We start from the raw sequence: 57,671 nt of genomic DNA on the forward strand, positions 1-57,671 counted from the left end.
AACAAATGAAAAATAACAAAAAACAATCAATAAAAGCACTGCAAGGTATATTAGGGATAATGCTTCTAGCCTTTGGTCATGATGTCTATGCAGGCGCGGATTGTGTCCCTAACGGCGGACACAACTGGAACCCTTCACCGCTGATAAATATAGATATGAACACGACGCCTGGTTCAGTCCCTGCGGGTACGCTACTAGGAACGGCATCGACAGGTTTTTTTTCATGGAGATGTAATTTTAGTGGAAATACACAAGATAGAATGATTTATTTTGTTAATCAAACACCAGCAACAACAAAAGCGTATTTATTGTCAAACGGTGTTCGGCTCTATCAATATACGGACCGAAATAAACCCGTAGAAATTACCGCGACAAACACACCTAGAATAGAAGTAGGGTATTGGAATCCAGGTCAGTATAATATTGCTTTCATATATATCTATGAGCTCAAAAGAGGTGTAGGGCCGTTAAAATCGTTTGATACGGGTTTATTTACTGTGGGCTATCATGTTGATGGAACAGGCCGAAATTTTGGCGATATATACCGTGCCCAAATTGTGGGAAAACTGGTGAACTATTGCCCAACACCGATTGTCCGCATGAGCGATAAAGTGGTTGATTTTAAAGAACTCACGGCGGAAAATTTTGAAGGTGGTCAAATCGTTAGAGAAAACTTTTCATTAGATTTAGTGCCCGATTCAACATGTGAAGCAGCATTAGAAGTTAGTGTTGCATTCCAAAGCAACAGCGGCGTGGTAAATAAAAAGTACATCGTCTTTGACAATGGCCTACAAGCTGCAATTACAGACAGAAGCAATAACCAACAAGTTGCGTTTGATCAGTATTACTATAAAGGAAGTATCAGTAAGCAACAGCCCGGCTATTTCCCTTACAGTGTCGAGTTATCCAAGAAAGATGCTGAAGCCATTAAATCAGGGCAGTTCAGTAATACCGTGAATGTTTTATTTACTTACCGTTAGTAAGTTTTAGGTTTGTATTAAGTCAATATCACTTCTATGCGGTGGTATTGGCTTAGCCTAAAATGGCGGAGAGATAATGAGGTTTTTCTGGTTTAAAATTACACAGGCATTTTGTGTTGTTTTTGATGGAATTATTTAATTTAGGGTAGTATTCAATAATTCCCTAATGACTATTTAGGGTCAGCAGTTTGAGATACTAAAGGTGTCTTTTTTATGTTTTAAATCAATATATTATAATAAGTTTTCTACTTTTCCGTTAATACATTTCAATCCAACTCATCCTACATCAAGTATCTGTTATTGGTATCTCTTGATTCAATTAAAGCCGTAGAGAATCTGTACCCTTTTATGTTGTGGCTCGCTTACAACAACGTGTGATCGTTATTATACGCTATGTGCTACAGAGACGGTGTTCTTAGATAGAGTGGCTTTTATGTATCTAGGGTCACATTTTGTACATTTACTTGGTGAACTCTTGAAAATATCGCCAATAACGCGTGATTACTTGGTCATAATTTCAAGGCGATTTTGGATGAGATCAATAGAATAGGGATATAAGGGTATTTACGATAATCCCACGAACGATAAATAAACCATGGTCAGTTTTACGGGCGAGAAGTGTTTATTAGGAGATCTTTCATGAAATTATATAGCGAAGATTTTTTTATCACACCGCAGCAGCACATTACAGTTGAGCCAAGGGTACCTCAGCCTATTTTTCCTGAACATACACATGATTTTAGTGAGATCTTTTTGGTAACTCAGGGTATTGGCCTACATGTACTTAATGGGAGGCCTTATACATTATGTCCTGGGATGGTGTGCTATATAAAATCCTGTGATTATCACTTATTTGATAATGTTTCCAACCTAAATTTAACCAATGTACTTTATCGCTCAGACTCCAGTTTTACCTATTTAAATAATATCAGTCATTTTTTTCCGACAGATGCTGAAAAAAACATTTCACATTGGCTCTTAAATAAAGAGCATTACAATAAAGCACAACAAATTATTGATAAACTCAACGAAAGCGATGGCTCTGATCTTGCTTATACTGAAAGCCTTTTTTTGCAGTTAATTGTTAATTTACAAGATGGCCGTTATAACCATATTGGTGAAGGGAATAATGAACAACGTATTATCCAGATGTTACGCTGGCTAAATATGAACTTTACCGAAGATGTCGATTGGGGGCATTTAACCACTCAATTTTCAGTGTCATTACGGACCTTTCATCGTTATATGAAAAATAATTTAGGCATATCACCACAAAATTACTTAATAAAGTTGAGGCTATCAGAAGCTTATTACCAAATTCGTTTTTCAGATAAAACCATTACGGATATTGCATTGGAAAGTGGCTTTAATGATAGTGCATATTTTTCGACGTGTTTTAAAAGTGAGTATAATTTCACACCCCGTGACCTGCGTCATTGCAGTAATTAAAAAAGATCGTAATGATCATCCCTACACTTTTTTGAGGTGATCATGATACAAAGCATTCTTTCGATCAACAGCAGTGATTATTTTATTAGGCCTGAAAATACCGTGACGATAGAAATGCGGGATTCTCAGGAAGATTTTATTGTTCATAGCCATAATTTTAATGAGTTTGTGATTGTTTTTTCAGGAAATGGTTTACACCATTGGAATGGTATTGATTATCCAATTACTTGTGGAGATCTGTTTTATATTAATGCGGAAGATTGTCATGGCTATCACTCAGTAAATAACTTAAAACTGGTTAATGTATTATATAAACCTAATGAGTTTCTCATTAAAAAATCTATTGAAAAGTATGTTCCATTAAGTTATCAGCCGATAACATCTAGGCACTGGAAATTGCCGCCTTCCAGCTTATCAACGTTGACGCCCATTATTGAGAAAATGGCATTAGAATGCCAAAAACCGGATATTCCATCTATTCATCTTTGCGAAGGCCTATTTTTACAGTTAGCTATTTATATTTATCGTTTACGTTATCAGCCAGATCAAGCTCCAATAAGTTTATTACACCAAATGGATCAGCTAATAAACTGTTTAAATTTAAGTATCAATACGTCATTTTCATTAGAAAAATTTGCTCAGGAGCATCAGATGTCTGCGCGTTCATTGCAGCGTTTATTTAAGTCGAAAACAGGAATGACGGTAATGGAATATCTGCAACAATTACGTTTGTGCCAAGCGGCGTTATTATTGCGTAGTACCTCGTTGTCGATTAGTGAAGTCGCTGGGCAATGTGGTTATGAAGACAGTAATTATTTTTCGAGTGTCTTCCATAAAAAAATGAAAATGACAGCAAGTGCATATCGCCGTTGTTTTTTACAAAAAGATAAATTGAGGTAAGTGCTAGCCAATAGACTAGCACTGCCTAGGGGGAGATTAGTCTAAATAAAATACCGACCTTAACTCATCACTGATTGGGCTATTGTCAGGGTTTGATGGCATAATATCCGACATATATTTCCACCATTTTTGGCACACTTCCGTTTGTGCAACGCTATCCCAGCGTTCCTGTGATTCAATTTCCACGTAGCCGAATAATAAATTTCGTTTGTTATCTAAGAAAATAGAATAGTGATGTGCGCCATGTTCTTTGAGTGTCAGCACTAATTCAGGCCAAATTTCATCATGTCGGCGCTGATATTCTTGGTGGGCGTCAGGAGCAATTTGCATCACAAATGCTTTTTTTATCATGATATCACCCTCTAATAAATCGCTTGATATAATTCAGTGATGTCTTCTAATGTGGTGTCACGTGGATTACCTCCAGTACACACATCATCAAAGGCGGCTTGAGCAAGGGATGGAATATCTTCCAGTTTCATGCCGATCTCACGCAGTTTTTCAGGAATACCAACGTCCTTGTTTAGCGCAAAAACAGCAGCAATGGCGGTATTTCTGGCTTCTTGAAGTGAAAAGGCATCGATATTTTTTACACCCATAGCACGAGCGATATCTCGATATTTTTCCCCAGTATAATCAGCGTTATACGACATCACATGAGGTAATAAAATGGCGTTAGCGACACCGTGTGGAGTATTGTAAAACGCTCCAAGGGGATGAGCCATACCATGAACTAACCCCAAGCCAACGTTAGAAAAGCCCATTCCTGCCATGTATTGTGCTAGTGCCATCGTTTCAACACCTTGCGGGTCGCCCTTAACGGATTGCCGCAACGAATTGCTGATCAACTCAATGGATTTAAGGTGTAGAGCATCGGTAAGTGCCCAAGCCCCTTTCGTGATATAGCCTTCAATAGCATGGGTGAGAGCATCAACGCCAGTTGCAGCCTTTAAGCTTGCAGGCATGGATGCCATCATTGATGGATCAATAATGGCAACAATCGGAATACTATGGGGGTCAACGCACACAAATTTACGGCACAGCTTGTTATCTGTGATGACATAGTTAATCGTGACTTCAGCTGCAGTTCCTGCGGTAGTTGGGATTGCGATAATAGGAACTGCTGGGTTTTGGGTTGGAGCGACACCTTCTAAGCTCACCACATTTTCGTATTGTGGGTTATTGATAATAATCCCAATCGCTTTAGCGGTGTCTTGTGGAGAACCTCCTCCGATAGCGATAAGACAATCTGCATTAGATTGTTTGAAGTGTTTTAGCCCTTGTTGGACGGTATCAATGGTTGGGTTAGGAATAACACCATCATAAATGGCGTAGTCCAACTTAGCGTCATCTAATAATTTGGTGACTTTACTGACTACATTATATTTAACCAGATCCGCATCCGTGACAATCAGTGCTTTGTTAAATTGGCGTTTTTGAATTTCCTCGACAAGGTGGTTAATTGCCCCTTCGCCAAAGTATGAGGTTTCATTAAGTATCATTCTATGGGTCATCGCTGACCTCCCAATCAATTAAAATAAAAAACTGTTACATTAGGCGGCCATTCCCAAGCCAACAATATTTGCCGCTAAGATAATCACTAAACAGCCTAAACATAAAATTCGAACGGGTTTTCTGCCGGTGCCTTTCCATTCTTTTAGCGCTAACCCCACGATACCGCCACACAGAACATAGAAACTCATATGTAGCATCCAGCTCATAAAGCCGTATTGTGACGGGATATTTGCATGTCCCCATGCGTAGAAGAAAAATTGGAAGTACCACATAGCGCCACCTAAAATGGCAAATAAAATATTGCTGACCAGTAGGGCTTTGGGGACAGAGATATCTGATTTGAAAGAGATATCTTTACGATAGATAAGTCTAATAAAACAATAGCCTAAATTGATTAATGCACCGCCACCCATGATGATGACGTAACTTGGTAATGCTACATAAAGAGAAGAAACGCCAAGGGCAGCGGACGCCTCGTGCATAGGGACGGCTGCACTCATTGCGAATGACATACCGGCTGAGAAAATGCCGCACATGACTGCCAGTAATAAGCCTTTTTTCAGGTTGAACTCTTCGGCTTGCACTCCGGTCGCTTTTTCTTTCAGTAACCCGGCATAGGAAACGATGGCAACCCCAAGAACAGCCACAAGGACGCCAAGAATTGTTAATTTTCCACCCGTAGAGGCAATCAATTCGCCAAATGTGCCTTGAATAATTGGGGTCATTAATGTACCAACAATGAGCGTAATACCAATGGCAATTCCGATGCCCATTGACATACCTAAATAGCGCATAGTCAGACCATAGCCAATATTACCCACCCCCCACATAGCACCAAATAAAAAAACGGGGATCAGAATATTTGCACTAAAAGAGCTGTAGTAGGCCCAAAAGTCAGGAAGTAAAATATAACTGATGGTCCAAGGTAAAATAATCCAAGAAAAAATCCCGGCAATGGACCACATAGTTTCCCATGACCAGTTTTTAACTTTTTTTAATGGTGCGTAGAAGCAAGCCGCCGAAGCTGCGCCGACAAAATGCCAAAAAATACCGAGTAAAATTCCACTGCCCATGAACTATTCCTCACTGTTTATTATCGTTTTAATTTCTCTGTGGAAGGGAAGGCCTATCCACAGAGAAACAGGCTTTATTTCAATGCATCAGACATTGGTGTGACATTGAATCGCTTGGCAAGCGCAATCAGATTCTCTGTTGAAATAGTTTGTTTTTTACCGCCCATCGAGAGAACTTTGACAAGTATCTCAGCGGATTTTTCTGCGGTATCAATTAAACCAAAAGCGTCATCTAAGGTTGGGCCGGAACCAAAAATTCCATGGAATGGCCAAAGTACTAAGCCATGTTGTTTCATTTGTTCCGCTGTTTCTAAGCCGATGCCATCTGTGCCAGGCACCATCCATGGCAGCACACCGATACCATCAGGGAAAACAACCAAACATTCGGTACTCATTTCCCATAAATGACGCGTGATGGATGCACTATCGAGCGGTAAAACATAGCTCAGCGCAATGATATTGGTTGCATGGCAGTGCATGATGACGCGGTTAGCGCCATTAGTGGCTTGCATACGTGTGATATGTGATTGAAAGTGAGCAGCAAATTCCGAGGTTGGTATTGCACCATTCACAAAGCCCCAAACAATATGGTAACCCTGACCTTCATTATCGATACGAACTAGACCCAAGTTATCTGCAGGGTCTAAGGCAACATTACGGAAAAATTTACCAGAACCTGTGACAATAAAATATTGGTTTGCTAGCTCTTTAACCGGTTCAGTTGTTTCGATATAACGCGGGTCAGCGTGAAAAGTGTGTTTAAATGGAGCAACATCGTCTTCAGTTAGTCGTAAGCTCACATTACCGCCATTACGTTCATCCCAGCCTTTGAGCCACATATCGCTGGTGGCTTTTATCATCCCTTGGACAAACCAAGATGTCAGAATATCTTGCATACAATTCACCTTAACGTGTTAATAATGTTGATTTTTCGTATTGTTTAACTTCATCTAACCATTTTTCGCCTACAGGAACATTGTTGCGTTCGCAGTATTCATCCCAAACAGCTTGCCATGGCAGGCATTTTTGTTCTTCCAATAGCGCGAGGCGAGCTGTGAAGTCCCCTTCTGCTTCGAGTTGACGCAGTCTTGCGGTTGGTTCAAGTAAGGCGCGTAGTAACGCTTTTTTCATATTGCGAGTCCCAATGACCCACGCAGCAATGCGGTTAATCGATGCGTCAAAGAAATCGAGACCAATGTGCACACGGTTTTTTAAGTTATGGCGAATGATTTCATTGGCAATCGCTTGAGTTTCATCATCAAGTAAAATGACGTGGTCACTGTCCCAACGCACAGGACGGCTGACGTGCAATAATAGGCGTTCAACATAAGGAATGACGGCTGAAATTTTGTCTGAAATAACCTCGGTTGGATGGAAGTGGCCGGCATCTAAACATAATGCGGTTTTACGTGTGATGGCATAGCCCAAATAAAACTCACTGGAGCCTGCGGTGTAAGATTCGGCACCAATACCGAATAACTTACTTTCGACGGCATCGATATGATATTTAATATCAATTTTTTCACTGATAATTTCATCCAATGACTCGACTAACCGTTGGCGTGGCGCATAGCGGTCGACGGGGAGATCTTTCATGCCGTCAGGGATCCAAATATTCATTACGGAAGCACTATTTAATGACTCGCCAAAATACGCAGAAATACGGCGACAAGCTTGTCCATGGCCAATCCAATAGTCTCTAATTTCCTTATTACTGTGAGTTAGCGTCGCTTCGCTACTGAGTGGATGGGAAAAATAAGAAGGGTTAAAATCGAGCGCGATATGGTTTTTTTTCGCCCAATCAACCCAATTGGCAAAATGGCGAGGTTCAATTTCATTACGTTCGACGGCGGTATCAGCTTCGAGATAAAGAGCGTGCAGGTTAACGCGTTTAGGGCCAGGAATTAAGCTCATTGCTTTATCCATGTCTGCGCGTAATTCAATCGCATTGGTCGCTTTGCCGGGGTAATTACCTGTAGCTTGAATACCACCGCTTAAAGCGGTTGCAGATTTTTCAAAGCCAGCTACGTCATCTCCCTGCCAGCAATGCATCGATACAGGCAAGTCAGCCATGGCTTGCATCGCCAGTTCAGTATCGATACCAAGGTCAGCAAAACGTTGTTTGGCAATAAGATAACTTTCTTTGTAATTAGACATGAAATTTTCCTTATAACTTATCGATATACGGTTAATAACCTGAGTTAGGCCGTAATGGTTTTAAATCGTTTCCAAGGTTCATCCAGCGCGATGCTTTGAGGTTGAAACCAACAAAGCTCGGTATTTTCTGCAATAATGGTGCGCAGGGTTGGTACATCTGGAATGGTGTTTAGGGCAATCAACTGATACCCAATGTTTCCTAAGGTGGACGCTTCAATCGGGCCTGTGCTCACAGGGACTCCGCAAGTGTTGGCGCAGAGTTGGTTAAGTAGGGCATTTTGGCTACCACCACCGACGATATGCAGCTGTTGTAATGGGGCATGGTTTATTTGCTGTAATTCAAGAAACACTTGACGATAAAGCAGTGCTAAGCTGTCGAAAACACAGCGAGCTAGCTCAGGGATAGTATTTGGGACGGGTTGTTGGTTTTCCTGACAAGCCTCTTTAATGGCCTGGCTCATCGACTCAGGGTTTAAGAAGCGGTTATCATTGGGGTTAATAAGATAAGTGAAGGCAGGGATAGCTTCTGCTGACGCAATTAGGCTGCAAATATCTTGCACGTCATGTTCAAGACAAATGCGTTGGAATAACCATAACCCCATAATATTCTTTAGGACACGGTAGTGGCCATTTACTCCACCTTCATTGGTAATATTGGCAGCAAATGCGTATTCACAAGTACAAGGAGTAGTACGTTCGAGGCCCATTAATGACCAAGTTCCTGAGCTTAAATAGGCACTATGGCTATCGGCTATCGGCGCCGCAATAACAGCGCTAGCCGTATCATGGCTTGCTACGGCAATCACCGGAATTTTTTTACCTTTGGGCGTTTGCCAGTGGCCAATGATATTACCTGGTTGCTTGATTTCACCTAATAAACGGCGTGGTATTTGTAGATACTCGACTAACTCATCATCCCAATCACTTGTTTCCAGGTTAACCATTTGGCTGGTGGAAATATTGGTATATTCATGGTTGATTTGCCCTGTCAAACGGTATGCGAAATAATCAGGGATCAATAATAAATGGTGTGCTTGTTCCAGCCATTGAGGGTGTGATTGTTGCAAGGACTTCAATTGATATAAGGTATTGAAAGGGAGAAATTGGATCCCTGTTTTTTGGTAGATATTTTGAACACCAAGGTCGGTTTGGACTTGCTCCATGACACCTTGGGTGCGGTTATCACGGTAAGAGAAATTGCGACCGACGGTGGCACCATCACGGTCAAGTAGAACATAATCAACGCCCCAAGTGTCGATGCCAATGCTGTCAATATGGATGCCAGATTGCTCTACATGGTGTAAGCCAATCCGTATTTGAGCCTCAAGATCATCCAGATCCCAATAACAATGATCACCTTCAGTGATCAAATGGTTTGTAAAACGATGAATTTCATCTAATGATAATTTTTTATTATGCACATCATAGCAAGCCAACATGACACGACCGCTAGATGCGCCTAAATCAATAGCAACAACATGGCGAATATTCATGACTTTTTAATCTCTATTACTTAACTTATAGTCATATACTAGAGATAGTGAATAGTGAGCGCGTTTAATAGAGCGTCACTAAAAAGGAAAAATGGCAATATATTTAAAGTCGTAGTGATCTTATTCACAGACTTGAAATCTCTCAGTGTTTTTACCAGAACCATTTAATCAGGAGCGAATAATGAAAGACCCTCACCATATAGCCGAATGGGCTAAAGTTAGAGAAACCTCAATTGAAATTGCTCAAGCTATTTTTGAATTAGCGAATAATGATGAAGTATTAGCGGAACAAATTTGGGAAGAAGGTTCTGATGAAGTTTTACCTCTGGCCTTCTCGAAGACCACCGCGGATAGGCTATATTGGGGGGAAGAAACCATCGAAAGGAAAAATGTATAATTCGTTTTGTGTTCTTCTGAAGAGATAAAAACCTCGCGTTGGCGAGGTTTTTATTGGCGATCATAAGGTGTTAATTTATCTTACTTGCCATTAAAAGATGAGATATTTTGAGAAGGGCGTAAAAACAAAAGTAAGATAGCCATCACAAAATGACCATTCGCTTTGTGACTGTTTGTATAGCAGTAACAGTTGGTTGGATTATTAGTAATAAGTACGATAAGTCAGGCACTGAGAGAAATATTAGTGCCTAGATATGAAGGTCAGCTGGAAATATCGTATTTTTTTAATCGGCGATACAGTGTCGCAATACTTAAACCTAATATTTGTGCCGCTTCTTTCTTTCCTCCCATGGAGTAACCCGTTTTTTCAAGTACGTGTTGTATGGTTTCTTTCTCATAATGGTGTACAGGCAGTGCAGTGGTTTTTGTAATGTAATGTATTGATTCTGTTGATGAATTTGTTTCTGTAATATACTCAGGTAAATGGCTATGGTTCATTTCAGGCAGATCGCCTTGCATTACATAAATATACTCGATGACATTACGCAGTTCACGTATGTTACCCGGCCAATGATAGCCATATAAATAATTCATTACTGTATCAGGGATCTTTTGCTTTTCTCTATCATATTGCATTGAAAATTGGTCAGAAAAATATTTCGCTAAATCAGCAATATCCTCACGATGCTCCCGTAATGCAGGAACAGGGATCGGCACAACATTTAATCGGTAATATAGGTCTTCTCGAAACGTTTTGTCTTCGACCATCTCTAATAAATTTTTGTTTGTGGCTGCAATAATGCGGACATCGGTAGGTATTTGGTTATTTGAACCAACTCGGGTGATGGTTTTATCTTGTAAAACACGCAGTAGCTTAGCCTGTAATAACAAAGGCATATCACCAATTTCATCGAGAAATAGGCTACCTCCATGGGCTAATTCAAACTTACCTATACGCCCTTTAGGATCTGCTCCGGTGAATGCGCCTCTGATATAGCCAAAGAGCTCGCTTTCAAGGAGTTGCTCTGGTATTGCCGCACAGTTTATGGTGACAAAGGGCTGAGCATGTCGAGCACTTTGTGTATGTAGAGCATAAGCGACGACCTCTTTTCCTGAGCCACTTTCCCCCGTGATCAGTACATTTGCATGACTGACAGCGACCTTCTTGATGGTTTGTTTGAGGTTCATCATAGTCAATGAATTACCGATTAACTGTGAAGGGGCTTCGCTGATTTCAACGGATGATTGATTGACATGAGTAATATAATCACGGGCGTCCTGAAAAATGATCATGGTTAACGTATCATTTTCCAGCGAAGTAAAAGTAACATTACGGCAGAGTACATGATAGCGCTGGCCTTCTAATTCTAACCATGCTTCTTCATCGCCATATAAAATATCCCCTGTAAGTTCAAAGGACAGTGATAGGCCTATAATATCTTTATTAAAAAAGCGGGATGCAGAGCGGTTGGTATGCCAAATTTTTTGTTGGCTATCAATGGCTATTACGCCTCTATCCATAGCATCAATTAATCGTCGAAATGCATGTAAAGATTCTTGGGCTCTCAAGCGTTCAAGACACTCAAATACCTTACTCGATATCATTTCGGCTATTTGTTCGATGAATGTGATGAATTTATTGAGTTGCTGAAGTAATACGGCTCGCTGTTGTTTGGTTGAGCAAATAATGCCAATGACACCAATGACTTTACCATTTAAAAAAATCGGTGCGTTAAGGTCTAATTCTTCCGTACAGGTTTCTCTATTTTCACATAGATGGCAGAGGTTATTTTCCCCAGGATCTTTAATTAATACGGTTTCTTGTACTCGTAAAACATGACGATAAATATAGCCGTTACGTGAAACGTTTTGATTAAGCATGTGTTTGTAATAACCCGTTCCTGCAATACGGATCAGATATTCATCAATAATTTCGACATCTGTTCCGGTCACGCCAGAAATAGCTTCTGCGTAATGGCAAATTTCATTTTGGATAGTACTCAGAATGGATGTCATTTTTTCCCTTGTTATCAAAATTGATAAATATTAATAAATTTAATTGAGGTGATAATTATAATTTTATTTTTAAATCAATATATTAAATTATTTATATATCGCCATCACACTATTTATCATATTTGATAATTTATCAATGAGGTAAATCAATGATATCGAATTTAGTAAAAGCAATTCTATATGGTTTATTTTAAATTTTGTTTTATATCAACTGGCTACATTATTTTCTCATTATAATTATACGTAAATGCCGATCTTGGCATGTGTATTGCTACCTAAGCTGTAAACCTATTTTTTATTAAGACTTAATTGTCTTGTTTATTAATAATAAGTTCATGAGGTTTTCCATGCAGGAGCAATTAAAGTACTACATTAATCACAGCCGTTTTAAGCAGAAACCTACGGCGAATCTTGCCTCTTTTTCGCAAGCTGAATTACATAAAGCGTGGCAATTTCACCGCTCAATTCCTGAGTATGCACCAACACCGCTCTATCATTTACCTGCACTCGCCAAGTCATTAAATGTCGGACAGATTTACTTAAAAGATGAGTCTCAACGCTTTGGCCTCAAGGCATTTAAGGCATTAGGTGGCGCCTATGCAATGGCCTGCCATATCGCCGAAGAGTTGGGGAGAGATATCTCTGAGCTTCCTTATAACGTTATGGTCAGCAATGAGGTTAGAGAACAATTAAATGGCATTACTTTTGCCACCACGACGGATGGCAATCATGGGCGAGGCGTGGCGTGGATGGCACGTCAACTTAAACAAAAATCAGTAGTTTATATGCCTAAAGGTTCTTCCCATGAACGCTTAGATGCCATCTTGAATGAAGGTGCGACCGCAGAAATTGTAGATATGAATTATGACGATGCGGTACGTATGACAGCCGAAATGGCAAGAAAATATGGCTGGGTGGTGGTGCAAGATACCGCTTGGGCTGGCTATGAAAAGATCCCGCAGTGGATTATGCAAGGCTACAGCACGTTAATGTTTGAAGCTTTGTCACAGTTACATGAAGTGAAACCGACTCACGTTTTTGTTCAAGCTGGTGTTGGCTCATTTGCTGGCATGGTGCAGGGGATGTTAACGGCGCTTTATGGAGAGGATAGACCGAAAGTGATTATTGCTGAAGCTCAAATTGCGGATTGCCTTTACCGTTCAGCGGTTGCTGAAAATGAAGAAGCGATCTCTGTTGGGGGCGATCTACAAACAGTTATGGCTGGGCTGGCATGTGGTGAAGCCAATATTGCAGGTTGGCAATTATTACGAGACTACGCCGATGCTTTCTTTTCTTGCCCTGACTTTGTCGCAACGCGAGGGATGCGGATATTAGGTAACCCATTACCGACTGACCCTCCGATTGTTTCGGGTGAATCTGGTGCTGTCACTACAGGGTTACTTTCTATTTTAATGCAGTCCCAAAATTATGCTGATGTGCGCAACAGGCTGGAACTGAATGAAAATTCACGCATTTTGCTTATCAGTACTGAGGGCGACACGGATATTCAACGTTATCGGGATATTGTTTGGGATGGTGAGTTCCCAAGCTTTGGCCAATTTTAATCGGGGTGAAAAATATGTTTTCAGAAAATCGTCTTAACGAAGTCATCAAGAATTGTCAGGCTTTAGTTCGTGAAAAAAGTTACTCCGGTGAAGAGGGCAATGTTGTCCGTGTTATTAAATCCATGATGGAAGATTATGAATTTGATGATATTCATGTTGATAGATACGGCAATATCATTGGTGGAATTGTAGGGAAATACCCTGGAAAAACGCTGGTTTTTGATGGACACATCGATACGGTTCCAGTCGATGAAAGCCAATGGACGCAAGACCCATTTGGCGGAGAAATTAATGACGGCAAAATTTATGGTCGTGGTACGACCGATATGAAAGGTGCAGTTGCTGCCATGATTTCAGCCATTGGTTTTTTCGGCCAAGACTATCTGCGTGAGTTTGCTGGGAAAATTTATGTTTCCTGCATCGTACATGAGGAATGTTTTGAAGGTGTAGCGGCACGCCTAGTCACTGAAAAGTATCATCCTGATTATGTGGTTATCGGCGAGGCTTCTGAGCTTAACCTGAAAATTGGCCAACGTGGTCGCGCAGAGGTGGTGGTAGAAACATTTGGTAAGCCAGCCCACTCCGCAAACCCGCAAGCGGGTATTAACGCGGTTTATAAAATGGCGGCATTGGTTGAAAAAATTAGAACATTAACTCCGCCTGTTCACCCCGTTCTTGGTTTAGGGATCCTTGAATTAACGGATATTAAATCTTCACCATATCCCGGCGCATCGGTTGTCCCTGAATATTGCCGCGCGACTTATGACCGTAGGTTATTGGTTGGTGAAAGCAAAGATAGCGTAATTGAACCTATCCAAAAAGTGTTGGAAGAAATGATTCAGTTGGACCCCGAATTTAAAGCGCGGGTGTCTTATGCCTATGGTACGGAATCTTGCTATACCGGTAGTACCATTGAAGGAGAGCGTTTCTTTCCCGGTTGGGTGTTAGATGAATCGGATGAATTTGTGCAGTGTGTTTTATCGGGACTCAAAAAAGTCGGTATTAACCCAACCATTACCCAATATTCATTTTGTACCAACGGTAGCCACTATGCGGGGGAAGCCAATATTCCTACGATTGGCTTTGGGCCTTCCAGAGAAAATCTGGCTCACACCATTGATGAATATATCGAAATTGGACAATTAACAGGCTCAGTCAAAGGCTACTACAGCATAATTTCTAGTATTTACAATAATAACAAATAGTTATCTTTTGATGCCTTAGTGACTACTAAGGCATTGATAAAGGAAGAGAACAATGAAAACACTATTTAAAAATGCCACCATCATTGACGGTACAGGAGAAAGTCAGTATCACAGCGACTTACTTGTTAATGAAGGTAAAATTATTCAAATCGGCGATATTAGCGCCAACACTCAGGACCAGGTTATTGATGCAACCGGTAAAATCATTTGTCCCGGTTTTATTGATACGCACACTCACTCTGATTTATCGGTGTTATTAAACCCCGCAGTTTCCGCAAAAATTCGCCAAGGGATCACGACTGAGCTGTTGGGGCAAGACGGCGTTGCATTGGCACCTTTGCCTGAACAATATATTTCCGCGTGGCGTAAAAATATTGCTGGCCTCGATGGTGACTCTGATGAGATTGACTGGCACTTCAAAAATACAGCGGGATATCTCAACATGTTAGAGGCGCGAGGAAGCGCTACGAACCTCGCTTATCTTGTTCCCCACGGTAATATCCGTATGGAAGCCATGGGATTAGATGGTAAGGCATCGACGCAGGAAGATGTCGCCAAAATGTGCCAGATTCTTGAGCGAGAGTTACAAGCAGGGGCCTATGGGCTATCTACAGGCCTTATCTATATGCCTTGTGCTTTTGGCGATACCGCTGAGATCACCGAACTTTGCAAAGTGACAGCCAAATATAATGGGATTTTTGTGGTTCATCAGCGCAGTGAAGCGGATGACATCATTCAGTCGACTCAAGAACTTATTGATATTGCTCATGCATCCGGAGTTTGGCTACATATTTCTCATATGAAGGTCTGTGGTAAGAAAAACTGGTCACTGATCGATGAAATGCTATCGATGCTTGAACAAGCACAGCAAGAAGGAATACGCATCTCTTTCGACCAATATCCTTATGTTGCTGGTAGCACCATGTTAGGGGTGATTTTACCGCCGTGGGTGCATGCAGGTGGTACGGAAAAGCTACTCGAACGCCTGAAATCTTCTGAATTACGCCAACGTATGATTGACGATATCGAAAAAGGGATCCCTGGGTGGGATAACTTCATTGATTTCGCTGGGTTAGATCAAATCTTCATTACCAGTGTGAAGCAACAGAAAAACCAAGATGCAGTAGGTTTAAACTTAGTTCAACTTGGAGAGTTACGTGGTAAAGACCCTTATAACGCCACTTTTGACCTGTTATATGAGGAAGATAACGCTGTTGGAATGGTGGATTTTTATGGGACAGAAGAGCATGTGATTAAATTTTTGTGCCGCCCAGAGCAGAATGTTTGTACGGATGGCTTAATGGGGGCAGGTAAGCCTCATCCCCGTGTTTTTGGAGCATTTCCTCGAGTACTTGGGAAGTACGTACGCGAAGAAGCTTGTTTAACTTGGGAAGCAGCGATTCGCAAAATGACCGGCAAACCAGCAGAGGTTTTGGGATTAACCAATAGGGGATTACTTAAAGAGGGTTACCAAGCCGATATCGTAATGTTAGACCCACATACCATTACAGACAAAGGTACTTTTGTTGAACCAAATCAATACCCTGAAGGTATCGAGCTTGTGATGGTTAATGGTCGAATTGCGCTGTTTAATCACATTGAAAGTTATGCCTGCAGTGGACAAGTTTTACGGAAAGGAACGCTGAGTTGATCAATCAATAATAGCTGCAACACAGTCTCTTTTTCGCTGTGTTGTGACATAAAAATCGTTGGAGATAGTTATGTTTGACACAATTATTAGAAATGGGCATTTAGTTCTTGAAGAGGGTACGGTTCGCGCCGATTTGGCAATTAAAAAAGGCAAAATTGCTGCTTTACTTGGCCCTGATGAGCCCGCTGAATGCCAAAAAGAAATTGATGCGCAAGGCCGATTAGTTCTACCGGGTTTAATTGATGCGCATATGCACACACAGGCTCCATTTCAAGGGATTTCCCCGCAACTTACCTTTTATCAGCAAAGTATTTGCGCCGCATTTGCGGGTGTCACAACCTATATGGATTTTACCAATACTTGGAAAGGCTCAAGTGTTCTTCAGGCGCTAGATGACCGTATTGAGGAAATGATTGAGTCTGCGATTGATTTTAGTGTACATGGCAAATTTGTTGAAGCTAACGAGCAGTTATTAGATGAAATTCCACTTCTTGCGGCAAAAGGGTGCCCAACATTTAAATTATTTATGACTTACCGTAAAGAAGGTGTGATGGCAGATGATATGACTCTGATGCAGGTCTTTAAACGTGCAAAAGAAAATAACTGTATGCCATTGATCCATGCGGAAAGTAATGCGATAGCAGAAACCGCGGTGGATGAGTGCATCAAAAATAACACCCTAACTTGGCGTGACTTTGCCAATAGTAAGCCCGTTATTTGTGAAACAGAAGCCTTTGGCCGCGTGGCTAAACTCGCTGAATCAGTTGGTGTTCCTCTTCTGATTGTTCATACCACAAATGGTCCTTGTCTAAACATTGCACAACAAGCACAAGAGCGAGGCCAAAAACTGTATATCGAAACGGGCCCTCACTATTTAACGCTGTTCGATGAACTCTATGATGATATTGAAAATGGGCATCTGGCCATTTGTTCGCCTCCACTGCGCACTCGTAAAGAGCGGGATGAACTTTGGGATGGCATTAAGAACGGTACGATCACCTTGATTGGTTCCGATGATTGCACTTTCACTCGTGAGGAAAAGGAAAAGGCTTTACAGCGCGATGCCAATGGCAAAATTATCCCCGATTTTACTAAGGTGGTGAATGGGTTATCTGGCCTCGAAATCCGTTTTAATTTGATGGTAACCGAAGGTGTAGAGAGCGGAAAAATCACTATGAACCAAGCGGTTGCACTATGTAGCACTAACATTGCGAAAACCATGGGATGTTATCCACAAAAAGGGACGCTATTACCTGGAGCTGATGCTGACATTGTCATTTTTGATCCGAATGAGGAATGGGTTATTTCAGCCAATAACTTACACAGTGGTGCTGGCTATAGCCTACATGAAGGATATAAAGCGAAAGGAAAAGTTAAAACAACCCTTTTACGTGGCGAAATCATTATGGATAACAACACCTTTATGGGAAGTAAAGGCCAAGGGAAATTTATTAAACGTACTTTGAAATTAAACTAAAACGACAATAAATATGAGGCTAGACTCATGAATAATGGACAAAATATTTCACAGGAATTGCTTGCTAAAGCCAATCAGGAATTGCTACCTACACAGGAAAAAGACAGAACGTTAAAGACGCGCGACTTGCTGGTGCTTTGTTCATCGATGGTGATCAACGTTGTGGGGTTGGTGATCCCCGCTCAAGTACTTTTAAGAGGAGGATATTCCCCTATTGAAGTGTTAATTGCTTGTTTTTTCGGTTTTTTATTAGTCACCGTGTTAATTACGTTAACTGGTGATATCGGTACACGTTACGGTGTTCCTTTCACCATTTTTATTCGCGACTGCTTAGGAAAACAAGGGGCGAAAATTGGTGCGATATGTCGAGCCATCGTCTGTTTAACATGGTGCGGTGTGATTTTATTTTTAGGGACACAGGCGATTAATGCGATTATCGAAATTGTCACTGGGGTTTCCATGTTTTGGGTGATATTCATCACTTATGCATCCTTACAGCTATTCAATGCAAGCCGTAACGTAGACAGTATGAGTAAGTTTGGCACATTGGCAGTCCCCATTTTGGCATGCGGATTGGTGTCATTGGTTGCTTGGTTATTACAAGAACACCAAATTTCTTTACCCGATATTGTGACGGCTTCTCCATTAGAAGGAACCGGGTTCAGCTTTATTACTGTTATTGCTATCTTTAGTGGAGGATGGTTATCTGAAGCTCTAAATGGCAGTGACTTAACCAGAAAGCTAAAATTACCTGAAAACAGTGCATCAAGTAGCTTTTTTGCTCGTAATAAACGCACTATCTTTTGTTTTGGGCTTGGGTTTGTTGGTACAGGCTTATTGCTCACTCTTGCAGGACTGATTAGCGCTTATCTGACGAAAAGCGATAACCCTATTGGGATGCTACAAATTGCTTTTGCTGATAACGCAACCATATTAATTATTAGCTGTATTATCATTGTATTTGCACAATGGACCGTCAATACCTGTGCGAATATTTTTCCCGCAACATTAATTATGCTTAATTTCTTCCCTAAATTAACTTTCGCAAAAGCGACATGGCTAGTTGGGTTGATTAGTATTTTAATGATGCCATGGTTATTATTAAGCTACCTTGATTATGTGCAAATGATTTTCTCTGCAATACTCGCTCCCATATTGGCGATTATGCTAGTACATTATTACCTTATTCGTAAATGTCATCTTAATTTAGAAAACCTGTACAGCGATGATATTCCTAACTGGCGAAAACCGGGTATTACTGCGCTAGTGATTGGGTTGGTATCAGGTATGATAGGTTATAATTTTGCATTCTTTATTGCATTTCCGATTACAGCAATTATTTATTATCTACTAGCAAAGAAAGCCAATATTTAAAAATAGTAATAAAATAAAGCCAAATTTTAATTATTCAAATATTAGCCATTTAACTAAGTGGGGCACTAACGCTATCTGAATATTGATTATCTATATAATAAATTTAAACTTGTTTTTATAATTTATTTATTATCCTAGAAATAAGTATGATGAATGCTAAAAAGGCGTCTATATTTTAGACGCCTTTAATAATGAAGATATTTAATTAACGTTGGCTATCAAAGTAATTCGATATTTGTTTAAGATTGGCACCAGTTGCAAGGGCGAGTTGTAAGAGAATACGAGACTTTTGTGGGTTTAAAAAGCCAGACCCGATAGCAAATGATTTACTACTCACATAGCCAGAGCCTGTTCGGGTTGCCATCACAACAGGAATACCTTTGTCACTGAGCTGCTTAATTGCCTCCTCCATGTTACTTGAGACATTTCCATTACCACTGCCCGCAACAATAATCCCTTTGGCTCCGTTATTGATAGCGGCATGAAGCATAGCTGGGGTCTGGTCTTGGTAGGCATAAATAATTTCGACATTAGGGAGTTTATCTACCTTACTAACATCGAAAAAAGTACGGTCAACAGGCTGTGCAGGGGTATAGTAGAATTTGGGTTTTCCACTGACAAAGACTCCAAGATAGCCAGGTTCATAAGATTTAAATGCATCAGGAGTGGTTGAGTTTGCTTTGGTGGTATAAAAAGCAGAACCAATGCGGTCGTTTAAAACTACCATGACTCCGCGATTTTCAGCTTTCTTATCCGCAGCAAGTACGACGCTTTCAAGCAGATTCATTGGGCCATCTGCACTGATAGCGGTTGCTGGTCTCATGGCTCCGACAATAACGATAGGCTGTTTATTTTGGGTGGTTAACTCTAAGAAGAACGCTGTTTCTTCAATTGTATCCGTCCCATGGGTGATAACGACGCCTTGTTGTTTTCCTTCATTCAGTAAATGATTAACACGTTTACTGAGATTTAATAGGATCTCGCTGCTAATATTGCCGCTGATGGTGTTAGAAATCTGTTCTCCTTTGACGATAGCAACATCGTTGATTTCTGGCACGGCATTGATTAACACATTAATACCCAGTGAGCCCGCTTTATAGTCGGTGGTATCAAGGTTGGATTTGGAGCTTCCTGCGATGGTCCCCCCAGTGGCTAAAATAGTTACGTTGGGTTTAATGGCATCAGCTGCGAGTGAAACAGAGGTATATAAGATCAGGCTAGAAAGTAGTGTATTTAATAATGTCTTTTTCATCATATTTCCTTAAAAAAACCTTATAACATCATCAGCTATAAGGTTTCATAATTGGCTTATATTGATTTGCTGTTTTTATACGGATAAACGTTGTAGTAACCCTGTAAAGATTGAAAAACCAGTGAATAGCTGTTCTTCATCGATATCAAATTTGGCTTGATGGTGGCCAGCTTTGATATCAGATCCAATCACAAAATAAGCGGCCTTTCCGCCATGAGCTTGTACGCGTTTAATCAACAGTGTGGCATCATCACTGCCATTAAAATTCATGGTGCGCTGTACTTTTTTTACGGCTGGAATAGTTTGGGCTACTTCGGTGATATAGTCAGTCATTTCATCGTCAGGAATGAAATCAACGGCTTCCCCCATGACCTCAGTTTCGAGTTCAACATCAAAGCTGAGTGCTACACCACGTGCACGCCTTAAGGCTTCTTCGGTCATGTAATTGTTAATTTTTTCATTTTCGCCACGTACTTCAATTTGCATTTGTGCGTATGAAGGGATCACATTACGGCCTTCTCCTGCGTTTAATACCCCGACATTAGCGCGGGTCATTCCTTCACCGTGGGTAGGTAGGCTTAAAATCTGGATAGTCGCGTTACAAGCGGCGAGTAATGCATTTTTTCCGGCATGTGGCTCCATACCTGCGTGTGCGGCTTTACCTTTAAAACGTAGATCCATTTTTAATGTTGAAAGGTAACGTTCCGGTGCGGCTACAATCACTCCACTTGGGATATCACAGCCAAGATGCCCGCAAGCAAAGTAATCAACATCATCTAGAATGCCACTTTCGGCGATAGGTTTTGCTCCGCGTACACCTTCTTCAGCTGGCTGGAAAATGAGTTTAATAACACCTTTTAGTGAACTATTTTTATTTTCCATCAACCATTTTGCGACACCGAGGCCGATAGCCATGTGCCCATCATGGCCACAAGCATGCATATAGCCTTGATTAGTAGAGTTAAATCCTTCTTGATTTGGAATGTGCTCTGCCGTATCGGTTTCTTGTACATTGACACAATCAATATCAAAACGAAATGCGATAGTGGGCCCCGGCCGTCCGGTATCAAAGATTGCTGCACATCCTGTGTAGTCGCCGATCCTTTCGAGTAGCGCATCATCGACTCCACGTTCTTTGGCTGCGTGCTTGGCTTTTTCAACAATGGATGGATTGCGCCCACGAATAAAATCAGGGTTGATGATCTGCTCCCCTGTTAATACGTGGTGCCCCATTTCTTCAAGTATTTTAATTAAGGTCGCCGTGGTATAAAACTCCCCCCAACCCGTTTCTGGGTAACGGTGGAATTGACGTCGCCACGTAACTAATGAGGCATTATCTATTGTAGTCATTTTTATTTTCCTTTTAATAACCCATTCTACGCATACAGAAAATATGCATAAATTAACGTTGCTATCGTGCCTACCGCTAAAGGTACAGAGGTTCTTTTCACTACTTCAACAGGACTCACTTTGATTACCGATGCGACAATAATGACGACAGCTGAGACTGGAGAGATTGCTCGAACTAAGTTAGACGTAAATTGCATTGGAAGAGCAACCATAATTGGATCAACATGGGCTTGATTCGCTATAGATGGAATTAATTCAATGAAAGAATAAAATACCGCGTTACCACTACCGCTAATAAAGGTGATTAATGCTGTTAAGCCGGAGAAAATAAACATTAATCCAACGCCTGCATTATTCACGTTTTTGACCACGCCCGAAATCATATCGATGATGCCAATAGCATTAAGGCCAGCAACAAGCGTACCTGCGGCAACAATCAGAACAACAACTTGAGAAAAGCCTTCACCCATGCCTTTAAAAAAGAGCCCAGCTTGAACCATTTGTTCTTTTGGATTGCCTTTACGGATAAGTTCAGTGGCAAATGCAAGAATAAAAGAGAAGAGTGTGATTTCAACAAGCCCCACTTTAATTTCTCGAAAACAGAGTCCTAAAACGATAATTAGAATAAGTGGAACGAGCGGAAATAAGGCGTAGTAGGCAGGGGGTAGTTCTTTATTACCTTCGAGTTTACTTTCATCAACTTCAGTAAATGCGGATGCACCTTGGCGCTTATCCATATACTTTTGCCAAAAATAGTGTGCAAATCCCATTAATAATAAAACAGGAAGTGAGACAACAGCATGGTGTAACGTGACGTAGTCGACAACATGTTCAAAACCCAGTAATCGAGCCGCAACAACATTATCACCCCCTAGTGGTGTTGGCATAATTGTCGCCGTAGTTGCAATAATCCCTGCCGCTGTCATTGATGACATTTTGGCAGCTCTTAATATTGGATATAAGGTCGCCATTAAAATAACGGCTAATGAAGCTGCGCTGGGGATCACTAATGATAGTAAGTTTCCTAACCAAAAAACGATTGGGACTAGGATATAAGGAGAACGAATTTTTGAAATAGGTTTTGCGACTAAATGAACGGCTGCATCGTTTGCACCAATGCGTGACATATAAGAAGAAAAACCAAATAGGACCATGATTATGATCCCTGCGCCACCAAACTGTTTTATAAACCCTAGCTGTATTTGTTTTAGTGGATCAAGCCAAATATTCCCTGTACTTTGTTTTATATCTAAAATGGGCATCCCTAACATTGCTGCGCTGAGCATCAGCGCAATACCAGCAGTGAACAATACAATCTTTGCTTCGTAGTTCTTCGCAATTGCATAACCCGCCAGTATCAACACTATTACACTGATAAATATAACAGTCATAGCTGCCTCTCATTATTATTTCTTTATTGGAAGTATCTTCACAAGAAGATATATCAATATTAGTAATTCGCTTTTTAATATCAATCAAAAAACGTACTATAATTGATTTTTATCATGAACAATTACTTTTCTTTCACCTTGAATCTAATCCAACTTGTATCTTCTTATGAAGTATCTTAATGTGAAGATATATTTTTATTGAAATGGTGGTAAAAGTTCAATGACGATGAGAAAAGTATCTTTAGTTGGTATCACACTAGCGCTAAGTGCCGCTTTTTTATGGGGTACTGCGGGGACGGCTCAAAGCTTTGTACAGGGTGCAACAGCACCTTACTGGATTGGTGCATTTAGATTACTTGTTGCGTGTTTATTCTTCCATTTGTTGTTTTTTTATCGTGGTGCAAGCCGCCAATCACTAAAAATAAATGAGCGACAGCAAAGCGAAAATTCTTCGAATAGGTCAAGGAGATATTGGCGATATATTACTATCGCAGGTATTTGTATGGGATTATATAACTTAACGTTTTTTGCAGGTATAAAGGCGACAGGGATTGCCATTGGTACAGCAACAACTATTGGTAGCGCACCTATTTGGGCTGGCTTAATGCAGGCGATTCTTCTCAAGAAATCCCCATCTTTACTTTGGTGGCTTGGAACTTTTTGTGCGACGGCTGGAGGGACATGGATGGTTCTTTCTCAAAGTAGCAGTTGGCAAATCAATACGGGGGGCTTACTTATTTGTTTAAGTGCTGGCTTTTGCTATGCACTTTATACGTTGATGAGTAAGAAATTGGTTAGCATTGATTCTCCATTAACCATTACTAAGCATACATTCAGTATTGCTATATTTATCGCGGTTCCAATTGCTTGGATACTAGCGGGAACGCCAACTGTCAGTTGGGTGAGCATTGCAGTCATATTTTATCTTGGATTATTAACAACTGGAGTGGCTTATCTTTTATATACTCAAGCTTTGAAACATATTAGTGCTCCAACAGGAGTGGCATTGGGTTTAATTGAACCAATTGTGGCATTTTTCCTGGCGATCGTTGTTGCCCATGAAAATGTTAATATGTTTGCTATAGTAGGGCTATGTTTGATTTTGGCTGGGTTATGGTTAGTTTTAAAGTCTGAGGGACGGGTCAGTAAAAAACCTAACTAAAGTGATTAAGGCAAAATGAAGACAGCTCAATGTGAGCTGCACCCTGAGGTTTATTCCAACTTTGGGGTTTTTTATTAAGCCCCATTTTTTTCGTTGAGCTCAGATTTTTGTGATTGAATAAGTTTTTTCAGTAGCATTGCGAGTTGATCTTTATTTTCGTCATCTAATCCTTGAACTAATGATTTTTCAATCGCGACGTGAGTTTCCACAGCTTCAAGGGTTAGCTTTCGTCCCTCTGGTGTTATTTTTACAATCACACCACGTCTATCCGCAGGATCTGGAATTCTAACAATAAATTTCTTTTCTTCTAATCGATTAATTCGGTTAGATAACCCACCGGAGGAAATAAGGATTTTTTTTTGAAGTTCTTTTGGTGAAAGCTGACGATCAGGATTCCTAGCAAGTGCTGCTAGTACCTCAAACTCACCCACATTTAGATTATAACGAGCGAGATTGGCATCAATAAATTGAGAAATATAATGGCTCATGCGTACTATGCGGGCGATAATAGGTAAACCACTCAAGTCTAATGTAGGGACGGTTTCCAGCCACTCTTGTATTAGTGTATCAACAAAGTCTTTATCTGACATTTTTTTGATTTCTTTCATGACTAAAATCCAGTATTGAGCTTATTTGTATACTAAGTCTGAATCAACCTAACTCTTTATATTTTCAATATAAGTTTATCATGAAAAAGGAGCTTTTCACACACTTACCCCTATTCAGAGTATTGAGCTAATCGGAGTGTCAGTAGAAACTCAATTTTTACATTTGACTTAATATAAGATTTTTCGATTGCATGTTCTTTTTATAATTTAGCATTGGTAGCTATGTATTGTCACATTTGAATCGGTAATACATACCTATGATTGGCTTTTTATTACATTAGGGGGTACCGTCCGGTTCAGGCGAGTTTATATCGTTAGGACTTTTAATGCTAAACTCAAATTATATCATGTGGTTGCTGGTTTTTTCGCTAAATTTGCCAAATGGTTTAGCTTGCAGATATACCTTTGGTGAAGTGAGAGTGCCACATCGAGTACCAGCAATGCACTGGTTATTTACTTTGCGGTGCTAGTGGGTTTCAAGTTTTCTATCGAGTTAGAAATATTATTGAAATGAAAAGGTTACAGCTTATTAATATTCATAAAAGCAGCGTATTCTATTTAAAAATACGCTGCTAAACTACCAAGTTAGTGAATTGGGTTCGAAGGCTTTGATTAACTAATTAAATGCAATAATGACGACTGCATTTCCTGTGTAATATCCAGGCGTTACCGTTCCTGATGCATGCAATTCAGAAGTGAATGTAAATGAATTCGCCGCATTGTTTCCAGAAATATTCATGTTCGCGCCATTCCAGCCATTTTGATTATTAATTAATGGATTTGAATAAAAGTTAGAAGTCGAATTTAAATATACATAACGCTCACCCGTGGTTGAACGAGCAAATAAATTGATATTTGTCGCCTGTGTACAAGTGATATTGCCAGAAACTGAGTTTGTTTTACCATTTAAACTCGTGTTACTGAGCGCCCCGTGATTAACAAAAGAAGGCAAAGAAATACTACATGTTTGATTTGTAGGTGGAATTTTACCACAAACGCTACCTGGCCATTGGATTGCATTCCTAACTCCCGGGGTTGGTTTATGGTTAACATAGAATAATCCAATACAAGTCGCATTTGGGCTATCAATGACAAACGATGCACGATAAGGAATTCCTTTTGCACTACGAAAAGCCGCTGCGACTTCTTCCGCTGTTCGATACTGGTTAATTCGAATGCAGTTACCATAATCTAAGCAAGATCCACTCAACGATGGCGCACCAGATGCATACAGAACATCAGGGCCTACCCAGCACTCGGTTGATCCATAACAAGGGTTAGTAACACCACTTGCTTCACTCCAAGAAAGAATGTCCATCTCAACACGAGGCCAAGCTCCAGAGGTCATACTCACAGGCATTACATACGCAATCGCATTGGCAGGGCGAGAAGGAAATAGAGACGCTAATGCGATGATTAATAATAAAATACTCAAACGGCTTGTATTTAACATTCCGTATATTTTTGCTTTTTTCGCATACATAATGATTTACTCATAATCTAATTTGAACGTGGCACTCGCAGCCCATGAACCGAGCACAATTGATTTATTTTGCAATGCAACTGGCTCAGCTCTCACATACGCTTGAAATCGTAGGTCATTATTATTTCCGGTATACAACCCTTGGGTATAACTGCCACTATTAATTTTGATTGCTGTACCGGAAATACTTTCAATACCAACCGCCACACCTGTTGCTTGGCTTCCAGCATCTAACGCTAATAAACCAGGTAAAGCCAAACTTTCTGCGCCCATAAATGTGACTTTCACTTCATGGCCTAACGCTAAATCGCAATTGATTAAGCGAATGGTAAAAGGTTGGCTATTTGTTTGAGTATTCAGATACAGGTATTTATCCACGATCGTTCCGAAATCTAATTCAATCGATTCGTCGCCAGGATAAACGTCACAAGCATCTTCAATTAGCGTGCCATCAAATTCCACATTTGCAGAAAAAGCCGCAGTGGCACCCAAAAACCATAAGCTAAAGGCAAAGCTCATATTACGTTTAATATTCATAGTTATGACTGCCGCCTCCTATTCAAAAATAATGGTTAACGTGCCTGATGCAGTAAAATTATCCCCTACAAGTTCGCTTCCTGAACGCATGACAGGAACGGCTGAAAGGGATGGTAATGAAGCCGCATTAATCAAAAAGGCTTCATTCAATGGTTGAGGTTGGCCATTTTTTTGAATTTGAATTCCTAATTTGCCATTATTCAACGGTGTCACTGTTCTTAATGTCGCATTATCAAATCCACTTCCTGCAGGTGTTCCTCCGAATATCAAGCTGATATCCCACGGTTGTGTCATATCGCCAACACAATTTAATTGAAAAGGAATAGATTGCTTGAAGGCGGTACCGTTGATTTTTCGTACACCCACTTTACCGAATGAAACTTTTATTGGGTCGTCATGGCTTAATTGGCAAACAGGAGGAATAATTAACGTACCATCAAATGCCCAATTTGCTTGCGTTGAAGATATGGACATCACCATTATAAATCCTGCCATCCAATGCTTAATTTGATTGTTATTCCACATAATCATTCTCACTGATACTCAATTTTCAGTGTTGCCAGCGCTGTAAAAAATCCGCCATCGGTATTGGTAAAATTGGCATTACTGTTTTTTACTGGAGCAACCTCCAAGGTTGGCAGCGCTGTATATAACACATTGAAAGGCTGGTTAATAACTTGCTTAGCATTGTTCACATAAAAGGAAAGCCCGAGTTTTGGGTTACTCGTTTTTAATGCGCCATTGCTATTAAATGATGTTCCATCACCGACAAGCGTGAGCTTTATAGCGTTTTTCGCTAGATTTGTGCAGCTGAGTCTCATCGGTACAGTACGCTTGTATTGAACTCCATCAATACGCGGAAGCAATATATCGCCAAAATGTATAGTTTCTTGTTGGTTGTTATTCAAAATGCACTCGGGCGGTGTCACCAATAATCGACCTTTTAGCTGGATACCAAGTGTTGCTGCTTGGCTTTGGCTAAACAGGCTAAGCATCATGCAGACCGAGAGAAGATAACGGAATAATTTCATTGATATCATCCTATTGGTAATCCAATACCATCGTAAGATTGCCCGTAAAATCCCCACCTGATGTTAAGTTTGCTCCTGTAGGCTTAACGGGGACGGCATACAAAGCAGGCGAACTTCCATAATTAAAATTGAGTGTCGCACCATTACTAAGGCGGGTTCCATCACGGTAAATGGCAATACCTAAATTCGGGAGATTGGTTGTCACGGATGACTCACCATTAATTTGCCTATCAGTCCATTTCAGCGTCATCTTTAATGTATTCTTATATAAGCCATTACATATCAAGTTGTAATTAATAGGTGAGCGCCCATAAGCACCATCAATCTTTGCCTGATGTATATCGCCAAAATCTACCGAAGTCGTTGTTGCACCGCCAAGGGTACATTCCGGCTCACCGTATACTGTCACACGAATTTGGATATTAGTGCTGAGATTCGCAGCGATAGCTTTGTAAGAAAAGCTGAGTGAAATCAGAGCACCAAAGAGAATTACCCCAACTAGGACAATCGCTTTAAAGCATATCGTAAGAAAATAAGCTCCTCTCATCTCCATGCTCCTATTCATAACTTACCTGAAATCTAATTAACGCCTGATAAGCTCCAGCATTTAGTTGAGCGGAGGTACGTACCGGCGTTACATAGTAAGTTAATTGGTTTTGCCCAGGTGAAACCAATTGTGGTGTACTGTACTCACCTAAGTTAATTGGTGAACGCGCTGCATCACTTAATTGCAGGCCAATCCCCTGAACACCGATAACAGCTGCCAAGCGCGGGTCTTGAGTATCTATAGGAGCCAAAAAGCGGATCTTCATTGAAGGCATTTGTTGGCTCCACAAAAGATTCCCCTGTGCAGTACGGCTGCGGCTTTCACCACTTAGACAATCTTCTAAACGCAGTTCAATCGCAACAGGGTTACCTGTTTGCCCGACATGCTGAAGCTGTCCGGTTCCCACAGTACCTAAATTAATAGTTTGATATGCTGATGACATTGCTAAACGACAAGCACTTTCCGTCAAGGCCCCATGGACATATAGCGTGCCATGTGAACCATCTACATCCCAGCTATCAACTTTATTTAGAGCTGTTCCCATCGCCATGTTACTGAATAAATTCAGCGCTAAACTTCCTAAGCCCACATAACGGAGCATCCTGCTTGTGTTTGCCATGATATTCTCCTGCTATCTCATCGCGCATTTCAGATCAGTCTATTTTTTTTCAGGTACCACATGGCAGCTATTTCCCTGACATGTAAACGACAGTGTTGGGCGACCACCATAATCATTGATATAGGTCAGCACAGGTTTATTACCTAATGCGTCTGCACTGACGTTCAGTGCTTTGCTGCTTTTGGGGGCAACCATTACGGGCTCAAACCCTGCGACTGTCTGTCCATTTTTGTTGGGGACAGCATCGACAAAAGAAACGTAATAGGCAGTTGGGTTATTAATCGTATACTGGTTACCCTGACGCGTAAGAGTCACTTTTTCCTGCCATGGGTTATCCATTTGTTCACGTGTTGGAATGATTGATTTTGGTCGATAAAACAATTTAATACGTGTCTGTAATGCCAGTTGCAGCGTATTGGGTTTATCACTTTTCGGTGGAATCTCACGCAAATTAAAGTAATACACGGATTCTCTGTCTTGCGGCAGAGAAGCGGCACTTGGCAGAGCTTGGATTTTGATTTGGCTTTTTGCCCCCGGCTCAACACGCTGTACCGGTGGCAATACCGTAAATGGGTCGCTTATTTTTTCACCTTTCTCATTTTCCACCCAACCTTGAGCGAGATAAGGTAATTGTTTGTTTTCGTTGCTGATGTTTAAACTGATCGATTTTTCGTCTCCCGTAATAATCGCTCGAGTTCTGTCTAAGGCAACTGCCGCTTGAGCAGAAGATAGCGTTGTTGAAATCAACACAACACCAGCCAATGCGAATACTGCTTTATGGGCGTTTTTTTTGTTCATCAATTTGTTTTTCATCATGTTATTCATCATATTGTTATCTTCTATGGTTAAGGAGCACTCATCGCTCTTTGCGTACCACTCATTTTTATTATTTTTGTAACCAGCGGCTTGACTCCTTTGGCGCTGTTCTTTCAACAACAGGCACAACGAGTTCTGATGCTCTCGGCATTGCTTCTAATGCACGACTCGCTGATTGTGTTTTTATGGTCGCTGGCGATGCGGCTTTTGCTCTCGGTTTGTGGCACGGTAATAACCAGCTTGCCTGTAAATATTCATCTTCTGGCAAGGTATCAGGGAGTGTGATTTCACACTGCACTTGGTCATCCCAACGAACTTGCAAGGTATCTTTTGCGTTTAAACCAGTGAGATAGGTATTTCCATCATCACCCACCATACCGACTTGCTGACCACGACCATTTAAGACAATTGCCCCGAAAGGTGGTGTGCTATTGTCCGACAGCCTTAACAACGCCATCGCACTGTTTCCTGCGACAACATCAAATTGACGGTAGCCAATTGCTCCTTCCGTTAAGGTGCCTTGCTTTATAGATTGAGACACTTGCGCTTCATCTGGTAATGCATTCAAATCAACGCTAATTTGGTTACGGTAATAGCTATTCACGTCACTAATAACGGCTTGTCCAAAGCGGTTAGTGCGCACAATCGAGCCGTAACCACGTAATGGGATATTAGGTACTCCATCGGTATCAACAAATATGCGAGTACCACCAATTTGGCTACCACGATGCAGTACGGCACCTTTCTCCGTTGCGGTGAAACCACCTTGTAAAGAGAACCCCGCAGATCGATAACGGTCTTGTTGGTACGTTGCGTTCGCGTTGAGCTGTGCTAAGTCTCCCTGATGAGTGTAATAGCCGCTCACAAGTGCACCTGAACGTGCCCATCCGGTACTTAACTGATAGTTATTTCTTTCATCGATGGTGCTGTAGTAACTCACGCGCTGTGAGTTATCATTTTTATCCCAGCTACTGTTATAACTAATGGAACTTTTTTCACCCCAAGGCACTGTGAGTGACGCGTATACGCCATCATCATTGTTTTCACGATAACGATTTCGATATGCCGTCAAGTTGAGGCTAAGATTCTTCCATTTCCCAATATCAAAATAGCGAGCTAACGAAATACTATAGCGGTCGTTATCCGGTTGATCCCAATAGGTTTGATGGTAATAATTGATGAATGCACTTAGCCCTAACTCTGAAAATTGTTGGTTATAAGAGATGGTATACATTTCTTTGCTGTTGTATTGGCGTGCACCTGTTTCCTGCGCATCCAAATACTCAGACATACTCATAAAACCTTGCTCAGAGAATCGATATCCTGCAAATGTCACTTGGCTGTTATAAGTATCAAAACGTTTAGAGTAACTTAAACGATACGAGCTCCCGCGATACGTTTTATTGCCAATATCACCTAAGTTGGTTAAATGCGCCCGAGCATGAGTAATATCGAATGACAATGCGCCGAATACCATTAAGTCACGACCAATCCCTATAGCCGCGGATGCATAGTTTTCTGCACCAATTCCACCACCATACAGTGACCAGCCGTTGTTAACCCCCCAAGAGAATTCGCCACTTGCAAAGGTATCGCCACTAACATGATGGCGCCAATTTGTTGGGCGCCCTGCGGCTAATTTGTAACGCAGTTGCCCCGGGCGTGTTAAATACGGAACACTTGCAGTATTTACAGTGAAAGTCTGTGTTGAGCCGTCTTGTTCTTTAACTTCAACATCGATTTGCCCAGCTAATGCATCATTTAGGTCTTGGATACGGAATGGGCCCGCAGCGACTTGAGTTTGATAGATAATGCGTCCTTGTTGGCTCACGATGACGGTTGCATTACTTTTTGCTACCCCAGTAATTTCTGGTGCGTATCCACGTAGATTAGGTGGTAGCATATTGGTATCGGTAATCAGGCTAAGCCCTGTAAATCTGAAACTATCAAAAATATCAGAGGTTAAATAATCTTCACCTAAGGTGAGTTTTGCGCCTAAGGATTTGATTGCTCGGTAGACATAATAACGAGTCCAATCTAGTGATGTGGTCGTGCTTTGCCCTTGCTGCTTATCAATACGCATTTGCCAGTCAGCACGAACACGCCAAGCACCCAAGTTAACGCCAGCAACCCCATTACCGCTGGTACTGTAGTTGGTTTGTTGTCCTGAGCGGGTTTGTTGGCCCACTTGTGCATTTAAGTTGTAATCAAACAATGCGCCGGGTAATCCTTCTTCCCAGCGTGCAGGAGGATCCCAATTCTCAGCGGTATATTCGAGGTAGGCTTGCGGCAAACTAATATACATAGCCGAAGTTGCAAGGTCGGCTTTAACTTCAGTTCCGGGTAAACTTTCAAGCGATAAACATTGTCCTTCGTGCCACCACTTTAACGTCGACATCAATTCAGGTTTGATACCGAATTTTTCAACTAAAGCAGGGCTCAGGCAAGGGAGGCTTTCATTCGACTCACCTTCAGGTGCATAGTAAAAGACAGTTTCTTCCGGCATGCTTTGCTTGTTTAAGAAAACCGTAAAACTGTATTCACCAGGCATGAGATAGCCTGGACGCGCAAATTGGCTTAGATCAATGTTGTTACGATCATTGACGTCTAGCATATCCATATTAAATTTAATATCGGATGCGTGACCACCAAAGCTAATAGCCAACGCGACTAAAAGCCCTAATCTGCAAGGCCGAGTTATCTGTAACACAGGCGTGTGAATGAAATTCAGGGTCATCATCTCGACCTTCTTTTGCGTTCTTTTATCCGTAATGTCATTTCGCTCACGAAGCTCATCCTACAAAGGGGAGTTTCATTTATAAGAGGAACCGACTATTCATAATCCAGTTTGAAACGTAATTGACTGTAGTATTGGCCTGATGCCAATGGGCGGTTATTCGCCACCAACCGTAGCCGATAGGTGAGATCTTTTGTTCCAGCTGTTAGGGAGCTCACTGACATTCCTTGGCCAGGTATGGCAATTTCACCATCTCCCTCACGTTGAATTTGTAATCCAACACCTTGAGCTTGTCCGTTCACACCAAATAACCCCCTGTCATGGGAGCCATCGAATGTTACGCGAAAGTATTGCCAATTCGGTTTGTCAGGATTTTGGCGTTCAAGAACACAATTCACTAATCGGATAACAAAAGGGCGAGCAGGTCCTTGCCCATCACGGCGAATTTGAGTCAGCGCAATACTTCCCATATCAATAGTTTGATCACGGCTGCCGACATCAATTGCACATGCTGTTTCAATAATGCTTCCATTCATACTCACTGAGCCTTGAGCATATGCAGTTGATACCGCAGTCAACGTGCCTATACTTAAGATCAATGAAAACACTCCACTGGTTATCGAATTATTCATTGCTCCCTCTCTTACACCCAATTCAGTCGGAATGAGCCAACAAATTAATTTGTTGGCTCAAGATGAATTACTCGTAAGACAGAGTGAAATCCGCTACTGAGCTAAAGTCACCGGCAGTGATAGTGTCGATATCGCCACCATTACCTTTTAAGTAAGCAGCGAAATTCAGTGTGTTGTTACCATTTTGAATTTGTTGGAATGGTGCTGCTGTTCCTAAAGTCACCACATTGCCGCTACCATTAGTGATCTGAACACCAGCGCCTGCGCCAGTACCAACAATACCCAGTGTTTTATTGGTATTGTCGAAAGATGCAGCAGCACCACTAAAGGTTAATTGAACACCTTTAGTCAGTTTAGTGATATCACAGTTCTCTAAAGTGATTTCGAATGGACGTGGAGTTGATTTACCGCCATCAACTAATGCCATGTTAGAAATTTGACCTAATTCAACTGTTTGGTCGATTGAGCTAGGAGAGATTGAGCATGGAGCATCGATAATAGCGCCTTTGAATGTTACTTTACCGTGGCCTTGATCTGCTGCGTTTGCTGCAGAAGCTAATCCCAGAGCCATAAAAGTTGCCATTGCAATAGATTTCATTTTCATGAATATAAAGTCCTATGTTTATTGTTAAGTAAAGAATGAGTGTCAGTTTTCATTGCTCATTGCAGACACTCTATTTGCAATGAACTGGAAAAAAGCAAAGCACCAGTATTTGATTTAAAAAATCAAATACTAAAAATGAAATTGAATTGTTAATAATTAAAAAATATATTTAGTCTTCTATTAAAAAAACTTGAATTGGTACTTTAAATAACTCAGATAATTGAGATAAAAAATCAATGTTAATATGGTTAACTCCTGATTCATAACGGGAAATTTGCTGTTGGCTTACGCCAATATATCTCCCTAGTTCCTCAGCAGTTAATTTCATTTCTTTTCTGTGTTTTTTTATTTTTTTTCCTACAATAATATTAAATGTTGGTTTTATTATATTTTCTGACATAAGGTTAAACCTATTTCATAAATTGACTAGATCCAGAAAACCATCCTTCAGCTTTAAAATAACATTCCATATTATGGATATAATTTACTGAGTTATTTTGAAATCCAACACCATCTAATAAACAATTAATATCAATATCAAGCGAGTTCGCAATTTGCTTAATCTGCTCTAGGTGTAGTCGAATAACTCCGCGCTCAATACGTGAAACATGTTGCTGAGAGCATAAAAGTAAATCAGCTAACTCAGAGCCACTTAATCCTTTTGCTCGGCGGGCTTTATATATATTACCCCCGACAATTTCTTTAGGAGATAAGTTAGATTGCATAAAATCTTCCTCACGAAACTGAATGATTTACTAATTTAACTGTTGTCAAAATGCACCAAATTGACAATAGTTGTATGTTGTTAGTTAAATATTTCATTAATGAATGAATAATTTTAATTTTATATTTTATTTTTAAAATTATTAGTTAATTATTCCAAATAAAGCATTTCAGAATATTACAATGTGTAAGTTTGAAGTGGCATGGAGAGTTTGAATGTGTGAAAAAATTAATAAATTCAATGATCTTTTAATAATGGAATGTACTTATTTTTAGTAATGTATACATAGCGTTATTTACACGCTACGTATTTGACGTGTATTTTCATTTAACTTAAGATGCACCTAATTCATTACGTTTGTCAATTTGGTGCATTTTGACAACTCTTTTAGCGCCTTTATCTCACCATATAGCACCTTTCTTACCACACTCCCCGAAATCTTGCAGGGTTACTTGCTGTGTATCGTACGGTATGTTGTATATTCGTATGCCCCAAATAATCCTGAATTAAACGCGTATCGGCACCTCTATCCGCTAATGCATAACCACATGCATGTCGTAACATGTGGGGATGAATACCTAGGGTCAGCTCAGCTAGCTCGCCAAGTCGTGAAAAAAGTTGATAAAAGCGCTGGCGAGTCATGGCAGTCCCTCTTTCAGATAAGAATAACCACTGGCTTTCTTTCCCTTTCCATGTATTTCTAATTTTTAGCCAAGCTTTAATGAGTGGGATCTCTTCATCAATCAGTGGGTGATTAACTGAAAAACCATTCTTTAAACGGTGTACATAAAGTTCATTACTTTCTAAGTTAAGATCAGATAATTTTAGCGATAGGGCTTCGCTTGCCCTTAGACCATGTATAAAGCACATATAAATTAAGCAAGAATTACGTTCGGGATGTCGCGACAAATGACAAGCAGCTAAAAGTCGAGATATTTCCTGTTGAGTTAAATACTTACGAGTGGACATGAACGTTTCCCTATTTAGTCAAAAAAGGTCAATCATATCTAAATTAATCGACCTAACACATTAATTTTTTTAGATAAATATAATGCCTTTATTCTATGAGTGAAATAAAAAATTATTTATTATCCGACAAGTCGGTAATTGAAGACTAATTAACTAAAGTTTTATATTTGGTTAATCAATTTTTATTCTGTGTTATAAATGCGAGGGAAAAGGGATTATTTGCCTACGAAACAATACTTACTCGTCGATGAAAGCAGCTAATTTCCATTTTTCGTGCCGGCCCACTCACCATTCTACGAGTTGCTTTTAATGGCCCCATGTTGTTTTTTCCCGCTGTCTTTCTCCGAGTATTTTATGGTTAAATTCCTACCCGTTTCTTTAAAGGGAAAATTTCTTTAAGATGAAATGGAGTTAAGTCAAATAAAGTCACTATTAGGTTCCCATGAGAATACTATTAATTGAAGATCACCTAAAAACCCAAGTGTGGGTCAAAAATGGGTTAGAAGAAGCGGGTTTTCTCGTTGATGTGACTAATGATGGTCGCGATGGTCTCTATTTTGCCTTAGAAAACAGTTATCAATTGGTGATCCTCGATATCATGCTGCCTGGTATGAATGGCTGGGAAATTTTAAAAATCTTACGCACAGCTAAAAACATACCGGTGATTTGCCTCACTGCGCGGGATGCCGTTGATGACAGAATTAAAGGTTTAGAGCTTGGTGCCAATGACTATCTCGTGAAGCCGTTTTCGTTTTCTGAATTATTAGCTAGGGTTAAAAACCAATTAAAAATTAACCAGCCAGCCTCAACCACCATAACTATTGCGGATTTAAAAATCGACTTAACTCGCCACGATGTTGAGCGGGCTGGAAAGAAAATCACCTTAACTCGGCAAGAGTTTTCCTTATTGCTGTTCTTCGTTCTACATTGCGATGAAATTTTACCTAGAACCTTAATTGCTAGCGAAGTTTGGGGCATCGATTTTGAAAGTGACACGAATATTATTGATGTGGCTATCCGTCGATTGAGAAAAAAAATCGATGATGAATTTGACGTTAAACTCATCGAAACCATTCGAGGGATGGGATACCGTTTAAATAGGCCAATAGAATGAAAAAGAAATCACTTCGATTCAAACTTATTTCTCTGTTTATCATTCTTATGGTTACTAATGCTGGAGTGGTGACATGGATTTTGTATCATTCACTCAAAAATGAACTATCTCAACAAGATAATAATTTACTGGTTAACCGTGCGGAGCAGCTTGCCAAACTCATCGCTGGTGGCATTGATATCAAAACACTTCCCATGTATTTCCAAAGCATGATGGACATGCGCCAAGACTTGATCCAAATCTCTGATGCAGCAGGGCAAATATTGGTCACAACCAATCGCGAGTTATTGGGCTCCCAACCTCTTCAGTTAGTCAATCTTGAGCAGCTAAATATCAATGCCATTAACCATTGGCAAACTGCTCAAGGCATCCCTATTTCTGCGGTCTATTTTTCGATGAATTCTCCAATAGGGCCGCTCCATGTGGTACTTGGTAAAGTTTCTGTCGACCGTAGTGGCGTGTTGGCTCAATATCTCACCCAAAGCGTGGTGATTTCTGTCCTCTCAATTTTGCTGATGGGGCTACTTAGCTTATGGCTGTTGAAAAAAGGGTTATCCGACATTCAAGCATTGAGCCAGATAACGGTCAAAACAGACGTTCATGCATTAAATGATCCAATCGATATTGATCAGCTACCACAAGAGCTAAAAGAGCTGGGCGAATCAATGAATACGATGCGCCAGCGGTTAAAGCATGATTTTGTCAAACTTACTCAATTTGCTGATGACTTGGCGCATGAGTTGAGAACCCCAATTAATGCGATTCGGGTACAAAATGAAATTACACTTCAGCGCTCGCGCAGTGTTAGCGAATATGAAGGGATGATAGTCAGTAATATTGAAGAGCTCGATAAACTGTCACAAATGATCCAAAGTACTTTGTTTATTGCCCGTGCGGAAAATAAAAATATTACCTTAAATCGAGAAAAACTTTCTTTATATACGTTAGTTAACGATGTTTACGAACTCTTTTCTGCCTATGCAGAAGAAAAACAGATTGAGCTGTATTGTGAGCCCTCATCCCTGACTCTGGATGCTGACCCAGTATTACTCAGCCGAGTTTTAGTGAATATTGTCTCCAACGCGATTAAATATTCTCACCCAGGCACTTGCGTCGTTACCCAAATTATTGCGCTGCCGCAACAGCGAGAAATTAAAATTACTAACCAAGGTGAACCTCTACAAAATAGTGATGAAATTTTCACCCGTTTTTGGCGCGGGGATAATGCTCGAACGACAGAGGGAACAGGACTCGGGTTAGCGATTGTGAAAGCGATAGTCGAATTACATGGCGGATCAGCGAGTTTTGAACACCATGCAGGAACCAGTACCATTACCCTGAAATTTCCTACAATTAAGTAAGATGACAAATTTGTCATCTTACTGTCAGCCACTTTTGTCGTACTTTCGGTATAACTAATTTCATATCCTTTTTGCTATGGAGCGCATGATGAAAAAGTTACCTAAAATTCCCGCATCTCAAATCACGGATGAAACCCTCTTTTTTATGAAACGCCGTCAGCTACTTAAGGCTTTAGGCATTGGAGCTGCAGGTTTAACCGTTGCGACGACGGCTAATGCAGGGCTGTTTTCTTGGTTCAATGACGATACGCCAACACCTCCGATGACGCCAAGAAAACCTCTGACATTTATTCAACCTGAAGAGTTTCAGCCATCTTTAACCCTCACCCCTGAAGATAAAGTGATTGGTTATAATAATTTTTATGAATTTGGGCTCGGTAAATCCGATCCTGCCGAGAATGCCCATACTTTAGTCACGGATGAGTGGACGGTGACAATAGATGGCGAAGTGAATCGTCCCCTGACGCTTAATTTAGATGACATAAACACTAAGTTTCCCTTAGAGGAGCGCATCTATCGCATGCGCTGTGTTGAGGCTTGGTCGATGGTCATTCCATGGGTTGGCTTTCCTTTAGCGAAATTATTGGCTTTAGTCGAACCCACTAGCAAAGCTAAATATGTGGCTTTTGAAACACGCTACGCACCAGAACAAATGCCAGGACAAAAAAGTCGTTATATTGGTGGTGGTTTATCGTACCCCTATGTTGAAGGGCTACGCTTAGACGAAGCTATGAATCCACTGACTTTGCTGGCGACCGGCGTTTATGGAAAAACATTACCCAACCAAAACGGAGCACCGATCCGGTTGGTCGTACCATGGAAATATGGCTTTAAAGGGATTAAATCTATCGTCAAAATTCGCCTTACTGAGCAAATGCCTGACACGACATGGAACCTATCAGCGCCGAGCGAATATGGCTTTTTTGCCAATGTGAATCCAGATGTAAGCCATCCTCGTTGGTCACAAGCCACCGAACGTTTTATTGGTGCTGGGGGCTTAGGCCAAGTGACCCGCCAGCCAACATTGTTGTTTAATGGATATGGCGAACAAGTGGCAAGTTTGTATCAAGGAATGGATTTGCGGAGATATTATTGATGCCCCAAGACAATAAGTTCATTGTTGGATTAACCAAAGGGTGCTTTCATCTTATTGCTTTGCTCCCTTTGGTATGGCTGATTTTTTTAGTCGATACCCAACGGCTTGGAGCCGACCCTGCCAAAGATATCCAACATTTTACAGGAATAGCGGCTTTACGTTTGCTCGTTATTATTGTACTGATCCCACTGGTTGCGAAATTATTGCGATTTACTGCCTTGTTTCAGACGCGAAAATTACTGGGGTTATGGTGTTTTTTCTGGGCTGTGCTGCATTTAAGTAGCTATCTATTACTTGAAATTGGCGTAAATAATTTGGCGCTATTTTTCGAAGAGATTTTTTCGCGGCTCTATTTAGTGATTGGCGCGATAGCTTGGTTGTGTTTATTGTTGATGGCAGTCAGTTCATTCAACCGTATACGCCTTTATTTGGGCGTATGGTGGAAAAGAATTCATATGCTGCTTTACCCTACGCTCATATTGGCGCTTTGCCACTATACTTTGTCATTAAAAACCTTAACGCCTGAACCATTTATCTATTTAGCCATCGTGGGAAGTGCGTTTACTTATCGCATGCGGAGCCAGCAAACACAACGAATAAAATCTTAATAAAGGTTGACGTTCTTTAATTGTATTCCTACCTGATATTATCTAATGCCAGTACTGAAGTTTCTCAGTATTAGGCATTCACTTTATCAAAGCACAAAATTATATGTGTGAAATATAATCTCTTAATACTCATTATTAGCGTAATAAATGCCCTGGTTTTTAGATTGTGTTGGAATTTATTGGGTGCTAGTGATGATTTCTGTGGTATATAATTTCGATTATAAATTTTACGGTAATTTATAATTAATTTGTTGGTGTTTGTAAATAACAAGGTTAAGATAAATCTTAAAAAAATCTCATATAATTTACAAACACAAAATCTGAGTAAAGCTACTTTTTTAAGTTGTATTTCGTGGTCGAAATTTAACCATAAAATACATCTCATTAGTAAAAAATATGTTTTAATATTTTTAAGTGTATCAAAATGTAATTTTTTAGGTGGTAAGCTTTGATTTTTAATCTATAACATATTGTTATTTATATTATTAATTTAATTGTGATTTTTTTTTGTTACATTTCTCCTATATTAATAGAGCGATAAATGTTTTTAATAGTAATCAATTTGCTCTATCGATTATACAAAATAAATAATCAGACATATAATAATCAAAAATTTTAGGACGGTATCTATGGTTCAGATTGGTGCCTATAATTAATTTTTAATATAAAGGTTAAATTAAATGACTTATTTTTCTAATGAGATAAATAAAGAAATAGGGCAGTATCTGAGAGGAATTAGAAAAGAGCGAAACTTAACAGGGGAAGAGTTGGCAAAAAGATTGAATATTAGTCAACAGCAGATATCTCGATATGAAACGGGAAAAACAAAACTGACATTTGAAATGATGGACACAATCCTTTTGATATTCAATAAGTCATGGAGAGACCTTTTTAATCATGTAATAGATAGATACGATAATGAAAGATTACAATGTATTATAAAAAATGAAAATAATTATTTTGCTATCTTAGATAAAGACACTAAAAAAATGTGGCGTTAATTCAGTTAATAAAAATCTAACCTATTTTACAAAGTGTAATCAGTAAATATAACTTGTATATATGATAACTTTATTAAAAATAATCATTAATTTAATTAAAAATAATGATTATTTTTATCTAAAGTTGTTATTAACAACTATTTGGCGAAACATACATTATACGAGTATTATACAGGATTAAATAATCATGAAATTGAATAAATTTGTAATGGGTGCTGTATTTGCATCAGGCTTTGCTTCGTTCGCAGCAATGGCTGCTTATACTGGTACACCTACTAACGGTACTATCGAATTTTCAGGTGAATTAGTGAATTCTGCTTGTGGTTTAAGTGAAGAATCAAGTCCTGTAAAAGTAAACTTTTATCAGATCCCTGTTTCTAATTTAAAAAATGGTGAGCGTGCAGGTAATATCAAGAAAGATATCGTTCTGCAAGGGTGTGATACTACCGTTGCACAAACTGCAACTGTAACTTATACACCATCAACTATTAACCCTAATGATAATACATTAGCGGCGTTCACTTCAGGTACTGCAAGTGGTGCTGGTATCGGTTTAAGAGACAATGGAAATAAAGATGTTGTTTGGGGACAAGCTTCTACAGCAGTTAATTTAACTGATGGTAAAACTGCAATTCCATTCGTTGCTTATTTAAAATCTGATAATGCATCTAATGCAGTAACTCCAGGTAGCTTTGATTCAACCATCAATTTTAAAATTGATTACCAATAATTTGTAATTGATTTTATACCAAGATGCGGAGTGTTAAATACTCCGCATTAATAAAATCTACCAATAACTAAATGGTATTATCCATGACTATTCGGGTTGCAAAAATAGCACTAGGCTCTAGTTTGCTATGGCCTCTATTAAGTTGGGGAATGACCGCCAATAACACCCCCGGTGATATTGTAATGCAAGGTGAATTAATAGAAGCCTCATGTACGATTGATCCTGAAAGCCGAGAACTTTGGGTTAATTTTGGTGAAATCAGTGCCCGAGAGATCACTCCTGAAGTCAATATGCTGGTGAGTAAGAATTTTGCTATAAAGCTCGTTGGATGTACGTTGCCTTCTAATGATAAAGGTAGTGCATCACGCGCGCAAATAACCATGATGGGAACATCTGTTAATGATGATCAACTTTTACAAGTAAGCGGCGATTCAGAGGGGTTTGGAATTCAGTTTAGAGACTCTCACGGCGAAATACTTAAACTTAATAGAAAAATGCCGGATTACACATTATTAGAAGGGCGCAATAGATTAGATTTTACTGCAATTTTAGTTGCTTATCAAAAGCATATTAAGGCAGGTGATTTCGCTGGAGTTCTAAGGTTTAGAATGGATTATTTCTAAAGCTAATAATAATTACATATAAAAGAGAATTGAGCTAAATCTCTAGCCTAATGAGTGAATACTGAGTAACTAAAATGATTATTTTAAATGGAAATATAAATAATATAAAAAAACTATTTGCAATATATATTGCAGTACTTTGCTATTCACCAAATATGTCTGCAAATGATCTTGTTGAGTTTAATGTTGACGTATTAGATGTTGGTGACCGTAACAATATTGATTTAACTCGATTCTCTAAAGATAATTTCGTATTTCCTGGGACATATTTATTAGATCTCTATATTAATGGACAATCATTGTCTCAGCAGAAGGTCACTTATATTACCGATCCTCACGATAGTGAAAAATCATTAGTTTGTTTTACCCCTAAGCAAATTGAAATGTTAGCGCTCAAAGAAGATGCGTTAAAAAAAATCCAAGCCATATCCCCTGAATGTTCAAATATTTTACCTATTTCAGGCGTTAAAATTAATAATCATGAAGGCAAACTGGATATCACTATTCCACAGGCATGGATGAAATATTCCGATCCTAGTTGGGTGCCGCCTGAGCGTTGGGATTCTGGGGTTTCAGGCCTTATATTTGATTATAACCTGACCGGGTCAGTTTCTCGTTCTTTGACGACACATACAAATAAACACTCATTATCAGCATATGGCCAAACGGGATTTAACTTGGGGGCATGGCGTTTTAGAGCTGATTATCAAGCTAATTATAACGAGCGTGGCGATAGAAAATTCGATTGGAACCAGTTTTATGCATATCGTCCTCTGATCCACATGGCGGCTAAGCTGACACTGGGTGAAATTTATCTAAGTTCTCAGGTTTTTGACACGATTCGCTTCACTGGTTTTAACCTTGCCAGTGATGAACGTATGTTACCGCCGAATCTACGAGGATATGCACCACAGATTAATGGTATCGCGAAAAGCAATTCAAAAATTGTTGTGACTCAAGCTGGGCGTGTCGTTTATGAAACGACGGTACCTGCGGGGCCATTCAGTATTCAAGATTTGCAAAGCTCAATCCGTGGAACCTTGGATGTCAAAGTTGAAGGTGATGACGGCGAGGTATCGACTTTTCAAGTTGATACGGCAAATATCCCTTATTTAACTCGCCCGGGTTATGTGCGTTACAACGCTTCGGTCGGTAAGCCATCTCGATTTAATCACAAGCCTGAGGGGCCAATGTTTGCCACGGGAGATTTCTCTTGGGGGCTGAGCAATAACTGGTCACTCATTGGAGGCCTACTTTTTGCGGGTAGGGATTACACCGCAATATCTGCTGGGTTAGGGCGCGATTTATCTATATTTGGTGCACTTTCTGCAGATATCACACAATCCATTAGCCGAATGCCGGGTGATAACACACAAACGGGTTCTTCTTATCGTCTGAGTTATTCAAAGTCATTTGATGAACTTAACAGTACGATTACTTTTGCGGGTTACCGCTTCTCGCAGGATAAGTTTAGAACGCTGTCGCAATATTTAGATGAGCGTGAAAACAAATATCTGGGTATTGGCCGTCAAAAAGAGATGTATACCGTTACAGGGAATAAAACTTTTTGGGCGGATGATCCTGATTGGAGAACGACAGTATTCTTAACTTATACCCATCAGACCTTTTGGGACCAAACATCTCAAGATAGATATGGCTTATCCGTGGGGCGAACATTTCGTCTAATGGGCATCAATGGTGTCTCAACCAATATTGCGGCTTACCGTTCTGACTATCGAGGTCGACGTGACGATAGCATTTCACTTTCGGTTTCAGTGCCTGTTGGTGATAGCCGTTGGGCTGGATACGACTTGCAAAATAGTGGTAGTAAGACCAGCCATATGCTGTCTTACAGTGATAACAGGGATACGAATAATTTATGGCGAGTTAGAGCCGGCCGAAGCAGCGATGATCGCGTCCGGTTTGATGGATATTATCAAAAACGGACGCAACTTGCTGAAGTTAATACCAATGTGAGCTATCAAGAAAGACAAACGGCATCGATCAACGGGACATTGCGCGGTGGCTTCACTGCTACTAAGCATGGTGCTGCATTGCATAACAGCACCGGTACAACGGATACAGCAAGAATTATGGTCGATACCAACGGTGTTGGTGGCGTGCCGTTTAACCATGAAAAAACGCGAACTAACTGGGCTGGTATCTCTGTTGTGCCTGATATTGTCAGCTATTACAGCTTCGACACACGTATTGATGTCGATAAGTTAAAAAATAACGTTGATACCAATAAGGCGATCGCAACCTCGACATTAACAGAAGGGGCAATCGGTTATCAGCGATTTGATGTTGCACAAGGTGAAAAGCTCATTGCCACCATTCGTTATAACGATACGGTACCTCCGTTTGGTGCTGATGTGACAAACGCGGATGGAATTAACATTGCCATGTTAATGGAAAATGGGTTGGCGTACTTGATGGCAGTAAATCCTAAAGAAACGTTAACAGTATCTTGGGGTGGAAAAGCGCAATGTAAAATTCAACTGCCTGAAAAAATAAATTCGGGCATGTCAGTTTTGCTGCCTTGCCAATAATGTAATGACAGTTTGAAAAAGTATTCTATAAGGTAGAGAAAATGGCGATTCGTATAAATAAATGGGTAGGTGGTTTGCTAGTTATGATGGTTGGCGTAGGGCAATCATATGCAGGTATTTCACTGGATAGAACGCGACTGATTATTACAGGCGATGAAAATTCTGCGAGTGCTAATTTATCAAACACCAGCTCAAGTATTCCTTTTCTTGCTCAGTCATGGGTTGAAGATGCCAATGGAAAAAAAATTACATCGCCATTAGTTGTATTGCCACCATTACAGCGCATTAATGGGGGGCAAAAAGGGGTTGCTCGTGTTTCAAAAACAGCCGAGATAGATAAGTTACCTCAAGATCGTGAAAGTCTATTTTATTTAAATGTGCGCGAAGTTCCGCCAAAACCCGATAAACCGAATGTTTTACAGTTAGCGATGCAATCGCGTATTAAATTATTTTATCGGCCGACAGCCATTATTCCTAAATCTAGAAGTGCGGTTTGGCAAGACCAAGTCATATTTTATAAACAGGGAAATAACTGGCGTGCTGAAAACCCAACACCTTATTTTGTAACCATTATTAGCCTTAATAATAAACCAGTGGCAGAAGGTGGAAAAAAACTAACCGATTTTCCAGGAGTGATGATTGCCCCTAAATCGCATCTCGATATTAAGGTCAATAGTTCAGGCGAGAGTTTCACCATGATGTATGTGAATGATTATGGTGGTCATCCAGAACTTAAATACAGTTGTAGCGGAAATACGTGTAAAGCGTTACCACCAGAGCAACAGATTCGCTAGGAGTATTGATATGAACATTAGGTGCTTAGGGATCGTGTTATTGGGATTAGGAAGTTTCTCCGCAGTTGCAGAAATTGCGGATGAAAAGCTGTCTCGCCAAACATTGCTAGACGTACATAGTACTGTGCATTTGACAGGAAGCGTTTATGCATCACCTTGTGTTCTTGAATTAGAAACACAAGAGCAGTATGTCGATTTAGGTGACATCAATGCCAGAGAATTTCACCGCATTGGCGATAGAAGTACTCCTGTTGCATTTAATATTCGGCTCAAAGATTGCCAACGCGGGGCATCCAAGTCATTTGTGAATGCTGCTGGAGAGGCAACTCAAAATGCTCAGCGTTATTACTTGACGGGAGAAAGCGCAGTTTCATTGAGTATTGCGGGAGATACGGATTTTTTTAACCCTGATCTTGTGCGAGTTACAGGCGATGTTCGAGGCGCAGGATTACGTATTTCCAGTAAAGATCATCAAAACTTAATGGTCAATCAGCCAACAAGTTCATGGGTGATCAAACCTGGTGATAACAACATTACACTTAATGCCTCATTGGAATCTACAGCACAGTCTGTTTCAGCGGGAACTTTTAGCGGATTAGTTAGGCTAAAACTGGAGTATTTATAACCATGTTTGTATCCAACAACAAAAAACTAAAAGATATGACTATTGTGGCCGGTCTACTCACAATAGGGTTAATGCCGTTATCTGCTTTAGGCTTTCCTCACGGCTCCGCTATACCTGATGGGGGGACTTACACATTCGAAGCGACAATGAATAATCAGCTACTGGTCAATGAGAAAGATGCTGAAACAGTATTCAATTTTGATGTGGGTAACTGGCCTTTTTTCGATATTTACTGCCAAAGTTATATGAAGCCAGGAGGTCCTGGAAATTCAGATCCTGATTCAGGAATGACATTTGATTTAATGTCAACCATTCCTACATCAATGCAAAACCCAGGGTACCTGAACCTTAATGAATATTTTGATGTAAAAGTTGAAATTCAAATAGGGGGAAGGGTTGGTCAGAAAGTTACTGTCCCAGTGAAGGATATGTGGAATGGGGGATCTGACCCAATAGAGTGTACACCACCGAGTGTTAATAGCCGTGACTATGGCGTCGAGCTACGGACAGGGTCGAGTGGGACAATCACGTTTAGGCTGAAAAAACCGATTATTAATGGCATTACCATCAACCAAGCTGAGCTGGTACAGGTTTTTGCCAAAAAAGGCAGCCCAGCGAATGGCAGTACAGCTTATGCACCAATCCCTTCAACTCGGGTTGTTTTAGGAGCAGGGATCATCACGGTTGCTGATGAGTGTACGATTAATGAAGGTAACCCAATTAATATTGATTTTCTTGATGTAGCAAATACGAGTGAACAGTTAAATGGAATTAATTATGCTCAGCCCTTTAAGATCCCAGTTAAATGTACCGGTGGAAGTTTTACGACAGGTGATTTAAATATCAAGCTGTCACTCTTACCGGGGGCGTCAGGCAGTGCGGATTTTAACCCTGATTATTTCGGTACGTTAAAAAACGGCGTGAAACGCACAAATCTTGGCATTGTGGTGACTGATAATGTGGCGGGTACATTGGTAAAACCGAATCAAGCATACCAAGTGCCTGACTTTATTAATAACCAAGGTACCTGGAACTTAACGGCTGCGCCAATAGCTGCGCCTGGTAGTAGTGTGGAAGAAGGTGAATTTACAAGTACCGGGACAATCCTTGCTGAATTCCAATGAGGCCAATCATGCGAAATAATAATCAGATAAAGCGTACAAAATATTTATTGTCGATTGGCTTATATTTATTAGTCTCGGGGCCGATGAGTGCGAGTGTGATCCCAACTAATATGGGAAGCTATTCATTCAGAGGCATGGTTATTGCTACGCCATGTCAGATAGCGCCTGGAAGTGAGAAGGTCCCTGTTGATTTTCAACAAATCTCGGTCAAAGATCTTTATAAAGAAGGCAAATCGAAACCTTTAAATTTCTCAATTCATTTAACGAATTGTAATACGACTATATTTAAATCGGTGACAGTGACTTTTAATGGAATTGAAAATAAGAATCTTCCTGACCATCTTGCGATTAGTGACCAAAGTGAAGCTAGCGGAATCGGTATTGGGTTATTAAACTTAAATGAAACACCCATAGAATTGAATACGCCATCATTAGCACAAAATCTGGCAACAAATAATACGGAAATTCAATTTAAGGCTTATGTCGAGGCTGAGCCTGAAGCGAGAATTAACCAAACGATTACCTATGGGAATTTTTATAGTACTGCGTACTATACATTAAATTATCAATAACGAATGAAAACATGATGTTTGCAATCAAAATTAAAGATAATAAAAAAGAACGTTATCCATGGGTTCTTTTAAGTTTTGTCGTTATATTTTTTGGCATTATATTGCATATTTATCTGCCGAATATGGGCGGAACAGGTTTGTCATTACCATTCAATATAATTAGTAGTTTTTTTATTGCTTTTTTTATTGTAGTGGTTAGTATTACACAAATTAAAAATTCAAGCTTATATTACTCTAAGTCGAGTAATTATATTACGATTGGATTGGTCTTATTATTAGGCTTGTGTTTTTTTGCGCCTAAAGATTACCAGTTTAATGCATACTTGACAGCATATTGGTTATTGGGCGCGTTATTTTTTTATCAAGCTTTACTGCAAATAAATATTTCAGAAACTGTATTGAAAATAATTGTTTGCAGTATATTATTTTCTGCTATTATTGAGAGTCTATTTTCAATAGCACAAATTTTTAATTTTTTTCCGATATCAGGGGATAGGCCATATGGCGTATTCCAACAAGTTAATGTTCTTTCTAGTTTTATTTGTGTTGGCATTGCCAGTGCAATAGGTATGTTTATTTTAATGAGAACTGTCACATGGTATGCGTCAGCCATTATCATTGTGAGTCTCGTTTTAATGAGCGTGGTATTGCCATTGTCTCAATCATTAACTGGATATTTAAATTTATTATTAATTGTTATTGTTTTTTATTTTTTTGCAAAGTATCATCGTAAATATATTTTTTATTCTTTAATATCGATTGTTATCGGTCTTATTATTGGCTATGGAATAAAAATTGGTTTTAATATTTCTGACTTTTCTGAAAGTAAATTGCAGACATCGCACATTAGATGGGTGTTATGGCAGCATAGTTTATATTTATTTAGTGAAAATATTTTATTTGGTACGGGTGTTGGTAGTTTTGAATCTGTATTTTTAGAGCGCTTTGGTGGTGGGTTACTTGGAACCAGTGAAAGGGTCATATCACATCCACATAATGAGATATTACGTTGGATGGTTGAAGGTGGGGTAGTTGGCATTGCTGCGATATTGTTAGTTATTATTGGTAGTGGGTATCTACTTTATTCTTCATTAAAAAATAAAAATAATAATTATGTTTTTTTAGTTATTGCGTTACCAATTGTTTTTCATATGATGACAGAGTTTCCATTGTGGCTATCAATACCTCATGGGGTGGTATTGATACTGTTAATACGTTGTGCCGATATTCCAACTAAAAAGTATCATTTAAATAAAATTGTAGGGTATTGTTCGAAAACAATTATTGCGTTAGGTGGTTTGTTATCCATGGGGTTGCTGTATTTTACTTTGCAAACGCAGCAATATTTAACGTATATCGAAAAAACAGGGCAACAGTTTCTTCTTTCTATGAATGAGCCCGATTATAGTGAGTGGAAATATTACTTAATTAATGATCGTTATAAATTGGATCTCAATATGGGGCATTTGTTACGCTATAACGAGACACAGAACCCCTATTACTTGAATTTATTTTCGTCTTGGGCAGAAAACTATTCTCGTTCTTGCCCAGATATTAATGTTTATTTTTCTTGGATCCTTGTTTTAAATGAATTAGGTGAGAAAGAGAAAGAGAAAGCAAAAAGCGTCAAAGGAAAAGCGATTTTTTTATTTGATAATAATGAGAAATTAGAAGGATTGAATTTTTAATTATTCACGTGGTAATTCGTGAGTTAATTAAAAATCTAAAGGATTTATTGGTGTTAATTATCAATAAATAGGGCGTTTTATTAATTAAAATCTATATTAAAGGAAATAACATGAAAAAGTTAAATGCTATCGAAGCTGCTGCTGTAGTTGGTGGAACAAAACAAGTTTGTACTGATTCTTACGAGAGCATCACTGTTGGTGGCGTTAAATCTTGCCAATTAGTAACGACTTGTACTGATAAGCACGGTAACAAAACATACAAAGCGAAAGCTGTTGGTGCATCAAACTGTGATGTAACAGCTCCATAGTATTAAATTTAATTTTTATTAATTGATACATGGGGAGTTATCCCCATGTATTTTTCGTACCTGAATGGAATTAACTGTTATGAATACTCGTTTTAAACCAATAACTATCACACTTTATACTCTATTTGTTATTATTGCTTCTTCACTCATGACGGTTTTGTTCTATCATATTTTTGTTTTTAATACTTTCTCAAATGATGATGCACAAGGCTCTTCTTTTATTGAATTTAATAGTGAACAAGTTCTGTTGAGTCCAATAAAAGAAAATAATAGCATCATAGAAGTCCTTTCTTATGGTTGCCATTATTGTGCAGTAAATCATGACAATGTCAGCCAATTCGAAAAAACACTCCCTGAGAATGTCAACTTTAAAGTCGTTCATTTAGCCATGGATAATAATATGGGGCTGGCTGCCTATGCGCCTATTTTTGCGACATTGGAAGAGATGGGGGTGGAATCTCAATTACGTCAGGATCTTTATACTGCCGTTATCAACGATAAGCTTGATTTAGCTAATAAAGATGTCTTAAACCAATGGTTAAAACGGCACAATATTGATTCAACCCAATACCTAAAAACCAGTGAAAGCCAAGCCGTTCAAGAACGTCTAAAAAATATGCTTGAAATTAGCAAATTTTATCAAATTACTGGAACACCTGCCTTTATTATCAATAAACGCTATGTTGTTTACCAAGACCGTGATTTTGCAGACTTTACTGCCTATATGCTTGAGTTATTAGATAAAAGTAATAAGGAGTTACGGTGATCCGGTTTTTCATTGTCTGGACGGTATTTACAGCGAAAAACTGTTTGATGCCGTTTAAAAAAGGATATCAAAAACTCAATCATAGTGGACTTGCCTTTTTACGGTTGTTATTGCGCCGAGGCTATATCACATCGGTATTATTTGTTTCTAATTTATTATGTCGTGTAGGTTTATTAGGTCGTCAATATCGTAATCGGAATAAAGTCGCCACGGAAAACTTTCGTAGTTTAATGGAAACGAAAGGGCATATTAATATGGGCTGGATAACCGTTCGACGCTTCATTTTGGAAGAGGCAGCCACATGGGGACAAAACCAAAAAATCATGGCGCAAGTTCGAGTTTGTACACTTGAACTTGATAGCGTCGTTGCGCCTTTACACCAACAAAATAAACCCGTTGTACTTGCTCCGTTGCATATGGTTTCTGATGTTTTAGCCACCATGGTTGGGGCGGGGGTGACTCCTGGGAATGCGACGGTGGTGGTTTCGTCGAGCGCAGAGCAGCAAAAGTATAACGCTTCGGCACGTGAGTTAGGTCAGGTGAATTTATCTTATTGTTCTATTCATCAGGGAAATAAAGTATTAGCTAGCCAATTAATGACTGCGATGACAGAAACGGCGGCCGGGCAAAAAAATATGATTGTTTTCCCTGATATTACCCCTGATTACACGGTTCAAACAGAGGAAGGGGCGTCGAGTAAATTATCGTGCCACTTATTTAACCGTGCAGCAAAGCTACACAATGGTGTCGTGCGTTTGTCCAGTGCGATTTCGGCACAGGTAGTTTTTTATCATCTGTACTACCAAAATGGTTTACAAATCAAGGTTTATCCGCCTGTTGCAGCAAAAGATGTTGCAACTCAAATGCCAGCCATCATTGAAAATGCGGTTCGTCATTATCCCAATGATTGGCTTTTATGGCATAGCCATTCACTTTATTTTATTAGCCATTAAATAATAATGAAAAATATTATTCCAAATTTTGTTTCTCAAGAAGAAACCAATGAATGTGGCTTAGCATGTATTGCGATGTTAGCACAAACCCAAGGTCTCAACGTTTCTCTTGAAACTCTGCGAGAGGTCTATCCAGCATCGGATCATGGAACTTCTTTGATTGACCTTTCGTCCATTTTAGCCAATTACGGTATTGCGACGACACCGGTGTTATTTGAGCACCAAGAGCTCAATAGTTTACCACTTCCCGCTATTTTACATTACGGAGCAAGCCATTTTGTGCTGCTTGCTTATCGCAAGGGAAATAACGTGTGTGTGATGAACCCTGCAATTGGGCAGCAGTGGCTACCTTTCTCTGCATTAAAAGCGGAAATCAGCGGTTATGCATTAATTTTAGAACCGGATACCGCGCTGGAAAAAATTGAATCATTAGCACCAGAAGACAAAAATGATGGGGCAGGAAAAAAAGCCCCTCATGCAATGAGCCTGAAAGAAACCTCAGAGATTCGCGGTGTTTATTGGTTGATGATATTCGCTTTTTTGGTTTCTTTAACGTTATTTTTAATGCCAGCCATGGTGAGCAATGCAATCAACCAAGCCTTTTCCGACGCCAAAAATGCCATTTTCCCTTATGGCTGGTTTATTGTTGCCTTTGTGGTTGCAACACTATTAGCCCTTGGTGTGAGAATGCTGAGTGAGAGATTCGTAAAACACTTTGTGTTGATTAAAAGTGGGGTTGGTTTCTCTCGTTTATTGAGTAATCCATTGCGCTTTTTTGAAAAACGCGCACCCGGGGATGTTTTTAGCCGTTTTGTCGCTTGGCAGGGGGCATTAACCGAAAAAATTGAGCTGGATAACGGGCTACGAACGGATTGGGTTATTTGTGCGATAGCATTAGGTACCATGTTTTGGATTGCACCCGTATTAGCGGCTATTTCAGCTGCGGGTGTTACCGTGATGGGCTTAATTAGCGTATGGGCGATTATTCGTGATCGGTGGTATACCCAGCAGTTACAGCTAAAATCGGCAGAATTAAATGACTTTTTTATGGAGACGCTGCAAGGCATTCTGACCATAAAAACAGCAGGGATAGAAAATCAGCGTAAGGCGCAATTTGCATGGCTAAGCCGTGAATTGTTTACCTGTATACAACGCAGAAATGTGTATCAACAAATTAAAGATGGCATCTATCAATTAACTGGTAGTTTGGAGATGGTCATTTTTATGTTGGTGGTTTTACCCATGGTGGCCAATGAGTTAATTTCGTTGGGGGATTTCTTTGCTTATAGTTTCTTGCGTCAAATTTTTACCAATTATGTGACGCGTATTTTTTATGCGATTATACATAAGTCGCAACTGCATATTATTGATACACGCGCCCATTCTTTATTCCCTAAGAAAAGTGAGCAGGACACCGCACCATTCCACGAAAAACAAACCTCAGTACAAGGAAAAGCACCACACTTATCTTTCAAGGGGATCCATTTCAGTTATGACCCTGCAAAACCGATTTTAAATAATGTGTCATTAGACTTACCTTCAGGCACGCAGGTTGCCATTGTTGGGGAGTCAGGGGCAGGAAAAAGCACGTTATTACGTACCATTGCGGGTTTATTCAGCCCACAGCAAGGAGTATGCGAATCCAATGGTGAAGCCGTCAGTGTGCAGCAGCTTACGCAATTGGTTTGCTTGCAAAGCCAAGAAGATATTTTATTTAATGCGACCGTCTTAGATAACATTACGCTATTTGACCCTAACTTCCGCGAAAAAGATAAAAAAAGAGTCGAAGTGCTGCTTGATAAATTGGCACTCGGCGCAGTGATTACTCAATTACCTGGTGGGGTTAATGCGTTAATAAGAGAAAGCCATGCGGCGCTGTCACTTGGGCAACGTCAACGTTTGTTATTGGCTCGTTCGTTGTACAGTGCCCGCCCTATTTTGTTATTGGATGAGCCCACCGCCAATTTGGATGAAGAAACGGCGAAAATAGTCATGGCAACCATTCAGTCACATTGCCAGAAAACAGGTAAAACATTGATTGTTGTCACTCACAGTGAAGAGTTGGCGGCTAATTTCGATGCACTTTACCGAATCGTGGATGGGGAATTAAGTCTTGAGAACAGCACCAATAAAGCCCCTTGTGTCACAGCAGGCACGCCTCAATCTGAACCTTCTTTGTTAGCGGCAATGGAAGGAACTTCCTTATGACCTCCCGCCATGTAGCACCAAAATTGGGTTTAACGACCCAACGATTACGCACTTTAGGTGGGTTAGTGGCATTGCTTGTGCTGGTCGTGGTGATCGGCCGTTTTGTGTGGCAATCACCCGCCCCAGCATTGCATGAAAACGTAATTTTATCGGTGGAACGTGGCGATATTGAAAAAGTCGTCATGGTAACGGGGACATTAAAGCCCTCAATGCAAGTTAATGTAGGTGCTCAGGTTAACGGGCAAATCAGAAAATTATATGTAAAACAAGGCGACAAAGTGGTTAAAGGGGAGTTATTAGCAGAAATCGACCCAACTATCCAGCAGTCTGAGCTCAAAAATGCAACCGCCCGGTTATCCAGTGCTCAGGCGCAAAAACGGGCTGCGGAAGCAACTTTAATACAGTACATCAAAGCCTATCGGCGTCAGGTAGTGATGCAGCGAGATGGTTCTGGTATTCGCAGTGAATATGAACAAGCGCAAGCACAATATGAGGCGCAATTACAGCAGGTTAATGTCAATGAGGCGTTAATCACACAATCAGAAATGGATGTACAAACTGCACAAGCTAACCTCAATTTTACACGAATCATCGCGCCGATTAGTGGCGAAGTACTGGGTATTGTGGCGAACGAAGGGCAAACCATCGTTTCTTCACAGACGGCACCGACCATTTTAGTGTTGGCGAACCTAGATAAAATGCAGGTTCAGACACGAATTTCGGAAGCAGATATTCAAAAAATCCACCCAGGCCAACCCCTCACATTCTATGTGATCGCGGACCCTGAAACGCACTACGAAAGTACGATGGGGTATGTTCAACCCATTCCCCCTGAAGCGCTTGATGAAAATAACAATAATTCTGGGGGGCAACAGAACAGTGCAATTTATTACAACGGAACGTTCGAGGTTGATAACGCCGATCGAGCATTAAAGACATCAATGACAGCGCAAGTATTTATTCGTGTTGCACAAGCGAAAGATGCTTTACGACTCCCCGTTAGTGCTCTGGGGCGAGCTGTAGGTGCAAACCAATATGAAGTGACCGTGATCAACAATGAAAAACCGGAAACTCGCACCATCAAAGTGGGGATTAATGATCGCCATTTCGTCGAAGTACTTGAGGGCATTAGCGAGGGCGAACAAGTTGTTATTCAATCAGATAATGTGGCGAGTTAATGATGGCGACGACACGAAATGTATCTTTTACCCGTCCTCTGATTGAACTTCATCATGTTTACCGTGAGTTTTCAGCCGGTACGCAAACTATTCCTGTTTTGAATGATATTTCGCTATCAATTAACCAAGGGGAAATGGTCGCTATCATTGGCGCATCAGGTTCAGGTAAATCGACTCTGATGAACATCATTGGTTGTTTAGATAAGCCTTCTCAAGGAGAAGTGTTGATCAATGGGATTGCGGTTCATGAGGTGAATAGCGATCAGTTGGCAGAATTACGTAGCCAATATCTTGGGTTTATTTTTCAGCGTTATCACCTAATGCCTTACCTGACTGCAGAAGAAAATATTGCGATCCCAGCTTTATATACGGCGATGCCAGAAGATGAGCGGAGCGCTCGAGTTGCTTTATTAGCAGAAAAGTTAGGGTTACAAACGCGCTTGGATCACAAACCTTATCAATTATCTGGTGGGCAACAGCAGCGTGTCAGTGTCTGCCGCGCCTTGGTTAATGGTGCGCAAATCATTCTTGCGGATGAACCTACAGGGGCATTAGATAGCGCTAGTGGCCACGCATTGATGGATATTTTACATCAACTTCATCTCGATGGTCACACTGTTGTGATTGTGACCCACGATAAAAATATCGCTCAGCAAACTCAGCGAATTATTGAAATTAGTGATGGAAAAATTGTTTCTGATAAGCAGAACCAAGCTCAGACAGCCACAAAACAACGGAACCAGCTTCCTTCTGTTGAAGATAATGGCCGTGCATCGGTGTGGCGCAATATTATTGAGTCTATTCGTATGGCATGGCGGGCCTTACTCGGTCATCGCATGCGTGCATTTTTGTCGATGTTGGGAATTATCATCGGTATTTCTTCTGTGGTGTCATCAATGGCCGTGGGGGAAGGGGCAAGACGCTCGATCATGGATGAAATCGGGAAGCTCGGCAGTACGACTCTGGAAATTCGCCCCGGTACTGGGTGGGGGGCTAAGCGGCCTGATATGGAGCGTGCGTTATCGTTAAATGATGTTAAAAGTCTAAAGCAGTTGCCATGGATTGAGTCTGTTTCCCCCGTCGCGAGCAGCATGACGATGGTCGTTAATAAAGGCTTGGATAACTCCATCATGCTTAATGGCGTTTCAGAAGAGTATTTTGCGGCACAAGGGTTTCAGCTTTTACATGGCAATTTCTTCAGTACGCTCGATATGGCAGACAGCGAGCCCGTTATTGTGTTGGATGAAGGAAGTCGAGAGGTACTTTTTCAGCCAGAAGAAGAGCCGTTAGGGCAAATTGTGCAGATTGGTCATTCACCATGGCGAATTATTGGTATTGCCCGTAAACCGGGGCCCAAAATGTCGAGTGGCTTTGTTATGGGGTGGGTGCCTTACTCATCGTTACAGCAACGTGTGGTCGGGGACAAACCTATTGAGTTTATTTCACTGCGCTTCCCTGAAAACTTAACTTCTCAACAAGCTGAATTACAGGTTGAGCGTTTGTTATTACGCGAACATGGTAAAAAGGACTTTTTTATTCAGTCGGATGACCAGCTCGCAAATGCATTACAAAAAACATCCGATTCTATGTCATTACTGATCACTTCGATTGCCGCTATTTCCTTATTGGTTGGGGGCGTTGGGGTGATGAATATCATGTTGGTTTCTGTGACGGAACGAACTCATGAAATCGGGATCCGCCTTTCCGTCGGAGCGCGTCCTCAAGATATTATGAACCAATTTTTGATAGAAGCCGTGATGATTTGTTCGCTTGGCGGGTTAATTGGTATTGTCGGTGCATGGTTAGCGGGGTGGGTTTTCTCTTATTTCACCACTGAATTTACGATGGTATTTACCCTGTTCCCCGTTTTATTAGCGTGCGGTTTCTCCGCTCTAATTGGTTTGGTTTTTGGTTATTTTCCTGCTCGTCGGGCTGCCAAACTCAACCCAACGGAGGCATTGGCACGCGAATGAATATCAAATCACTTTATATTATTTCTGCTTTATTTTTGCTAAATGGTTGCGGCAGTTTTACGCGTACGGAATACCAACGCCCTGAGCTCACTTTGCCACAGCAGTGGGATGATAAAATACGCCAATCCGGTGCAAATGACGTGATGACATCAGTTCAGGCATTGAACCTAACTGAAAATTGGTGGGATAACTTTAAAGATCCTCTGTTATCCCAACTGATCAATCAGGTATTAGAAAATAATAATGATTTAGCCACAGCGGCAATTAAATTAAAGCTGGCGCGAAGTACGGCTGGGCTAGCAAATACCAATATAACCCCAGATTTCTCCCTTGGGGGCTCAGCAAGTAATACAAAATCTATACGTCATGGAACCTCCCCCCAAGAGAGTTATAGCTCAAATCTAACTTTAAATTATGAAATCGATTTATGGGGAAAACTGGCACGTATTCGTGAAAAGAATGAGTGGGAAGCAATAGCAACCGAACAGGATTACCATGCAACAGCATTAGTGGTTATTAATACGACTGCACAATTATATTGGAATATTGCACTGTTAAATCAACAGATTGATAACCTGATTGCGAGCCAAAAGATTGCAGAAAAAAGCCAGCAGCAAATTAAGTCATGGTATTTAGCAGGAAAAGTTAGCCAGCTGGATTTCTTACAATCACAGCAAACTGTGA

At 40.3% G+C, this 57,671-nt stretch carries 54 protein-coding genes (1 of these 54 running past the window's edge); 30 read left to right on the top strand and 24 right to left on the bottom strand.

From position 1 onward, the window contains the following. From PSF31_RS04645 to PSF31_RS04655, 3 genes are all read left to right on the top strand, one after another. On the top strand, nt 1–980 hold a 980-nt coding region (locus PSF31_RS04645), incomplete at its 5' end, for a hypothetical protein (RefSeq protein WP_336298885.1). A 639-nt stretch (nt 981–1,619) separates the two neighbouring features. Beyond that, complete coding sequence (rhaS, locus tag PSF31_RS04650) at nt 1,620–2,429, top strand: HTH-type transcriptional activator RhaS (RefSeq protein WP_096865091.1); 810 nt, start codon at nt 1,620–1,622, stop codon at nt 2,427–2,429. Nucleotides 2,430–2,471: 42 nt separating this feature from the next. After that, on the top strand, nt 2,472–3,329 hold the full coding sequence (locus PSF31_RS04655) for a helix-turn-helix domain-containing protein (protein ID WP_096865090.1): 858 nt from the start codon (nt 2,472–2,474) through the stop codon (nt 3,327–3,329). 36 nt (nt 3,330–3,365) lie between these two features. On the opposite strand, the gene rhaM is transcribed toward PSF31_RS04655, so the two are convergent. The 6 genes from rhaM to rhaB form a co-directional block, all read right to left on the bottom strand. After that, the gene (gene rhaM, locus PSF31_RS04660; protein WP_096865089.1) at nt 3,366–3,680 is read right to left on the bottom strand and encodes an L-rhamnose mutarotase; all 315 of its coding nucleotides are present in this window, start codon (nt 3,678–3,680) and stop codon (nt 3,366–3,368) included. A gap of 11 nt (nt 3,681–3,691) precedes the next feature. Further along, nucleotides 3,692–4,843 (bottom strand): lactaldehyde reductase, encoded by a 1,152-nt coding sequence (gene fucO, locus PSF31_RS04665; protein WP_096865088.1) that lies wholly within the window; start codon nt 4,841–4,843, stop codon nt 3,692–3,694. Between the two features lie 39 nt (nt 4,844–4,882). Then, nucleotides 4,883–5,917: an L-rhamnose/proton symporter RhaT gene (gene rhaT, locus PSF31_RS04670; protein WP_004259701.1), complete on the bottom strand. Its 1,035-nt coding sequence runs from the start codon at nt 5,915–5,917 to the stop codon at nt 4,883–4,885. A 74-nt stretch (nt 5,918–5,991) separates the two neighbouring features. Further along, entirely contained in the window at nt 5,992–6,813 is an 822-nt protein-coding gene (gene rhaD, locus PSF31_RS04675; RefSeq protein WP_004259698.1) for a rhamnulose-1-phosphate aldolase, read from the bottom strand. A 10-nt stretch (nt 6,814–6,823) separates the two neighbouring features. Then, nucleotides 6,824–8,074: an L-rhamnose isomerase gene (locus PSF31_RS04680; RefSeq protein WP_004259694.1), complete on the bottom strand. Its 1,251-nt coding sequence runs from the start codon at nt 8,072–8,074 to the stop codon at nt 6,824–6,826. Between the two features lie 44 nt (nt 8,075–8,118). Next, nucleotides 8,119–9,567 (bottom strand): rhamnulokinase, encoded by a 1,449-nt coding sequence (gene rhaB / locus PSF31_RS04685; protein ID WP_164560883.1) that lies wholly within the window; start codon nt 9,565–9,567, stop codon nt 8,119–8,121. Nucleotides 9,568–9,748: 181 nt separating this feature from the next. On the opposite strand from rhaB, the gene PSF31_RS04690 reads away from it, so the two are divergent. Beyond that, complete coding sequence (locus PSF31_RS04690; protein ID WP_047756975.1) at nt 9,749–9,964, top strand: YccJ family protein; 216 nt, start codon at nt 9,749–9,751, stop codon at nt 9,962–9,964. 260 nt (nt 9,965–10,224) lie between these two features. Here the strand turns inward: PSF31_RS04690 and PSF31_RS04695 are convergent, their stop codons facing one another. Next, nucleotides 10,225–11,979, bottom strand: a complete 1,755-nt coding sequence (locus tag PSF31_RS04695; RefSeq protein WP_096865087.1) for a sigma 54-interacting transcriptional regulator — start codon at nt 11,977–11,979, stop codon at nt 10,225–10,227. A 347-nt stretch (nt 11,980–12,326) separates the two neighbouring features. Here PSF31_RS04695 and dpaL point away from each other — a divergent pair, with 347 nt between their 5' ends. From dpaL to PSF31_RS04720, 5 genes are all read left to right on the top strand, one after another. Continuing rightward, complete coding sequence (gene dpaL, locus PSF31_RS04700; RefSeq protein ID WP_096865086.1) at nt 12,327–13,544, top strand: diaminopropionate ammonia-lyase; 1,218 nt, start codon at nt 12,327–12,329, stop codon at nt 13,542–13,544. Between the two features lie 14 nt (nt 13,545–13,558). Beyond that, complete coding sequence (locus PSF31_RS04705; protein ID WP_096865085.1) at nt 13,559–14,749, top strand: YgeY family selenium metabolism-linked hydrolase; 1,191 nt, start codon at nt 13,559–13,561, stop codon at nt 14,747–14,749. 52 nt (nt 14,750–14,801) lie between these two features. After that, entirely contained in the window at nt 14,802–16,400 is a 1,599-nt protein-coding gene (locus PSF31_RS04710) for an N-acyl-D-amino-acid deacylase family protein (protein WP_096865084.1), read from the top strand. A 70-nt stretch (nt 16,401–16,470) separates the two neighbouring features. Further along, nucleotides 16,471–17,877: a dihydropyrimidinase gene (gene hydA / locus PSF31_RS04715; RefSeq protein WP_096865083.1), complete on the top strand. Its 1,407-nt coding sequence runs from the start codon at nt 16,471–16,473 to the stop codon at nt 17,875–17,877. A 27-nt stretch (nt 17,878–17,904) separates the two neighbouring features. After that, nucleotides 17,905–19,251 carry a cytosine permease gene (locus PSF31_RS04720; RefSeq protein WP_004259669.1) on the top strand — a complete coding sequence of 449 codons (1,347 nt, stop codon included), beginning with the start codon at nt 17,905–17,907 and terminating at the stop codon, nt 19,249–19,251. A 205-nt stretch (nt 19,252–19,456) separates the two neighbouring features. Here PSF31_RS04720 and PSF31_RS04725 read toward each other — a convergent pair whose 3' ends face one another. From PSF31_RS04725 to dcuC, 3 genes are all read right to left on the bottom strand, one after another. Continuing rightward, nucleotides 19,457–20,506: an asparaginase gene (locus tag PSF31_RS04725; protein WP_004259666.1), complete on the bottom strand. Its 1,050-nt coding sequence runs from the start codon at nt 20,504–20,506 to the stop codon at nt 19,457–19,459. Nucleotides 20,507–20,578: 72 nt separating this feature from the next. Further along, nucleotides 20,579–21,853: an amidohydrolase gene (locus PSF31_RS04730; protein ID WP_004259661.1), complete on the bottom strand. Its 1,275-nt coding sequence runs from the start codon at nt 21,851–21,853 to the stop codon at nt 20,579–20,581. Nucleotides 21,854–21,879: 26 nt separating this feature from the next. Continuing rightward, the gene (gene dcuC / locus PSF31_RS04735; protein WP_004259659.1) at nt 21,880–23,244 is read right to left on the bottom strand and encodes a C4-dicarboxylate transporter DcuC; all 1,365 of its coding nucleotides are present in this window, start codon (nt 23,242–23,244) and stop codon (nt 21,880–21,882) included. A gap of 220 nt (nt 23,245–23,464) precedes the next feature. On the opposite strand from dcuC, the gene PSF31_RS04740 reads away from it, so the two are divergent. Further along, on the top strand, nt 23,465–24,406 hold the full coding sequence (locus PSF31_RS04740; protein WP_004259656.1) for a DMT family transporter: 942 nt from the start codon (nt 23,465–23,467) through the stop codon (nt 24,404–24,406). Between the two features lie 74 nt (nt 24,407–24,480). Here the strand turns inward: PSF31_RS04740 and PSF31_RS04745 are convergent, their stop codons facing one another. The 14 genes from PSF31_RS04745 to PSF31_RS04810 form a co-directional block, all read right to left on the bottom strand. Further along, nucleotides 24,481–25,014, bottom strand: coding sequence for a MarR family winged helix-turn-helix transcriptional regulator (locus tag PSF31_RS04745; protein ID WP_004259653.1), 534 nt, complete (start codon nt 25,012–25,014; stop codon nt 24,481–24,483). A gap of 616 nt (nt 25,015–25,630) precedes the next feature. After that, nucleotides 25,631–26,497 carry an MrpH family fimbial adhesin gene (locus PSF31_RS04750; RefSeq protein WP_004259647.1) on the bottom strand — a complete coding sequence of 289 codons (867 nt, stop codon included), beginning with the start codon at nt 26,495–26,497 and terminating at the stop codon, nt 25,631–25,633. A gap of 6 nt (nt 26,498–26,503) precedes the next feature. Next, nucleotides 26,504–27,034 carry a fimbrial protein gene (locus PSF31_RS04755; protein WP_096865082.1) on the bottom strand — a complete coding sequence of 177 codons (531 nt, stop codon included), beginning with the start codon at nt 27,032–27,034 and terminating at the stop codon, nt 26,504–26,506. An 18-nt stretch (nt 27,035–27,052) separates the two neighbouring features. Continuing rightward, the gene (locus PSF31_RS04760; protein WP_096865081.1) at nt 27,053–27,565 is read right to left on the bottom strand and encodes a fimbrial protein; all 513 of its coding nucleotides are present in this window, start codon (nt 27,563–27,565) and stop codon (nt 27,053–27,055) included. 2 nt (nt 27,566–27,567) lie between these two features. Further along, nucleotides 27,568–28,065 (bottom strand): fimbrial protein, encoded by a 498-nt coding sequence (locus PSF31_RS04765; protein ID WP_004907589.1) that lies wholly within the window; start codon nt 28,063–28,065, stop codon nt 27,568–27,570. Nucleotides 28,066–28,075: 10 nt separating this feature from the next. Further along, on the bottom strand, nt 28,076–28,612 hold the full coding sequence (locus PSF31_RS04770; RefSeq protein ID WP_232062934.1) for a fimbrial protein: 537 nt from the start codon (nt 28,610–28,612) through the stop codon (nt 28,076–28,078). Between the two features lie 10 nt (nt 28,613–28,622). Next, nucleotides 28,623–29,231, bottom strand: a complete 609-nt coding sequence (locus tag PSF31_RS04775) for a fimbrial protein (RefSeq protein ID WP_004907596.1) — start codon at nt 29,229–29,231, stop codon at nt 28,623–28,625. Nucleotides 29,232–29,270: 39 nt separating this feature from the next. Continuing rightward, nucleotides 29,271–30,059 carry a fimbria/pilus periplasmic chaperone gene (locus PSF31_RS04780; RefSeq protein WP_036958076.1) on the bottom strand — a complete coding sequence of 263 codons (789 nt, stop codon included), beginning with the start codon at nt 30,057–30,059 and terminating at the stop codon, nt 29,271–29,273. A 58-nt stretch (nt 30,060–30,117) separates the two neighbouring features. Next, nucleotides 30,118–32,787 carry an outer membrane usher protein gene (locus tag PSF31_RS04785; RefSeq protein WP_219144491.1) on the bottom strand — a complete coding sequence of 890 codons (2,670 nt, stop codon included), beginning with the start codon at nt 32,785–32,787 and terminating at the stop codon, nt 30,118–30,120. A 92-nt stretch (nt 32,788–32,879) separates the two neighbouring features. After that, the gene (locus tag PSF31_RS04790) at nt 32,880–33,416 is read right to left on the bottom strand and encodes a fimbrial protein (RefSeq protein ID WP_004259625.1); all 537 of its coding nucleotides are present in this window, start codon (nt 33,414–33,416) and stop codon (nt 32,880–32,882) included. 67 nt (nt 33,417–33,483) lie between these two features. After that, entirely contained in the window at nt 33,484–34,020 is a 537-nt protein-coding gene (locus tag PSF31_RS04795; RefSeq protein WP_004259621.1) for a fimbrial protein, read from the bottom strand. Nucleotides 34,021–34,189: 169 nt separating this feature from the next. Beyond that, nucleotides 34,190–34,420 carry a helix-turn-helix domain-containing protein gene (locus PSF31_RS04800; RefSeq protein WP_110591112.1) on the bottom strand — a complete coding sequence of 77 codons (231 nt, stop codon included), beginning with the start codon at nt 34,418–34,420 and terminating at the stop codon, nt 34,190–34,192. 10 nt (nt 34,421–34,430) lie between these two features. Then, on the bottom strand, nt 34,431–34,745 hold the full coding sequence (locus PSF31_RS04805) for a helix-turn-helix domain-containing protein (RefSeq protein WP_004259612.1): 315 nt from the start codon (nt 34,743–34,745) through the stop codon (nt 34,431–34,433). Nucleotides 34,746–35,164: 419 nt separating this feature from the next. Beyond that, nucleotides 35,165–35,713 (bottom strand): tyrosine-type DNA invertase, encoded by a 549-nt coding sequence (locus tag PSF31_RS04810; protein ID WP_014657972.1) that lies wholly within the window; start codon nt 35,711–35,713, stop codon nt 35,165–35,167. A gap of 442 nt (nt 35,714–36,155) precedes the next feature. Here PSF31_RS04810 and PSF31_RS04815 point away from each other — a divergent pair, with 442 nt between their 5' ends. The 20 genes from PSF31_RS04815 to PSF31_RS04910 form a co-directional block, all read left to right on the top strand. Then, entirely contained in the window at nt 36,156–36,827 is a 672-nt protein-coding gene (locus tag PSF31_RS04815; protein ID WP_004259607.1) for a heavy metal response regulator transcription factor, read from the top strand. After that, nucleotides 36,824–38,188 carry a heavy metal sensor histidine kinase gene (locus tag PSF31_RS04820; protein WP_094962361.1) on the top strand — a complete coding sequence of 455 codons (1,365 nt, stop codon included), beginning with the start codon at nt 36,824–36,826 and terminating at the stop codon, nt 38,186–38,188. The genes PSF31_RS04815 and PSF31_RS04820 overlap by 4 nt, the downstream gene beginning before the upstream one ends. Before the next feature lie 88 nt (nt 38,189–38,276). Then, on the top strand, nt 38,277–39,284 hold the full coding sequence (gene msrP / locus PSF31_RS04825; protein WP_036958075.1) for a protein-methionine-sulfoxide reductase catalytic subunit MsrP: 1,008 nt from the start codon (nt 38,277–38,279) through the stop codon (nt 39,282–39,284). Beyond that, nucleotides 39,284–39,892, top strand: a complete 609-nt coding sequence (locus PSF31_RS04830; protein WP_096865079.1) for a sulfite oxidase heme-binding subunit YedZ — start codon at nt 39,284–39,286, stop codon at nt 39,890–39,892. The genes msrP and PSF31_RS04830 overlap by 1 nt, the downstream gene beginning before the upstream one ends. Before the next feature lie 680 nt (nt 39,893–40,572). Then, the gene (locus PSF31_RS04835) at nt 40,573–40,893 is read left to right on the top strand and encodes a helix-turn-helix domain-containing protein (RefSeq protein WP_004259596.1); all 321 of its coding nucleotides are present in this window, start codon (nt 40,573–40,575) and stop codon (nt 40,891–40,893) included. 187 nt (nt 40,894–41,080) lie between these two features. After that, entirely contained in the window at nt 41,081–41,623 is a 543-nt protein-coding gene (locus PSF31_RS04840) for a fimbrial protein (RefSeq protein ID WP_004259591.1), read from the top strand. Between the two features lie 83 nt (nt 41,624–41,706). Continuing rightward, nucleotides 41,707–42,246 carry a fimbrial protein gene (locus PSF31_RS04845; RefSeq protein WP_004259587.1) on the top strand — a complete coding sequence of 180 codons (540 nt, stop codon included), beginning with the start codon at nt 41,707–41,709 and terminating at the stop codon, nt 42,244–42,246. Between the two features lie 74 nt (nt 42,247–42,320). After that, on the top strand, nt 42,321–44,798 hold the full coding sequence (locus PSF31_RS04850; RefSeq protein ID WP_094962364.1) for a fimbria/pilus outer membrane usher protein: 2,478 nt from the start codon (nt 42,321–42,323) through the stop codon (nt 44,796–44,798). 41 nt (nt 44,799–44,839) lie between these two features. After that, nucleotides 44,840–45,592, top strand: coding sequence for a fimbrial biogenesis chaperone (locus PSF31_RS04855; protein WP_004259578.1), 753 nt, complete (start codon nt 44,840–44,842; stop codon nt 45,590–45,592). 10 nt (nt 45,593–45,602) lie between these two features. Continuing rightward, complete coding sequence (locus PSF31_RS04860) at nt 45,603–46,217, top strand: fimbrial protein (RefSeq protein ID WP_004259573.1); 615 nt, start codon at nt 45,603–45,605, stop codon at nt 46,215–46,217. A gap of 2 nt (nt 46,218–46,219) precedes the next feature. Further along, nucleotides 46,220–47,341: a fimbrial protein gene (locus tag PSF31_RS04865; protein ID WP_004259569.1), complete on the top strand. Its 1,122-nt coding sequence runs from the start codon at nt 46,220–46,222 to the stop codon at nt 47,339–47,341. 8 nt (nt 47,342–47,349) lie between these two features. Beyond that, a complete protein-coding gene (locus tag PSF31_RS04870; RefSeq protein ID WP_071585866.1) occupies nt 47,350–47,913 on the top strand; it encodes a fimbrial protein in 564 nt (187 codons plus the stop codon). A gap of 11 nt (nt 47,914–47,924) precedes the next feature. Beyond that, complete coding sequence (locus PSF31_RS04875) at nt 47,925–49,601, top strand: O-antigen ligase family protein (protein ID WP_219144490.1); 1,677 nt, start codon at nt 47,925–47,927, stop codon at nt 49,599–49,601. Between the two features lie 110 nt (nt 49,602–49,711). Further along, the gene (locus tag PSF31_RS04880; RefSeq protein WP_004259555.1) at nt 49,712–49,909 is read left to right on the top strand and encodes a DUF4762 family protein; all 198 of its coding nucleotides are present in this window, start codon (nt 49,712–49,714) and stop codon (nt 49,907–49,909) included. Nucleotides 49,910–49,988: 79 nt separating this feature from the next. Continuing rightward, entirely contained in the window at nt 49,989–50,675 is a 687-nt protein-coding gene (locus PSF31_RS04885) for a thiol:disulfide interchange protein DsbA/DsbL (RefSeq protein WP_036958248.1), read from the top strand. Further along, a complete protein-coding gene (locus tag PSF31_RS04890) occupies nt 50,672–51,628 on the top strand; it encodes an ABC transporter (protein WP_096865076.1) in 957 nt (318 codons plus the stop codon). The genes PSF31_RS04885 and PSF31_RS04890 overlap by 4 nt, the downstream gene beginning before the upstream one ends. A 6-nt stretch (nt 51,629–51,634) precedes the next feature. Beyond that, on the top strand, nt 51,635–53,836 hold the full coding sequence (locus PSF31_RS04895) for a peptidase domain-containing ABC transporter (RefSeq protein ID WP_094962369.1): 2,202 nt from the start codon (nt 51,635–51,637) through the stop codon (nt 53,834–53,836). Continuing rightward, nucleotides 53,833–55,014, top strand: a complete 1,182-nt coding sequence (locus PSF31_RS04900; RefSeq protein WP_232062933.1) for an efflux RND transporter periplasmic adaptor subunit — start codon at nt 53,833–53,835, stop codon at nt 55,012–55,014. Before PSF31_RS04895 ends, PSF31_RS04900 begins: the two co-directional genes overlap by 4 nt. Beyond that, complete coding sequence (locus tag PSF31_RS04905) at nt 55,014–56,987, top strand: ABC transporter permease (RefSeq protein WP_096864425.1); 1,974 nt, start codon at nt 55,014–55,016, stop codon at nt 56,985–56,987. The genes PSF31_RS04900 and PSF31_RS04905 overlap by 1 nt, the downstream gene beginning before the upstream one ends. Before the next feature lie 2 nt (nt 56,988–56,989). Continuing rightward, on the top strand, nt 56,990–57,671 hold the 5' portion of the coding sequence (locus PSF31_RS04910) for an efflux transporter outer membrane subunit (RefSeq protein WP_096864503.1). It continues 731 nt past the right edge of the window; the window shows 682 of its 1,413 coding nt (coding positions 1–682); it begins with the start codon at nt 56,990–56,992; its stop codon lies off the right edge, out of view.

It is taken from the genome of Providencia sp. PROV156, assembly GCF_028480905.1.
Classification (GTDB): Bacteria; Pseudomonadota; Gammaproteobacteria; order Enterobacterales; family Enterobacteriaceae; genus Providencia; species Providencia hangzhouensis.

Coding starts and splice junctions, on each gene's coding strand:
- rhaS (WP_096865091.1), top strand. CDS start 1,620: ATGAAATTATATAGCGAAGATTTTTTTATCACACCGCAGCAGCACATT.
- PSF31_RS04655 (WP_096865090.1), top strand. CDS start 2,472: ATGATACAAAGCATTCTTTCGATCAACAGCAGTGATTATTTTATTAGG.
- rhaM (WP_096865089.1), bottom strand. CDS start 3,680: ATGATAAAAAAAGCATTTGTGATGCAAATTGCTCCTGACGCCCACCAA.
- fucO (WP_096865088.1), bottom strand. CDS start 4,843: ATGACCCATAGAATGATACTTAATGAAACCTCATACTTTGGCGAAGGG.
- rhaT (WP_004259701.1), bottom strand. CDS start 5,917: ATGGGCAGTGGAATTTTACTCGGTATTTTTTGGCATTTTGTCGGCGCA.
- rhaD (WP_004259698.1), bottom strand. CDS start 6,813: ATGCAAGATATTCTGACATCTTGGTTTGTCCAAGGGATGATAAAAGCC.
- PSF31_RS04680 (WP_004259694.1), bottom strand. CDS start 8,074: ATGTCTAATTACAAAGAAAGTTATCTTATTGCCAAACAACGTTTTGCT.
- rhaB (WP_164560883.1), bottom strand. CDS start 9,567: ATGAATATTCGCCATGTTGTTGCTATTGATTTAGGCGCATCTAGCGGT.
- PSF31_RS04690 (WP_047756975.1), top strand. CDS start 9,749: ATGAAAGACCCTCACCATATAGCCGAATGGGCTAAAGTTAGAGAAACC.
- PSF31_RS04695 (WP_096865087.1), bottom strand. CDS start 11,979: ATGACATCCATTCTGAGTACTATCCAAAATGAAATTTGCCATTACGCA.
- dpaL (WP_096865086.1), top strand. CDS start 12,327: ATGCAGGAGCAATTAAAGTACTACATTAATCACAGCCGTTTTAAGCAG.
- PSF31_RS04705 (WP_096865085.1), top strand. CDS start 13,559: ATGTTTTCAGAAAATCGTCTTAACGAAGTCATCAAGAATTGTCAGGCT.
- PSF31_RS04710 (WP_096865084.1), top strand. CDS start 14,802: ATGAAAACACTATTTAAAAATGCCACCATCATTGACGGTACAGGAGAA.
- hydA (WP_096865083.1), top strand. CDS start 16,471: ATGTTTGACACAATTATTAGAAATGGGCATTTAGTTCTTGAAGAGGGT.
- PSF31_RS04720 (WP_004259669.1), top strand. CDS start 17,905: ATGAATAATGGACAAAATATTTCACAGGAATTGCTTGCTAAAGCCAAT.
- PSF31_RS04725 (WP_004259666.1), bottom strand. CDS start 20,506: ATGATGAAAAAGACATTATTAAATACACTACTTTCTAGCCTGATCTTA.
- PSF31_RS04730 (WP_004259661.1), bottom strand. CDS start 21,853: ATGACTACAATAGATAATGCCTCATTAGTTACGTGGCGACGTCAATTC.
- dcuC (WP_004259659.1), bottom strand. CDS start 23,244: ATGACTGTTATATTTATCAGTGTAATAGTGTTGATACTGGCGGGTTAT.
- PSF31_RS04740 (WP_004259656.1), top strand. CDS start 23,465: ATGACGATGAGAAAAGTATCTTTAGTTGGTATCACACTAGCGCTAAGT.
- PSF31_RS04745 (WP_004259653.1), bottom strand. CDS start 25,014: ATGAAAGAAATCAAAAAAATGTCAGATAAAGACTTTGTTGATACACTA.
- PSF31_RS04750 (WP_004259647.1), bottom strand. CDS start 26,497: ATGTATGCGAAAAAAGCAAAAATATACGGAATGTTAAATACAAGCCGT.
- PSF31_RS04755 (WP_096865082.1), bottom strand. CDS start 27,034: ATGAATATTAAACGTAATATGAGCTTTGCCTTTAGCTTATGGTTTTTG.
- PSF31_RS04760 (WP_096865081.1), bottom strand. CDS start 27,565: ATGATTATGTGGAATAACAATCAAATTAAGCATTGGATGGCAGGATTT.
- PSF31_RS04765 (WP_004907589.1), bottom strand. CDS start 28,065: ATGAAATTATTCCGTTATCTTCTCTCGGTCTGCATGATGCTTAGCCTG.
- PSF31_RS04770 (WP_232062934.1), bottom strand. CDS start 28,612: ATGAGAGGAGCTTATTTTCTTACGATATGCTTTAAAGCGATTGTCCTA.
- PSF31_RS04775 (WP_004907596.1), bottom strand. CDS start 29,231: ATGGCAAACACAAGCAGGATGCTCCGTTATGTGGGCTTAGGAAGTTTA.
- PSF31_RS04780 (WP_036958076.1), bottom strand. CDS start 30,059: ATGATGAATAACATGATGAAAAACAAATTGATGAACAAAAAAAACGCC.
- PSF31_RS04785 (WP_219144491.1), bottom strand. CDS start 32,787: ATGATGACCCTGAATTTCATTCACACGCCTGTGTTACAGATAACTCGG.
- PSF31_RS04790 (WP_004259625.1), bottom strand. CDS start 33,416: ATGAATAATTCGATAACCAGTGGAGTGTTTTCATTGATCTTAAGTATA.
- PSF31_RS04795 (WP_004259621.1), bottom strand. CDS start 34,020: ATGAAAATGAAATCTATTGCAATGGCAACTTTTATGGCTCTGGGATTA.
- PSF31_RS04800 (WP_110591112.1), bottom strand. CDS start 34,420: ATGTCAGAAAATATAATAAAACCAACATTTAATATTATTGTAGGAAAA.
- PSF31_RS04805 (WP_004259612.1), bottom strand. CDS start 34,745: ATGCAATCTAACTTATCTCCTAAAGAAATTGTCGGGGGTAATATATAT.
- PSF31_RS04810 (WP_014657972.1), bottom strand. CDS start 35,713: ATGTCCACTCGTAAGTATTTAACTCAACAGGAAATATCTCGACTTTTA.
- PSF31_RS04815 (WP_004259607.1), top strand. CDS start 36,156: ATGAGAATACTATTAATTGAAGATCACCTAAAAACCCAAGTGTGGGTC.
- PSF31_RS04820 (WP_094962361.1), top strand. CDS start 36,824: ATGAAAAAGAAATCACTTCGATTCAAACTTATTTCTCTGTTTATCATT.
- msrP (WP_036958075.1), top strand. CDS start 38,277: ATGAAAAAGTTACCTAAAATTCCCGCATCTCAAATCACGGATGAAACC.
- PSF31_RS04830 (WP_096865079.1), top strand. CDS start 39,284: ATGCCCCAAGACAATAAGTTCATTGTTGGATTAACCAAAGGGTGCTTT.
- PSF31_RS04835 (WP_004259596.1), top strand. CDS start 40,573: ATGACTTATTTTTCTAATGAGATAAATAAAGAAATAGGGCAGTATCTG.
- PSF31_RS04840 (WP_004259591.1), top strand. CDS start 41,081: ATGAAATTGAATAAATTTGTAATGGGTGCTGTATTTGCATCAGGCTTT.
- PSF31_RS04845 (WP_004259587.1), top strand. CDS start 41,707: ATGACTATTCGGGTTGCAAAAATAGCACTAGGCTCTAGTTTGCTATGG.
- PSF31_RS04850 (WP_094962364.1), top strand. CDS start 42,321: ATGATTATTTTAAATGGAAATATAAATAATATAAAAAAACTATTTGCA.
- PSF31_RS04855 (WP_004259578.1), top strand. CDS start 44,840: ATGGCGATTCGTATAAATAAATGGGTAGGTGGTTTGCTAGTTATGATG.
- PSF31_RS04860 (WP_004259573.1), top strand. CDS start 45,603: ATGAACATTAGGTGCTTAGGGATCGTGTTATTGGGATTAGGAAGTTTC.
- PSF31_RS04865 (WP_004259569.1), top strand. CDS start 46,220: ATGTTTGTATCCAACAACAAAAAACTAAAAGATATGACTATTGTGGCC.
- PSF31_RS04870 (WP_071585866.1), top strand. CDS start 47,350: ATGCGAAATAATAATCAGATAAAGCGTACAAAATATTTATTGTCGATT.
- PSF31_RS04875 (WP_219144490.1), top strand. CDS start 47,925: ATGATGTTTGCAATCAAAATTAAAGATAATAAAAAAGAACGTTATCCA.
- PSF31_RS04880 (WP_004259555.1), top strand. CDS start 49,712: ATGAAAAAGTTAAATGCTATCGAAGCTGCTGCTGTAGTTGGTGGAACA.
- PSF31_RS04885 (WP_036958248.1), top strand. CDS start 49,989: ATGAATACTCGTTTTAAACCAATAACTATCACACTTTATACTCTATTT.
- PSF31_RS04895 (WP_094962369.1), top strand. CDS start 51,635: ATGAAAAATATTATTCCAAATTTTGTTTCTCAAGAAGAAACCAATGAA.
- PSF31_RS04900 (WP_232062933.1), top strand. CDS start 53,833: ATGACCTCCCGCCATGTAGCACCAAAATTGGGTTTAACGACCCAACGA.
- PSF31_RS04905 (WP_096864425.1), top strand. CDS start 55,014: ATGATGGCGACGACACGAAATGTATCTTTTACCCGTCCTCTGATTGAA.